This is a genomic window from Phenylobacterium sp. (genome assembly GCF_016124325.1).
Taxonomy (GTDB): domain Bacteria; phylum Pseudomonadota; class Alphaproteobacteria; order Caulobacterales; family Caulobacteraceae; genus Phenylobacterium.
The window spans coordinates 1-56,136 of sequence record NZ_WGNY01000041.1; the positions used below are offsets into that span (position 1 = coordinate 1).

General features: G+C 70.2%; 53 protein-coding genes (1 of these 53 only partly in view). 22 read left to right on the top strand and 31 right to left on the bottom strand.

Going from position 1 to position 56,136, the window contains the following annotated elements; translation table 11 throughout:
* The 4 genes from argB to GC203_RS20780 all read left to right on the top strand — a co-directional run.
* On the top strand, nt 1–900 hold a 900-nt coding region (gene argB / locus GC203_RS20765; RefSeq protein ID WP_293458466.1), incomplete at its 5' end, for an acetylglutamate kinase.
* A 127-nt stretch (nt 901–1,027) separates the two neighbouring features.
* Entirely contained in the window at nt 1,028–1,690 is a 663-nt protein-coding gene (locus GC203_RS20770; RefSeq protein ID WP_293458468.1) for a pyrimidine 5'-nucleotidase, read from the top strand.
* Nucleotides 1,691–2,521: a 2,3,4,5-tetrahydropyridine-2,6-dicarboxylate N-succinyltransferase gene (gene dapD, locus GC203_RS20775; RefSeq protein ID WP_293458470.1), complete on the top strand. Its 831-nt coding sequence runs from the start codon at nt 1,691–1,693 to the stop codon at nt 2,519–2,521.
* A 188-nt stretch (nt 2,522–2,709) separates the two neighbouring features.
* A complete protein-coding gene (locus GC203_RS20780; protein WP_293458472.1) occupies nt 2,710–3,510 on the top strand; it encodes a PEPxxWA-CTERM sorting domain-containing protein in 801 nt (266 codons plus the stop codon).
* Between the two features lie 81 nt (nt 3,511–3,591).
* Here GC203_RS20780 and GC203_RS20785 read toward each other — a convergent pair whose 3' ends face one another.
* Nucleotides 3,592–4,059, bottom strand: coding sequence for a cupin domain-containing protein (locus tag GC203_RS20785; RefSeq protein WP_293458474.1), 468 nt, complete (start codon nt 4,057–4,059; stop codon nt 3,592–3,594).
* Between the two features lie 45 nt (nt 4,060–4,104).
* Between GC203_RS20785 and dapE the strand changes: the two genes are divergently transcribed.
* Nucleotides 4,105–5,250 carry a succinyl-diaminopimelate desuccinylase gene (gene dapE, locus GC203_RS20790; protein WP_293458476.1) on the top strand — a complete coding sequence of 382 codons (1,146 nt, stop codon included), beginning with the start codon at nt 4,105–4,107 and terminating at the stop codon, nt 5,248–5,250.
* A 70-nt stretch (nt 5,251–5,320) separates the two neighbouring features.
* Here dapE and GC203_RS20795 read toward each other — a convergent pair whose 3' ends face one another.
* The 4 genes from GC203_RS20795 to fmt form a co-directional block, all read right to left on the bottom strand.
* Nucleotides 5,321–6,346, bottom strand: coding sequence for a serine hydrolase (locus GC203_RS20795; RefSeq protein WP_293458478.1), 1,026 nt, complete (start codon nt 6,344–6,346; stop codon nt 5,321–5,323).
* 1 nt (nt 6,347) lies between these two features.
* Nucleotides 6,348–7,178: a TIGR00266 family protein gene (locus tag GC203_RS20800; RefSeq protein ID WP_293458480.1), complete on the bottom strand. Its 831-nt coding sequence runs from the start codon at nt 7,176–7,178 to the stop codon at nt 6,348–6,350.
* Between the two features lie 91 nt (nt 7,179–7,269).
* A complete protein-coding gene (gene truA, locus GC203_RS20805) occupies nt 7,270–8,007 on the bottom strand; it encodes a tRNA pseudouridine(38-40) synthase TruA (RefSeq protein ID WP_293458482.1) in 738 nt (245 codons plus the stop codon).
* Nucleotides 8,007–8,933, bottom strand: coding sequence for a methionyl-tRNA formyltransferase (gene fmt / locus GC203_RS20810; RefSeq protein WP_293458484.1), 927 nt, complete (start codon nt 8,931–8,933; stop codon nt 8,007–8,009). Before fmt ends, truA begins: the two co-directional genes overlap by 1 nt.
* A gap of 85 nt (nt 8,934–9,018) precedes the next feature.
* Between fmt and GC203_RS20815 the strand changes: the two genes are divergently transcribed.
* A complete protein-coding gene (locus GC203_RS20815; RefSeq protein WP_293458486.1) occupies nt 9,019–9,294 on the top strand; it encodes a hypothetical protein in 276 nt (91 codons plus the stop codon).
* A gap of 24 nt (nt 9,295–9,318) precedes the next feature.
* On the opposite strand, the gene GC203_RS20820 is transcribed toward GC203_RS20815, so the two are convergent.
* The 12 genes from GC203_RS20820 to GC203_RS20875 all read right to left on the bottom strand — a co-directional run bounded on the left by GC203_RS20820 (nt 9,319) and on the right by GC203_RS20875 (nt 20,640).
* Nucleotides 9,319–9,828, bottom strand: a complete 510-nt coding sequence (locus GC203_RS20820; RefSeq protein ID WP_293458487.1) for a peptide deformylase — start codon at nt 9,826–9,828, stop codon at nt 9,319–9,321.
* Between the two features lie 68 nt (nt 9,829–9,896).
* Nucleotides 9,897–10,628 (bottom strand): PEPxxWA-CTERM sorting domain-containing protein, encoded by a 732-nt coding sequence (locus tag GC203_RS20825; protein ID WP_293458489.1) that lies wholly within the window; start codon nt 10,626–10,628, stop codon nt 9,897–9,899.
* A gap of 143 nt (nt 10,629–10,771) precedes the next feature.
* Nucleotides 10,772–11,479 (bottom strand): PEPxxWA-CTERM sorting domain-containing protein, encoded by a 708-nt coding sequence (locus tag GC203_RS20830; RefSeq protein ID WP_293458491.1) that lies wholly within the window; start codon nt 11,477–11,479, stop codon nt 10,772–10,774.
* Nucleotides 11,480–11,609: 130 nt separating this feature from the next.
* Nucleotides 11,610–12,827: a DNA recombination protein RmuC gene (locus GC203_RS20835; RefSeq protein WP_293458492.1), complete on the bottom strand. Its 1,218-nt coding sequence runs from the start codon at nt 12,825–12,827 to the stop codon at nt 11,610–11,612.
* A gap of 49 nt (nt 12,828–12,876) precedes the next feature.
* A complete protein-coding gene (gene yihA, locus GC203_RS20840; RefSeq protein ID WP_293458493.1) occupies nt 12,877–13,536 on the bottom strand; it encodes a ribosome biogenesis GTP-binding protein YihA/YsxC in 660 nt (219 codons plus the stop codon).
* Nucleotides 13,536–15,305 (bottom strand): membrane protein insertase YidC, encoded by a 1,770-nt coding sequence (gene yidC, locus GC203_RS20845; RefSeq protein ID WP_293458494.1) that lies wholly within the window; start codon nt 15,303–15,305, stop codon nt 13,536–13,538. The genes yihA and yidC overlap by 1 nt, the downstream gene beginning before the upstream one ends.
* Entirely contained in the window at nt 15,302–15,712 is a 411-nt protein-coding gene (gene rnpA, locus GC203_RS20850) for a ribonuclease P protein component (RefSeq protein WP_293458495.1), read from the bottom strand. The genes yidC and rnpA overlap by 4 nt, the downstream gene beginning before the upstream one ends.
* Before the next feature lie 25 nt (nt 15,713–15,737).
* On the bottom strand, nt 15,738–15,872 hold the full coding sequence (gene rpmH / locus GC203_RS20855) for a 50S ribosomal protein L34 (protein ID WP_012520954.1): 135 nt from the start codon (nt 15,870–15,872) through the stop codon (nt 15,738–15,740).
* 87 nt (nt 15,873–15,959) lie between these two features.
* The gene (gene map, locus GC203_RS20860; RefSeq protein ID WP_293458496.1) at nt 15,960–16,706 is read right to left on the bottom strand and encodes a type I methionyl aminopeptidase; all 747 of its coding nucleotides are present in this window, start codon (nt 16,704–16,706) and stop codon (nt 15,960–15,962) included.
* Between the two features lie 145 nt (nt 16,707–16,851).
* Entirely contained in the window at nt 16,852–17,832 is a 981-nt protein-coding gene (locus tag GC203_RS20865; RefSeq protein WP_293458498.1) for an NADPH:quinone oxidoreductase family protein, read from the bottom strand.
* A 108-nt stretch (nt 17,833–17,940) separates the two neighbouring features.
* The gene (locus GC203_RS20870; protein ID WP_293458500.1) at nt 17,941–18,564 is read right to left on the bottom strand and encodes a TetR/AcrR family transcriptional regulator; all 624 of its coding nucleotides are present in this window, start codon (nt 18,562–18,564) and stop codon (nt 17,941–17,943) included.
* Between the two features lie 159 nt (nt 18,565–18,723).
* A complete protein-coding gene (locus tag GC203_RS20875; RefSeq protein ID WP_293458501.1) occupies nt 18,724–20,640 on the bottom strand; it encodes a methyl-accepting chemotaxis protein in 1,917 nt (638 codons plus the stop codon).
* A gap of 171 nt (nt 20,641–20,811) precedes the next feature.
* On the opposite strand from GC203_RS20875, the gene GC203_RS20880 reads away from it, so the two are divergent.
* Nucleotides 20,812–21,120 carry a hypothetical protein gene (locus GC203_RS20880; RefSeq protein WP_293458503.1) on the top strand — a complete coding sequence of 103 codons (309 nt, stop codon included), beginning with the start codon at nt 20,812–20,814 and terminating at the stop codon, nt 21,118–21,120.
* Between the two features lie 87 nt (nt 21,121–21,207).
* On the opposite strand, the gene GC203_RS20885 is transcribed toward GC203_RS20880, so the two are convergent.
* The 4 genes from GC203_RS20885 to GC203_RS20900 all read right to left on the bottom strand — a co-directional run bounded on the left by GC203_RS20885 (nt 21,208) and on the right by GC203_RS20900 (nt 25,874).
* Nucleotides 21,208–22,137: an SDR family oxidoreductase gene (locus GC203_RS20885; RefSeq protein ID WP_293458514.1), complete on the bottom strand. Its 930-nt coding sequence runs from the start codon at nt 22,135–22,137 to the stop codon at nt 21,208–21,210.
* A 56-nt stretch (nt 22,138–22,193) separates the two neighbouring features.
* Nucleotides 22,194–23,024 (bottom strand): DUF72 domain-containing protein, encoded by an 831-nt coding sequence (locus GC203_RS20890; RefSeq protein ID WP_293458515.1) that lies wholly within the window; start codon nt 23,022–23,024, stop codon nt 22,194–22,196.
* A 224-nt stretch (nt 23,025–23,248) separates the two neighbouring features.
* Complete coding sequence (locus tag GC203_RS20895) at nt 23,249–24,904, bottom strand: M28 family metallopeptidase (protein WP_293458517.1); 1,656 nt, start codon at nt 24,902–24,904, stop codon at nt 23,249–23,251.
* Between the two features lie 193 nt (nt 24,905–25,097).
* The gene (locus GC203_RS20900) at nt 25,098–25,874 is read right to left on the bottom strand and encodes a TetR/AcrR family transcriptional regulator (RefSeq protein ID WP_293458519.1); all 777 of its coding nucleotides are present in this window, start codon (nt 25,872–25,874) and stop codon (nt 25,098–25,100) included.
* A gap of 202 nt (nt 25,875–26,076) precedes the next feature.
* On the opposite strand from GC203_RS20900, the gene GC203_RS20905 reads away from it, so the two are divergent.
* From GC203_RS20905 to GC203_RS20920, 4 genes are read left to right on the top strand one after another with little or no spacing between them, the layout of a single operon-like run.
* Nucleotides 26,077–27,492 (top strand): TolC family protein, encoded by a 1,416-nt coding sequence (locus GC203_RS20905; RefSeq protein WP_293458521.1) that lies wholly within the window; start codon nt 26,077–26,079, stop codon nt 27,490–27,492.
* Between the two features lie 11 nt (nt 27,493–27,503).
* Entirely contained in the window at nt 27,504–28,580 is a 1,077-nt protein-coding gene (locus tag GC203_RS20910) for an efflux RND transporter periplasmic adaptor subunit (protein ID WP_293458522.1), read from the top strand.
* On the top strand, nt 28,577–31,696 hold the full coding sequence (locus GC203_RS20915) for an efflux RND transporter permease subunit (RefSeq protein ID WP_293458524.1): 3,120 nt from the start codon (nt 28,577–28,579) through the stop codon (nt 31,694–31,696). Before GC203_RS20910 ends, GC203_RS20915 begins: the two co-directional genes overlap by 4 nt.
* A 44-nt stretch (nt 31,697–31,740) precedes the next feature.
* Nucleotides 31,741–32,604 (top strand): hypothetical protein, encoded by an 864-nt coding sequence (locus tag GC203_RS20920; RefSeq protein ID WP_293458525.1) that lies wholly within the window; start codon nt 31,741–31,743, stop codon nt 32,602–32,604.
* Nucleotides 32,605–32,608: 4 nt separating this feature from the next.
* Here the strand turns inward: GC203_RS20920 and GC203_RS20925 are convergent, their stop codons facing one another.
* Together GC203_RS20925 and GC203_RS20930 are read right to left on the bottom strand one after the other, a co-directional pair.
* A complete protein-coding gene (locus tag GC203_RS20925) occupies nt 32,609–33,589 on the bottom strand; it encodes a threonine/serine dehydratase (RefSeq protein WP_293458526.1) in 981 nt (326 codons plus the stop codon).
* Entirely contained in the window at nt 33,586–34,005 is a 420-nt protein-coding gene (locus GC203_RS20930) for a VOC family protein (protein ID WP_293458528.1), read from the bottom strand. Before GC203_RS20930 ends, GC203_RS20925 begins: the two co-directional genes overlap by 4 nt.
* A 150-nt stretch (nt 34,006–34,155) precedes the next feature.
* On the opposite strand from GC203_RS20930, the gene GC203_RS20935 reads away from it, so the two are divergent.
* The 3 genes from GC203_RS20935 to GC203_RS20945 all read left to right on the top strand — a co-directional run bounded on the left by GC203_RS20935 (nt 34,156) and on the right by GC203_RS20945 (nt 37,662).
* On the top strand, nt 34,156–35,373 hold the full coding sequence (locus GC203_RS20935) for a cytochrome c oxidase assembly protein (protein WP_293458529.1): 1,218 nt from the start codon (nt 34,156–34,158) through the stop codon (nt 35,371–35,373).
* Nucleotides 35,374–35,485: 112 nt separating this feature from the next.
* Nucleotides 35,486–36,772: an adenylosuccinate synthase gene (locus GC203_RS20940; RefSeq protein WP_293458530.1), complete on the top strand. Its 1,287-nt coding sequence runs from the start codon at nt 35,486–35,488 to the stop codon at nt 36,770–36,772.
* Between the two features lie 74 nt (nt 36,773–36,846).
* Entirely contained in the window at nt 36,847–37,662 is an 816-nt protein-coding gene (locus tag GC203_RS20945) for a response regulator (protein WP_293458531.1), read from the top strand.
* 76 nt (nt 37,663–37,738) lie between these two features.
* On the opposite strand, the gene GC203_RS20950 is transcribed toward GC203_RS20945, so the two are convergent.
* Nucleotides 37,739–37,975: a hypothetical protein gene (locus GC203_RS20950; protein WP_293458533.1), complete on the bottom strand. Its 237-nt coding sequence runs from the start codon at nt 37,973–37,975 to the stop codon at nt 37,739–37,741.
* A gap of 646 nt (nt 37,976–38,621) precedes the next feature.
* On the opposite strand from GC203_RS20950, the gene GC203_RS20955 reads away from it, so the two are divergent.
* The 4 genes from GC203_RS20955 to GC203_RS20970 all read left to right on the top strand — a co-directional run bounded on the left by GC203_RS20955 (nt 38,622) and on the right by GC203_RS20970 (nt 44,016).
* Complete coding sequence (locus GC203_RS20955) at nt 38,622–40,205, top strand: tetratricopeptide repeat protein (RefSeq protein WP_293458534.1); 1,584 nt, start codon at nt 38,622–38,624, stop codon at nt 40,203–40,205.
* A 191-nt stretch (nt 40,206–40,396) separates the two neighbouring features.
* Complete coding sequence (locus tag GC203_RS20960) at nt 40,397–42,577, top strand: NAD(P)-binding protein (RefSeq protein ID WP_293458624.1); 2,181 nt, start codon at nt 40,397–40,399, stop codon at nt 42,575–42,577.
* Between the two features lie 66 nt (nt 42,578–42,643).
* The gene (locus tag GC203_RS20965) at nt 42,644–43,111 is read left to right on the top strand and encodes a hypothetical protein (RefSeq protein WP_293458536.1); all 468 of its coding nucleotides are present in this window, start codon (nt 42,644–42,646) and stop codon (nt 43,109–43,111) included.
* Nucleotides 43,108–44,016 (top strand): cation transporter, encoded by a 909-nt coding sequence (locus GC203_RS20970; protein ID WP_293458538.1) that lies wholly within the window; start codon nt 43,108–43,110, stop codon nt 44,014–44,016. The genes GC203_RS20965 and GC203_RS20970 overlap by 4 nt, the downstream gene beginning before the upstream one ends.
* Before the next feature lie 5 nt (nt 44,017–44,021).
* On the opposite strand, the gene GC203_RS20975 is transcribed toward GC203_RS20970, so the two are convergent.
* The 4 genes from GC203_RS20975 to rpoH form a co-directional block, all read right to left on the bottom strand.
* Nucleotides 44,022–45,860 (bottom strand): chloride channel protein, encoded by a 1,839-nt coding sequence (locus GC203_RS20975; RefSeq protein ID WP_293458540.1) that lies wholly within the window; start codon nt 45,858–45,860, stop codon nt 44,022–44,024.
* 242 nt (nt 45,861–46,102) lie between these two features.
* Nucleotides 46,103–46,777, bottom strand: coding sequence for a heme-binding beta-barrel domain-containing protein (locus GC203_RS20980; protein ID WP_293458542.1), 675 nt, complete (start codon nt 46,775–46,777; stop codon nt 46,103–46,105).
* Nucleotides 46,778–46,855: 78 nt separating this feature from the next.
* Nucleotides 46,856–47,512 carry an NAAT family transporter gene (locus GC203_RS20985; protein ID WP_293458544.1) on the bottom strand — a complete coding sequence of 219 codons (657 nt, stop codon included), beginning with the start codon at nt 47,510–47,512 and terminating at the stop codon, nt 46,856–46,858.
* 145 nt (nt 47,513–47,657) lie between these two features.
* Entirely contained in the window at nt 47,658–48,545 is an 888-nt protein-coding gene (rpoH, locus tag GC203_RS20990) for an RNA polymerase sigma factor RpoH (protein WP_293458546.1), read from the bottom strand.
* A gap of 367 nt (nt 48,546–48,912) precedes the next feature.
* Between rpoH and GC203_RS20995 the strand changes: the two genes are divergently transcribed.
* Nucleotides 48,913–49,380, top strand: a complete 468-nt coding sequence (locus GC203_RS20995) for a VOC family protein (protein ID WP_293458548.1) — start codon at nt 48,913–48,915, stop codon at nt 49,378–49,380.
* A gap of 61 nt (nt 49,381–49,441) precedes the next feature.
* On the opposite strand, the gene GC203_RS21000 is transcribed toward GC203_RS20995, so the two are convergent.
* Nucleotides 49,442–50,758 carry an MFS transporter gene (locus GC203_RS21000; protein WP_293458549.1) on the bottom strand — a complete coding sequence of 439 codons (1,317 nt, stop codon included), beginning with the start codon at nt 50,756–50,758 and terminating at the stop codon, nt 49,442–49,444.
* Between the two features lie 265 nt (nt 50,759–51,023).
* On the opposite strand from GC203_RS21000, the gene GC203_RS21005 reads away from it, so the two are divergent.
* Complete coding sequence (locus tag GC203_RS21005; RefSeq protein ID WP_293458550.1) at nt 51,024–53,489, top strand: tetratricopeptide repeat protein; 2,466 nt, start codon at nt 51,024–51,026, stop codon at nt 53,487–53,489.
* 73 nt (nt 53,490–53,562) lie between these two features.
* Nucleotides 53,563–53,946 (top strand): hypothetical protein, encoded by a 384-nt coding sequence (locus GC203_RS21010; protein WP_293458552.1) that lies wholly within the window; start codon nt 53,563–53,565, stop codon nt 53,944–53,946.
* A gap of 66 nt (nt 53,947–54,012) precedes the next feature.
* On the opposite strand, the gene GC203_RS21015 is transcribed toward GC203_RS21010, so the two are convergent.
* Together GC203_RS21015 and GC203_RS21020 are read right to left on the bottom strand one after the other, a co-directional pair.
* Nucleotides 54,013–54,999 (bottom strand): RluA family pseudouridine synthase, encoded by a 987-nt coding sequence (locus GC203_RS21015; protein WP_293458554.1) that lies wholly within the window; start codon nt 54,997–54,999, stop codon nt 54,013–54,015.
* Entirely contained in the window at nt 54,989–55,306 is a 318-nt protein-coding gene (locus GC203_RS21020) for a ferritin family protein (RefSeq protein ID WP_293458556.1), read from the bottom strand. The genes GC203_RS21015 and GC203_RS21020 overlap by 11 nt, the downstream gene beginning before the upstream one ends.
* 64 nt (nt 55,307–55,370) lie before the next feature.
* Here GC203_RS21020 and GC203_RS21025 point away from each other — a divergent pair, with 64 nt between their 5' ends.
* Nucleotides 55,371–56,136 carry the beginning of an alkaline phosphatase D family protein gene (locus tag GC203_RS21025; RefSeq protein WP_293458558.1) on the top strand. The gene runs 890 nt beyond the window's last position, so the window shows 766 of its 1,656 coding nt (coding positions 1–766); the start codon lies at nt 55,371–55,373; the stop codon falls past the right edge of the window.

Genomic DNA, 56,136 nt, shown 5'->3' on the forward strand with positions numbered 1-56,136 from the left:
GAAGAGCAGGGCTGGGCGACGGCGAAGACGCTGGCCGAGGCGCTGCCCTACATCCAGATCTACGACCGCGAGACCGTGGTCATCAAATACGGCGGCCACGCCATGGGCGAGGAGGCGGTCGCCAAGCTGTTCGCCGCCGACGTGGTGCTCTTGAAGATGCTGGGCCTGCATCCCGTGGTGGTCCACGGCGGCGGCCCGCAGATCTCGGCGATGCTGGAGCGGGCGGGCGTGAAGTCGACCTTCGTCGACGGCCTGCGCGTGACCGACGCGGCCACCATGGAGATCGCCGAGATGGTGCTCTCCGGCGCCATCAACAAGGAGATCGCCTCCTGGATCACCCAGGCCGGCGCCGAGGCCGAGGTGCGCGGCGTAGGCCTCTCGGGCAAGGACGCCCGCCTGATCACCGTCGAGAAGGTGACGCGCACCAAGAAGGACCCGGACAGCCAGATCGAGAAGGTGGTCGACCTGGGCTTCGTGGGCGAGCCGAAGGTGATCGACACCACCATCATCGAGGGCCTGATCGGCGCCCCGGAGGACTACATCCCCGTGGTCGCGCCCATCGGCGTCTCGGCCGAGGGCCAGACCTACAACATCAACGCCGACACCGTGGCCGGCGCGTTGGCGGGCGCGCTGGAGGCCAAGCGCATGCTGCTGCTCACCGACGTGGCCGGCGTGCTCGACAAGAACGGCGAGCTGATCCGCGAACTCACGGTGGCGGAAGCGAAGGCCGCCATCGACGACGGCACGGCCACCGGCGGCATGATCCCTAAGCTGGAGACGGCCATAGCGGCGGTCGAGTCGGGCGTCGAGGCCGTGGTCATCATGGACGGACGGCGCCCCCACGCCATGCTGGTCGAGCTGTTCACCGAGCACGGGGCGGGGACGCTGGTTTGCCGGTGATCCGTGCCTTCCCTCCCCTTCATGGGGAGGGTGGACGGCGCGCCGCGCCGGACGGGTGGGGCGGCGCCGAGGCCCCCACCCCGCTCGCCTGCCGGCGGGTCGACCCTCCCCACGAGGGGGAGGGAAGATGAGCGCCGACCTCGCCCACGTCGACACCTGGCTGTTCGACCTGGACAACACCCTCTACCCCGCCGAGTCCGGCTTCATGGGGCAGATCGTCGACCGCATGACCGATTTCGTGGAGAAGGTCACCGGCCTGCCGCGCGACGAGGCCTTCAAGCTGCAGCGGGGCTATCTCGCCGAGCACGGCCTGACGCTGAAGGGCATGATGCTCCACCACGGCGTCGACCCGGCCGAGTTCCACGCCGTCTTCCACGACATGTCGCTGGACGCCCTGGCCCACGATCCCGAGCTGATGGCGGCGCTGGCCCGCCTGCCGGGCCGCCGGCTGATCTTCACCAACGCCGACGACGTCCACGCCCGCCGGGTGCTGGAGCGGCTGGAACTCGCGCATCTGTTCGACGACGTCTTCCACATCGGGTCGGCCGGCTACGCGCCCAAGCCCTCGCCCGAGGCCTTCTCGCGGATGAGCGCGGCGCACGCCATCGACCCGGCGGCGACGGCCTTCTTCGAGGATTCCGAACGCAACCTCGAGCCCGCCGCCGGGCTCGGCATGACCACCGTCCTGGTGGGCGCGCACGCGCCCGCCTCCGCCGCGCAATTCGTGCATCATAGAACCGAGAAGCTGGCGCCCTTCCTCGGGGCCGCCCGCCTGAGAGGGGCAAGTTGAATGTCTGACGAGCTGAAGCACGTGATCGAGGCCGCCTGGGAGGCCCGCGACACGATCTCCACCGCCACGACCGGCCGGGTGCGCGACGCCGTGCACGAGACCATCGAGCTGCTGGACTCCGGCCACCTGCGCGTGGCCCAGCGCGAGGCTGACGGGGCCTGGGTGACCAACCAGTGGGCGAAGCAGGCGATCCTGCTGTTCTTCCGCCTCAACCCCAACTTCCTGGTGCAGGCCGACGCGCCGGGCCCCTACTGGGACAAGGTGCCGCTCAAGTTCACGGGCTGGGACGCCGCGCGCTTCGAGGCGGCGGGCTTCCGCGCCGTGCCCGGCTGCGTGGTCCGCAAGGGCGCCTTCGTGGGCAAGGGCGTGGTGATGACGCCCTCGTTCGTGAACATCGGCGCCTATGTCGGCGAGGGCACGATGGTCGACACCTGGGCGACCGTGGGCTCGTGCGCCCAGATCGGGAAGAACTGCCACATCTCGGGCGGGGCGGGCATCGGCGGCGTGCTGGAGCCGCTCCAGGCCAACCCCACCATCGTCGAGGACCACTGCTTCATCGGCGCCCGCGCCGAGGTGGCCGAGGGCGTGATCGTGCGCGAGGGCAGCGTGCTGTCCATGGGCGTGTTCATCACCTCCACCACCCCGATCATCGACCGCAAGACCGGCCAGACCTACCTCGGCGAGGTGCCGCCCTATTCGGTGGTGGTCTCGGGCAGTCGGCCCAATCCGGTCGATCCGGCGCTGCCGTCCACCTACTGCGCGGTGATCATGAAGACGGTCGACGAGCGCACCCGCAGCAAGACCAGCATCAACGAGCTGCTGCGGGACTGATCCGTCCCACCGCGCGAAAGGCGCGCGATCGCCGGGCGCTCAATCGGAGGCTGCCGCCTTGGCCGCCCGTTCCCGTCTCCGGGGTTTGGGCTCGACGGGAGCGCGAGCTTCGTAAACCCTCGCGTTCCGAGATTTCGGTGAGGCGCAACCATCCGGAGGCGCCGGTCCGATAGGGTGGGGAGGATTAAATGAAGACATCGATGATCGCCGCGGCTGCGGCGACGGCTCTCGTGTTCGCCGCTTCGGGCGTCGCTCACGCGCAGGTCGTGAACGATTTCGACAGCGCCGGCGACACCGCGGGCTGGACGACCGATCGCTATGCGCCATCGACCTTCCAGTCGGGCGTCGCCTATGGCGGCCGCACCGGCACGCTGGAAGAAGCGACCTCCGTCGCCGACGGCGCGAACAACCGTCCCGGCGCCTATGTCTCGTCGTTCTACAACACCCAGGGCATGGCCTTCGACTTCGCGGCCGACGTCACCGAGATGAGCATCGAGCTCTACGGCGACCCCGCCTACGCGAACGCGCTCGACGATCAGCGGATCGCCGGCTTCTGGGGCGTGTCCTACGATGCGACGGATTCGATCTCGGCCTATCCGATCATCGAACTCACCAAGATCGGCTCCGACCTGACCTTCCGCGGCTGGGACAGCAACGGGGCGGGCTCCTGGCTGAACCTGGGCCTGCCCTCCGGCTTCGCGCTCGGCGCCTGGAACCGGCTCGACATCATGCTCGACACGGGCACGGACACCTTCAACTACTCCGTGAACGGCCAGCTTCTCGGGTCGGTCGGCGCCGGCGGCAGCCTGGGCATCCGCAGCACCATCCTGCAGGTGCACAACAACACCGACGGCATCGTCGATACGGCGCACTGGGACAACCTCAGCACCGGCGCCGTGCCGGAGCCGGGGACCTGGGCCCTGATGATCCTCGGCTTCGGCGGCGTGGGCGCTCTCGTCCGCCGTCGTCGCGCGGCGGCCTTCGCCTGACGCGCTCCAGTTCGCTTACCCTCTAGTTAGCTTCAACCAGTCCTCCCGCGCCCCGCGCGGGAGGATTTCGGTTTTTTGCGGTCAGGCGCCGTGCGGATATGGCGTCCCGTCGCGATGGCGGGCGATCTCCTCGCCGGGGCGGATGACCATGTCGATGTCGGGATAGTCGCAGCCGTCGGCGTGCGGATCGCGCGAGCCCACTTCCAGCACCACGGCGTCCCACTCCGAGCGGTTCTGCAGGTGGTGGCCGTTGGCGACCCCGGCGGGGAAGGCGGCGCACTCGCCGGCCTTCAGCACCTGCTCGCCCTCGTCGGTGACCAGCACGACCTCGCCCTCGACCACCCAGACGAACTCGTCCTCGGCGGTGTGCCAGTGGCGCTGGCTCGACCAGACGCCCGGCGCCAGGCGCAGCAGGTTCACGCCGAACTGGGTGAGCCCGCCGGCGTCGCCCAATTGCGTCCGCACCCGGTCGCTGCAGGGCTCGTCGTACGGAGAGGGATAGCCGCAACCGCGGCGGGTCGGCGCGGCGTCGATGTCGATCCGGGGCATGGAAAGTCCGTTGCGTCTGCGATGCGCGATACGTAAGTCGCGATGATGACCACCACCATAGACGCCGTCGAACTCACCCGCGAACTGATCCGCCGGCCCTCCGTCACCCCCGCCGACGAGGGCGCGATGGACGTGGTCGAACGCACGCTGGCGGGCCTGGGCTTCGCCTGCCGGCGCATGAAGTTCGGCGAGATCGAGAACCTCTACGCCCGCTGGGGCGACCAGGGGCCCAACCTCTGCTTCGCCGGTCACACCGACGTGGTGCCCGTGGGCGACGTCGGCGCCTGGTCGAAGGACGCCTTCGGGGCCGAGATGGTGGACGGCGTGCTGATCGGGCGCGGCTCGGTCGACATGAAGAGCGCCATCGCCGCCTTCGCCGCCGCCGCGGCCCAGGCGATCGAGGCCGGCCAGGTGCGCGGCTCGCTCTCGTTCCTGATCACCGGCGACGAGGAGGGCGTGGCCACCCACGGCACGAAGAAGGTCGTCGAGGCCCTGGCCGCCGAGGGCGAGCGCATCGACCACTGCGTGGTGGGCGAGCCCACCTCGGCCGAGGCGTTCGGCGACATGGTCAAGGTGGGCCGCCGCGGCTCGATCAACGCCGAGATCGTGGTGGAGGGCGTCCAGGGCCACGTGGCCTATCCGCACCGTGCGGCCAATCCCGTGCCGGTCCTGCTCAAGCTGCTGACCGCGCTGCAGGACCGCAAGCTCGACGACGGCTACGCCGAGTTCCAACCCTCCAATCTTGAAGTAACCTGGATCGAAGTCCCCAACACGGCCACCAACGTGATCCCCGGCGTGGCCCGCGCGCGGCTCAACATCCGCTTCAACCCGAACCACACGGGCCAGTCGCTTTCGGATTGGTTCAATCTTGAAGCATCGCGGGCCGCCGAGGGCTTTCCGGGCAAGGTGACGGTGGTTCCGCAGATCAGCGGCGAGGCGTTCCTGACCGAGCAGGGCCCCTTCACCGACCTGATCGCCGCCGCCGTCGCCGACGTGACGGGTCAAGCGCCGGAGCTCTCCACCTCGGGCGGCACCTCGGACGCCCGCTTCATCCGCGCGCTCTGCCCGGTGGTCGAGGTGGGCCTGGTCGGCAAGACCATGCACCAGGTGGACGAGCGCGCGCCCGTGGCCGAGATCACGCGCCTGCAGCAGGTCTACTCGCGGATCATCGAACGGTATTTCGCAGGCTAAGCCCTCTCCCTCTCGGGCTGCGCCCGGGGGAGAGGAGAAGGGGCTCCATGCCGCGTCGCCAACCTGCCGCCTAGCCGAAGCAGTCCACGGCCTCGGCCATCCAGGCCCGCAGCGCGTCCTTGGCCTCGAGCGGGGTGTCGCCGTTGCGCACGACGATCAGGTCGCGCTCGGGGCAGACGACGATGAACTGGCCCGCATAGCCGTTGGCCGAGAACGAGCCCGGCCCTCCCAGCCCCAGCCACCAGTGCGCGCCATAGGCGTCGGTCACGCCGGCCTGCTGGAACGTGGGCGTGCGCGCATAGTCGACCCAGCCCTCCGGCAGCAGCCGGCGGCCCTCCCACACGCCGTCGCGCAGGTAGAGGAGCCCGAAGCGGGCGAAGTCGCGCGGGGTGCAGAAGCAGAAGGACGAGCCGATGAAGGTGCCGACGGCGTCGAATTTGGGCGTGGCGCTGGTCATGCCCAGGGGCTGGAAGAGACGCTCGCGCATATAGGCCGCGAAGTCGCCGCCGTGGGCCTTGGCGGCCAGGCGGGCGACGATGTTGGTGGTTCCGCTGGCGTAGCTCCAGAACGTCCCGGGCGGATGGGCCAGCGGCCGGCCGGCGGCGTAGGCGGCGGTGTCCGCCTTGCCCGAGCCGTACAGCATCTCCAGCACGTCGGAGACCGACCCCGGGACATAGTCCTCGACGAAGGCCAGGCCGCTCGACATGCGCAGGAGCTGGTCGGTGGTGATCGCCGCGCGCGGGTCGCCGGGCGCCTGCCACTCCGGGACGTCGGCGGGCGCAGCGACGTCCAGGCGGCCGTCCAGCGCCAGCATGCCGACCAGCGCCTGGGTCATGCTCTTGGCCATGGACCATGACGGCTGGGTGCTCTCGGCCGTCGCCCCGAAGCCGTACCGCTCGAAGGTCAGCCGGCCGCCCTGGACGGCCAGCAGGGCATAGGTCTTGCCCAGCGGGCCCTCGGCGGGGGCGTCGAACGCCCGCGCCAGCAGGCCGTCGAGACGCGCGCGGTCGCGGACGGCCGGCGCGCCGGTCGGCCAGTCGCGGGTGGGCCAGGCGACGTCGCGCGGCTGGGCCGGGAGCGGGGGCAGGCCGCCCACCTCAGCGGTTGCCGTCGATCAGGTCGCCCAGGCCGCCCAGCAGCGAGCCCTCGCCGCGGTTCTGGCCGCCGCCGGCCGCCGCGGCCATCATCCGCCCGGCCAGGCGCGAGAAGGGCAGCGACTGGATCCACACCTTCCCCGGTCCGGTCAGCCGGGCGAAGAACACGCCCTCGCCGCCGAAGATCATGCTCTTCACCCCGCGCACCATCTCCAGGTCGAAGTCGACGGTGGAGGTGTAGGCCGCCAGGCAGCCGGTATCGACGTGGAGCTGTTCGCCCGGGGCCAGCTCGCGCTCCACCAGGGTGCCGCCCATCTGGACGAACACCCAGCCGTCGCCGTCCAGCCGCTGCATGATGAAGCCCTCGCCGCCGAACAGGCCGGTCATCACCCGGCGCTGGAAGGCGATGCCGATCGACACGCCCTTGGCCGCGGCCAGGAAGCTGTCCTTCTGGCAGATCAGCGTGCCGCCCACGCTGTCCAGCTTGATCGGCAGGATGGAGCCCGGCGTGGGGGCGGCGAAAGCCACGCGCGCCTTGCCGCGGCCCTGGTGGGTGAAGACGGTGGTGAACAGGCTCTCGCCGGTCAGCAGGCGCTTGCCCGCGCCCAGCAGCGCGCCCATCACCCCGCCGCCCTGCTGGCCCGAGCCGTCGCCGAAGACGGTGCTCATCTCGACGCTGGCGTCCTTCCAGACGAAGGCCCCGGCCTCGGCCACCGCGCTCTCGCCGGGATCCAGCTCGATCTCCACGAACTGCAGGTCCTCGCCCTTGATCTCGAAGTCGATGTCGTCGGCGAGGCCGGCGCTGCGCTGGTGCGTCCAGGGGCTCTGCGGCATGGGGGAACGGTCTCCTTGCGGTTTCCCCCAATGTACGGCGCCCGGGCGCGGGCGGAAGGCGGCGCCGGCTTAAATCGCCGTCATCCGGCGGTCAGTAGGTGACCTCGGTGAGATACAGCCCATGCGCCGGGGCGACCGGGCCGCAGGCCTTGCGGTCGCGCGCCTCCAGGGCTTCGGCGACGTCGGCCTTGGACCAGCGGCCCACGCCCACCTCGGCGAGCGTGCCGGTCATCGAGCGCACCTGCCGGTGCAGGAACGAGCGGCTGGCGAACTCCAGCAGCACCGCCTCGCCCTCGCGGCGCACGTTGGCCACGTCCAGGGTCTTGCAGGGCGACTTCGCCTGGCAGTTCAGGTCGCGGAAGGTGGTGAAGTCGTGGTGGCCCACCAGCACCTGGGCGGCCGCGTGCATCGCCTCGGCGTCCAGCGGCTTCTTCACGTGCCAGACGCGGCCCTGGTCCAGCGCCGGCGGGCTCAGGCGGTTGAGGATGCGGTAGAGGTAGCGCCGCCCGGTGGCCGAGAACCGGCTGTGCCAGTCGTCGGGCGCGACCTGGGCGTCCAGGATCGAGATGGGCGCGGGGACCAGGTGGGCGTTCAGCGCATTGCGCACGGTCTCGGCCGGCCAGTCCTTGGCGAGGTCGACGTGGACCACCTGGCCCGTGGCGTGGACGCCGGTGTCGGTGCGCCCGGCGGCGTTCACCCGCAGGTCCTCGCCGCAGAAGCCCTTGATGGCGGCCTCCAGCGCGCCCTGCACCGACGGCAGGTCGGCCTGGGCCTGGAAGCCGTGGTAGGGCCGGCCGTCGTACTCGACGAGGAGGCGGTAGCGGGGCATCAGCCCAGCCTCGTCCCGGCCGGCACGGGCGTCCCGCGCAGGAACGCCTCGGCGTCCTGCGGGCCCTTGCCCTCGCGCTGCACGCGCAGCAGCCGCACCGCGCCGTCGCCCGCCGCCACCAGCAGGCGGTCGTCCAGCGTCACGCCGGGCGGGCCCGCCTCGTCCTCGAAGGCCGACAGCAAGGCCTTCACCCGCACCGGGCCCTTGTCGGTGGGCAGTTCGAACCAGGCGCCGGGGAAGGGCGAGAGCCCGCGGATCTTGCGGTCGAGCACGCGGCCGTCCTTGCCCCAGTCCAGCCGGGCGAACTTCGGATTGATCTTCTTGGCGTAGGTGACGCCGTCCTCGGCCTGCGGCGTCTCGACCGCCCGGCCGGCCTCGATGTCGGCCAGGGCGCGCACGATCAGGTCGGCGCCGGCGGCGGCCAGCCGGTCGTGCAGGGTGGCGGCGGTGTCCAGCGGGCCGATGCGCACCGTGGCGGTGGCCAGGACCGGGCCCTCGTCGAGGCCCTCGGTCATGCGCATGACCTGGACGCCGGTGATGGTGTCGCCGGCCATGATCGCCTGCTGGATCGGCGCGGCGCCCCGCCAGCGCGGCAGGAGCGAGGCGTGGACGTTGAAGCTGCCCAGGCGCGGCGCCTCCAGCACGGCGGCCGGCAGGATCTGGCCGAACGCCACCACCACCGCCGCGTCGAGGTCCAGCGCCGCGAAGGCCGCGATCTCGGCCGGGTCGCGCATGGAGACGGGCGTGCGCACCGCGATCCCATGGGCCTCCGCGAAGGCGTGCACGGGGGAGGGCTTCAGGTCGTGGCCGCGCCCGCGTGGGGCTGGCGGCTGGGAGTAGGCGCAGGCCACCTCGTGCCCGGCCGCGACGATGGCGGCGAGGGCGGAGACGGCGAAATCGGGGGTGCCGAGGAACGCGAGACGCATGGCCGGGGTTTAGCCCTCGCGCAGACGGAATGGAACTTCACCCCGAGCTTAGCCGTTCGAACAGCTTCGCAGATGGAGGATGTTCATGCGCACCATTCTGATGGCTTCGATCGCGGGCGCCGTTCTGGCGCTCGGCGCCTGCTCCAAGGCCGAGCAGCACGACGCGGCCAACGACGTGCAGTCGGCCGCCGATACCGCCGGAACTGAGATGAAGGACGCGGCCGGCGACGCCGCCGATGCGACCAAGGACGCGATGCACGACGCCGGCCAGGCGATGGAGGAGGGCGCCGATAAGGCCAAGGACGCCGCCGGCGACGCCGCCGACAAGGCGAAGGACGCCATGGACGACGCCCAGCACTAGTGGGGAGGGCGGCCTGGGGCCTTCCTAGGCCGCCTTCGCCTGCTTCTTGACCTTCTTGATCGCCTGCTCGCGCTTCAGGCGCGACAGGTGGTCGATGAACAGCACGCCGTCCAGGTGGTCCATCTCGTGCTGGATGCAGACCGCGAAGAGGCCTTCGGCGTCCTCTTCCACCTGTTCGCCCTGGTAGTTCAGGTAGCGCAGCTTGACCCGCGCCGGCCGCTCGACCTCGTCGTAGTACTCCGGCACCGACAGGCAGCCTTCCTCATAGGGGGCCGTGTCGTCCGAGCGCCACAGGATCTCGGGATTGACGAAGTAGCGGGGCTGCTTGTCTTCCTCGGGACGGGCGAGGTCCATGACGATCACCCGCTTGGGCACGCCGACCTGAATGGCCGCCAGCCCGATGCCGGGCGCGGCGTACATCGTCTCCAGCATGTCGTCCATCAGCGCGCGCAGCTCGTCGTCGACGGTCTCGACGGGCTTCGACGCCTGTTTCAGCACAGGATTGGGGACGGTCAGGATCTCGCGCAGGGCCATGCCGGGGAGGTAAGGGCGCCATTCCTGAGCGTCAAGGTGGGGCTTTGTCGCCCCACCCCGGCCGGGCCTCAGGCGCCGGCGAAACGCTCGCGGCGGCGCAGCATCGACCCCGCCGCGCCGAAGCCCAGGATCATCAGCGCCCAGGTCGCCGGCTCCGGCACGCCGCCCACCGGCGCGCTGTCGCGCAGCTTGGTGACTACGAGCATGTCGGTCGAGCCTTCGACGAAGTGGTCCGCCCCCGGCAGCAGGATCTGGGCGAGCCCGCTGTAGCCCGCCACCCTGTGCGCCGTGAACGGCGTGGACACGTCGCCGGGCACGTAGTCGTCCGTGTAGAGGTTGGCGGTCATGAACGGGCCCGTGCTGTGGCCGACGTAGCCCCAGAAGGCGAACGTGCCCTGCGCATAGTCGTTGGAGTAGGCGCCGAAGTCGGGAAAGGCGTAGCCCTCGGTGTGGTCGAACGGGCCATATCCGGCCTGGTTGACCGTCACCGTCTGGCCGAAGACGGTCATGGACATCGAGATGAGCGGCTGGGCGGCCGAGTCGTAGCCCGGCCCGCCGAGGACCCTCTGGCCGCCGTAGTAGGGCCCCAGGTCCCCCAGGGCCGTGTCGTAGATGAAGTTGACCGAGTAGTCGGCCCCGACGAGGCTGGTTCCGGCCGCCGAGAATGCGGCGGTGTCGTCCACGCCCGTGTAGAGCACGCCGGTGAAGGTCGCCGACATGACGGCCGCCGAGGCCGGCGCCGAGCCCAGCAGGATGGTCAGCGCCGCGAACGCGGATGGCGCAAAGGTGTTCAGCCGCATGGCCGCAGACTCCAGGTTAGTTTTTTCTAGGAAGTCCGGACCCGGGGCGCGCGGTAAGTCGCATCGCGGCGTCAAGCGATGCACGGCGCCGCATGCCGGGTCCGGTTCGGTCGGGATTGGTCCGCGACGGGCGCGGCCAGCCCTCAGGCGCCGGCGAAACGCTCGCGGCGGCGCAGCATCGACCCCGCCGCGCCGAAGCCCAGGATCATCAGCGCCCAGGTCGCCGGCTCCGGCACGCCGCCGACCGCTCCGGGGCTTTCGCCCACCTTCGTGACCACCACCTTGTCAGGCCCGCCCTGGAACACCAGGACGCCCGGGAAGATAAGGGCGGCGAAGCTGTTCGACAGGGGATCGGCGAACGCCGTGAACGCCGTGTCGTAGTCGGCCGGGACGGGATCCAGCGTGTTGAGGCAGGCGTAGAAATAGGGGTGCGCGCCGGGCGCCACCTCCCCGTCGTGACAGACGCTGCCGGTGGCGTGGTTCCCCGGGGCCTGCAGCTGGTGGTCCGGGACGAGCTCGGCCTGCGCGATCTGCGGATTCGTCAGCACCACGGCGATGTTGTTGATGGTGAGCGTCACCGACGACATGAAGTGATCCTGCCCGAGGGCCGATCCGCCCTGCAGGAACGAGCCCGCCGAGAACGGGTGCAATTGCCCGAGCTGGGTGTCGTAGATGTAGTTCAGCTCATAGGCTTGGCCGACCATGGTCGCGCCGCCCAGGCCGAACAGGTCGGAAGGGCCGGACTCATAGTTGAGCACGCCGGTGTAGGTCGCCGACATGATGGCCGCCGACGCGCCACCGGCGCACAGCGACAGGGCGGCGGTCGCCGCCAGGATTCGCAACGTCTTCATAAGTCCCCCGTGCCGGCCGCGAACAGCCGCGTGGCCATTGAACAGGGGAGCCAGGATGCGTGGGGGCGCAGGCGCCCGCTTCCCCGTCCCAGGGGGAAAAGCGCGCCGTCTTCGCGTGTGAGGAGAGTTGCTAGCCTTCGTCGCCCGCCACCAGGCGAACCTGGCGCTGTTCCTCGGCGCTGAGCTTGGCCAGCGGGCGGACCGCGGCCTCCAGCGGCTCGAGTTCCGGGACGTCCTTGCCCTGGTGCTCGACCTTCAGGTCCTCGAAGCGGCGGGCCTGGGTCAGGACCTGGGTCTCCAGCGAGCCGACGAACTGGTTGTACTTGCCCACCGCCTGCTCCAGCGCGCGTCCCACGCCGCCGGCGTGCGCGCCCATCACGGCGATGCGCTTGTAGAGCTCGCGGCCCAGGTCGGCGACCTTGCGGGCGTTGGCGGCCTGCTCCTCCACCCGCCAGCCGTAGGCCACGGCCTTGCAGAGCGCGAAGAGGGTCGTGGGCGTCACGATCACCACGCGCCGGTCCATCGCCTCGCTCATCAGGTCGGGGGCCCGGTCCAGCGCCGCCGCCAGCGCCGAGTCCAGCGGCACGAACATCGCCACGAAGTCGGGTGAGGCCTCGAACTGGTCCCAGTAGGCCTTGGCCGAGAGGCCCTGGATATGGGTCCTCACGCTCTGCACGTGCCGGCCGCCGGCGGCCTCGCGCGCCGCCTCGTCGGCCGCCTCCTGCAGTTCGAGGAACGCGTTCAGCGAACACTTGGCGTCGATCACGAACACGCCGCCGCCCGGCAGGCGGATGATCACGTCGGGGCGCCGGCGGCCCTCCTCGGTGTCGGTGGAGGCCTGCTCCTCGAAGTCGTAGCGGTTGGCCAGGCCCGCCGCCTCCAGCACGTTGCGCAGGGTCTGCTCGCCCCAGCGGCCCTGCACGCCCGCCCCGCGCCGCAGCGCCGCCGACAGCTTGCGCGCCTCGTCCTGGGTCGCGGTCGAGGCGGCCAGCAGCTGGTTGATCTGTTCCTTGAGGCCGCCGGTCTCCTCGGCCCGCTGCTTCTCCACCGCCGTCACCTGGGCCTGGAACTTCTCCAGGCTCTCGGCCACCGGCTTGAGCTGAGCCTCCAGCCGCGCCTGGGCCAACTGGTCGCGGTTGCGCGCGGCGTCCTCGTTCTCCTTCAGGATCGCCTTGGCGACCTCGGCGGCGGAGTGGTTGAGCTGGGACGACACGGCGTCGCGCTGGTCGGCCATCAGCTTCATGCGGAACTCGGCGTTGGCCGCGCGCATGCGCTCGCGCAGCGCCCAGCCCACCGCCGCGGCGGCCACCACCGCGAACGCCACGGCGACGAAGAGAAGTCCGTTCATGCTGCGTTCTTAGCGCGGAATCGTGAGTCGGGGCTATGGGCGCCGCGGATCAATCCGCGGCCGCGACCGCGCAGGCCGCGAGGATTTCGGCGCGCAGTTCGGGGATGCCGGTTCCCTTCTCGGCCGAGGTGGCCAGCACGCGCGGAAAGGCGGCGGGGCGCTTGGATATCTTCTTCAGGGTGTCGGCGACGACGGCTTCCGCCTCGCCCCGCTTCAGCTTGTCGGCCTTGGTCAGCACGATCTGGTAGCTCACCGCGGCGACGTCGAAGGCGTCCATGGCCTCGCGGTCCACGTCCTTGAGGCCGTGGCGGCTGTCGATCAGCAGATAGGCCCGCTTCAGGTTGGGCCGGCCGCGCAGGTAGCTGCGGCCGAGGTTCTGGAACTTCCTCGCCTCGCCCCGGCTCACCTTGGCGAAGCCGTAGCCGGGCAGGTCCACCAGCCGCAGCTTGTCGTCGGCGAGGAAGAAATTGATCTCGCGGGTGCGGCCCGGGGCGGTGGAGGCGCGCGCCAGGTCCTTGCGGCCGGTCACCGCGTTGATCAGCGACGACTTGCCCACGTTGGAGCGGCCGGCGAACGCCACCTCCGGCAGGTCGTCCGGCGGCAGGCCCGCGATCGCCACCGCCCCCATCAGGAAGGTGACCGGGTGGGCGAAGAAGACCCGGGCGGCCTCCAGGGCCTCGGTGTCGAAGGGCCCCTCCGCCTCGCTCATCAGGCTTCCTTGGGCTTGCCGGTGACCCGCCGGATGATCCGGTCGATCGGGTTGTCCACCTTGAACCGGCGCATGATCACGTACTGCTGCGCCACGGTCAGCATGTTCGACCACGTGTAGTAGACGAGCAGGCCGATGGCGAACTGAGCCATGATGAAGGTGAACAGCAGCGGCATGAGCTGGAAGATGCGCTGCTGGGTCGGATCGGGCGCCGGCGGGCTCATCGAGGTGGTGAGCCAAGTGGTGACGCCGTAGAGGATCGGCAGCACGCCGATGTGCAGGCTGGTGGCCAGCACGCCGCCGATCAGGGGCGCGGCCGACGGATCCCACGGGATCGCGCCGAACAGGTTCCAGATGGTGGTCGGGTCGCGGTCGGACAGGTCGCGGATGTAGCCGAAGAACGGCGCGTGCCGCATGTCGATGGAGATCTGCAGCACCTTGAACAGCGAGAAGAACACCGGGATCTGCAGGAAGATGGGCAGGCAGCCCGCCGCGGGGTTCACCTTCTCGCGCTGATAGAGGGCCAGCAGCTCCTGCTGCTGCTTCTGCGGGTCGTCCTTGTACTTCTTGCGCAGCTCCTCCATCGCCGGCTGCACCTTCTTCATCTTGGTCATCGACTCGTACTGCTTGTTCGCCAGCGGGAAGAAGACGACCCGCACGCAGACGGTCAGGATCAGGATGGCGACGCCGAAGTTGCCGACGTGCTGGTAGAGGAAGGCCAGGAACTGCGACAGGGGCCGGGTGATGAACCACAGCATCCCCCAGTCGACGGCCTCGTCCAGGTGTTCGACGTGGAGGTTCGTCTGGTAGCTCTTGAGCAGGCCCACTTCCTTGGCGCCGGCGAACACGTGGCTGGTGGCGCTGATCTGCTGGCCGGCCGCGATCTCGCGCGCGGCGCCCACGTAGTTGGCGTCGAAGACGTTGACCGACGGCGTCTTGGTCAGCCGGTACTGGCCCTTGATCTCCTGGTTCTGGGCCGGGATCAGGGCGGCCAGCCAGTACTTGTCGGTGATGCCGATCCAGCCGCCGGTCGAGGTGTACTCGGGGCTGGAGCCGTCCTTCTCCCACTTCTTGTACTTGATGGGCCGCCGCTTCTCGAGCCAGCCCATGCCGCCTTCGTGGACCACCGAGCTCTTCCCGAGGTCGGGCGGCACGCCCTGGCGCTGCACCGAGCCGTAGGGGGCCAGCGTCACCGGCTGGCCGCTCCCGTTCGTCACGGTGTCGGTGATCGTGAACATGTACTTGTCGTCCACCGCGATCACGCGGGTGAACGTCAGGCCCTCGCCGTTCGAATAGGTCAGCGTCACGGGCTTGCCGGGCGACAGCGTCGAGCCCTGGGCCAGCGTCCAGACCGTGTTGTCGCCGGGCAGGCCGGGCACGTTGGCCCCGACCCAGCCGGTCTGGGCGAACCAGGCGTATTCCGTGCCTTCGGGGCGCAGCAGCTCCACCGGCGGCGAGGTCTTGTCGACCGTCTGCCGATACTTGGTCAGGAACAGGTCGTCGATCCGCGCCCCGCGCAGCGACAGCGAGCCCTTGAGCGACGGCGTGGAGATGTCGATGCGCGGCGTCGCCTTCACCGCCGTGTCCCGGCTGATCGTCTTCGGCGCGGAGAGCTGCGGCGCGACGGCCGCCTGCTTTGCCGCCGTCGCCTGGGCCGCGGCGCGCTGCTGCGGCTCGACGTAGCGGGTCTGGTACCACATGTACCCCATCAGGATGATGGCCGCGCACACGAAGAAGATGATCGTGTTGCGGTTGTTGTCGTCACTCATGAGGACGTGGGTTTCCGTGGGAGAGGGGACTTGGCCCGCGATACGTGGGGGGCCGGACGGTCGGCGGCGAGCCTTATCAGCGCGCTTTTCACATCGTCAAGCAAACGGGGCCAGGGACGGCTTACCGTTCCGCCGCGCGCGATGAACACATAGTCCATGCCCGGCCGGCCCAGTTCCGGCAACAGCAGGCGGGCGGCCTCGCGCATCCGCCGGCGCGCGCGGTTGCGCTCGACCGACCCGCCGATGCGCTTGGTGGCGGTGAAACCGACGCGGACCTTGCCGTCGTCGTCCTCGCGCGGGCGGGCCTGGACGACCACCGCGCCTTTCGCGCACGAGGGCGCTTGCGCGCACGCGAGGAACTCGGCGCGCTTCTTCAGTCGTTCGATCAGGAAGGTGGCGTCCGTCACGCGGACACCTTAGCCGATCAGGCGCCTAGGCGCTCAGGCGCTTGCGGCCCTTGGCGCGGCGGCGCGCCAGGATCTTCTGACCATTCTTCGTGGACATGCGCAGGCGGAAGCCGTGACGGCGCTTGCGCACGAGACGCGAGGGCTGAAAGGTCCGCTTCACAACATGGCTCCGGTCGGAAAATCGAGCGGCGGTCTCTAGTGGAAGGGGCGGGCGGTGTCAACCTCCGCGGCCGCATCGGCGACCGCCTCAGGCCAGCGTCACCACCATCGGGCCGTTCCGTGTCGCCACCAGGGTGTGCTCGTACTGCACCGTGGGCTCGCCGCCTAGCGGCCGCAGCGTCCAGCCGTCGCCGGTCTCGTCCACCCACTCGCCGCCCAGGCTCAGGAACGGCTCCAAGGTGAAGACCAGGCCCTCGTGGATACGGCGGCGGTCGCGCGGCTCGGTCCAGGTTGCGATCTCGGTGGGGTCCTCGTGCAGCGCCCCGCCCACCCCGTGGCTGGCCAGGTTCTTCACCAGGCTGTAGCCGTTCTTCCGCGCGAAGGCCTCGATGGCCCGGCCGGGCGCGTTCAGCTCGCCGCCGCTCCGCACGGCGCGGATGCCGGCCCACAGCGCACGGCGGCCGTCGCGGCACAGGCGCTCGACCCTGGCGCTGACCGGCGGCACCGCGAAGCTCGCCCCCGTGTCGCCGAAGAAGCCGTCCAGCTCGGCCGAGACGTCGATATTGACCAGGTCGCCGGCCTCGATGCGCCGGTCGTCCGGTATCCCGTGCGCCACGTCCGGTCCCACCGAGATGCAGGTCGCGCCCGGGAAGCCGTAGGTCAGCTCGGGCGCCGAACGCCCGCCCTCGGCCTCCAGCAGCCGCCGGCCGATCCCGTCCAGCTCGCGGGTGGTCATGCCGGGCTCCAGCGCCTCGCCCATGGCCTTCAGCGTGCGCGCCACCAGCGACCCGGCGGCCTTCAGCTTCTCCAGGTCGTCTTCACTGCCGATGGTCATTTCTGATCCCGCTCATCCCGGCGAAGGCCGGGATCCAGATGGAGGTTCGCAGACGTGGGTTCGCCGTCATCTGCGCTCATCCATTCCGCATCAGCAACCGCGATCTGGGTCCCGGCCTTCGCCGGGACGAGCGGACGGATGAAATTCACAAATCCGGCCGGATGATCGTCTTGCCCACCACCTTGCGCTGGGCCAGCGTCTCGAAGGCTTCGCGCCACCGGTCCAGGGGATATTCGGCGTCGACGCGGGGATGCGCCTTGCCGTCCTCGGCCAGCTTCCAGATCGCTTCGTTGTTCTCGCGGCCCTTCTCCGGGAACTGGCGGCCGTATTCGCCGGCCCGCACGCCGTGCACCGAGAAGCCCTTGATCAGGGCGATGTTGACCGGGAGCGTCGGCAGCCGGCCGCTGGTGAAGCCGATCGACAGGATGCGCCCGCCGAAGGCGATGCAGCGGATCGACTCGTCGAAGACGTCGCCGCCCACGGGATCGTAGATCACGTCCGCCCCGCGCCCGCCGGTGATCTCTTTCACCCGCTCGCGGAAGCCGCCGGTGACGTTCACCACCGCGTCGGGCGCATATTCCTTCTGGATGACCGCCAGCTTCTCGTCCGAGGCCGAGGCGGCGATCACCTTGGCGCCCAGCACCTTGGCGTAGTCCACCGCCGCCAGGCCCACGCCGCCGGCCGCGCCATGCACCAGCACCCACTCGCCCGGCTGCACCATCCCGATGCGGCTGAAGGCGACATAGGCGGTGAGGTAGGCCACCGGATAGCCCGCCGCCTGGCTGAAGCTCAAGGCCGCCGGCTTCTTGCGCAGGGTGGCGGCCGGCAGGACGGCGTATTCCGCGAAGCCGCCGCGCCCGCCCGACACCACCGCGTCGCCCACGGCGAAGCCGGTGACGCCCTCGCCCAGGGCGTCCACCTCGCCGGCCAGCTCCATGCCGCCCACGAACGGGACCTGCGGCTTGTGCTGGTGCTCGCCGCGGGTCTGCATCAGGTCGGGAAAGTTCACGGCGGCGGCGCGCACCCTGATCCGCACCTCGCCGGGGCCCGGCTCGGGCGTCGGGATGTCCTTGACCACGCAGCCGGCGTAGTCCGGCGCCAGCTTCTCGACGACAAGCGCTCTCATGCGGCGGCGGCCTCCTCCATCGACCCGCACGCGCCGGCGGGATTGAAAGGGCCGTAGCAGCGGCGCCGCACCGTCATGCCAGCCTCGACCACCGCTTTGCGGCGGCCGTCAGCCATGCGCCTCGGGCACGCCCTTCAGGCCGTGCAGGATCATGGCGATGGCGAAGTCGGCGGCGGCGGCCGTGTCGATCGGCCGGCGCATCAGCATCTTGTCGCCCACCTCGCGGGCCACGGCGATGGCGGCGGCGGCCATGTATTCGGCGTCGGAGGCCGGGCCGCGTCCCTCGGCGATGGCGTTCTCGATAGCGTCCTTCACCTCGGCGAAGACGGCGGCCATCTCGGGGGTCTCGCCGTGCACGTGCGGCTGCGGTTCGCCGGCCGGGCGCCGTCCCATCCAGGTCTCGTGCTCGTCGGCCATGAACTCGAAATAGGCCACGATGGCCTCGCGCACGAAGTCCTCGAGCGGGCCGCCCCGGCCGCGCAGGGCCTTCAGGATCGGATTGAACCGCCGCGCCCCGTCATCGGCGAGCGCGGCGAACACCTCCTCCTTCGAGCGGTAGTAGTTGTAGAAGGTGCCGGCCGCGAGGCCCGTGCGACGGATGATGTCGCGCACCGTGGCCCCGTCGTAGCCCAGCTCGCCGAACACCTCGCGCGCGGCGTCGAGGATCGCCTGACGGTTCTGGACCTTGGTCTGCTCGCGCTTGCCGACCGGCAGATATGCGACTTCCGACATGCGACTCCCGACCGTCAAACGTGACGGGCGTCATATTACGGATGTTTGTCACACGACGCCAAGAAAGAACGGCCGAGGCGCGTATGGTCCCACGCCCCGGCCGCGTTTCCGTTGTCCGGGCGCGTATGGTCCCACGCCCGGGTGTCCGGAACCCGAATGCTAGAACTCGGCCCAGTCGTCGTCGGCCAGGGCCGTATTGCCCACCGTCCGCGGCGCCGGCGCGGCGCGGCGCGCGGGCGCTTGGGCCGGGGCGGGCGCCGAAGCCTGTGACCCCCCGTCCGCGACCTTGAAGCGCGACACCAGGCCGAACAGCTCCTCGGTCTGGTCGGCCAGCATGCGGCTCGCGGCGGTGGTCTGTTCCACCATCGCGGCGTTCTGCTGGGTCACCTGGTCCATCTGGTTCACCGCGGTGTTCACCTCGGCGATGCCGGTGGCCTCCTCCTTGGCGGAGGCGGCGATCTCGCCCACGAGGTTCGAGATCTCGTTCACGTGCGAGATGATCCGGTGCAGCGCCTCGCCGGTCTCGCCGACCAGGTTGACGCCCTCGGCCACCTGCGAGGTGGACGTCGAGATGAGCCCCTTGATCTGCTTGGCCGATTCCGCCGAGCGCTGGGCCAGGGCCCGGACCTCGGAGGCGACCACGGCGAAGCCCTTGCCGGCGTCGCCGGCCCGGGCGGCTTCCACCCCGGCGTTGAGCGCCAGCAGGTTGGTCTGGAAGGCGATCTCGTCGACCACGCTGATGATCTGGCTGATCTCGCGCGCCGAGCGCTCGATCTCGTTCATCGACGCCACGGCGCGGCTGACCACGTCGCCGGAACGCTCGGCCTCGGCCTTGGCGGCGCCCACCGCCTCGCGGCTCTGGTTGGCGCCTTCGGCCGAACGCTGGACGGTCGCGGTGATCTCGTCGAGCGCCGCGGCGGTCTGTTCCAGCGTCGCCGCCTGCTGCTCGGTGCGGCGCGACAGGTGGTCGGCGCCCTGGGCGATCTCGCTGCCGCCCGAACGGATGGCGGCGGTCGAGTTGGTGATCGCGCTCAGCGCCTGCGCCAGCTTGACGACCGCGTCGTTGAAGTCGCCGCGCAGCTTCTCGTAGTCGCCGCCGAAGGTGGTGTCGATGCGCACCGTCAGGTCGCCCGCCGCCAGCCGTTCCAGGCCGCCGGCCAGCGAGCGCACGACCATGGCCTGCTCCTCGGCCCGGGCCTGTTCCTCGGCCGCGGAGAGGCGGCGGCGGTCCTCGGCCGCGACGCGCTCGTCCTCCTGCTCCTTGCGCAGGCGTTCGAGGTTGAGCTGGTTCTCGCGGAACACCGCCAGGGAGTCGACGATGGCGCCCAGTTCGTCGGCGCGCTTCAGCTTGTCGAGATCGACGTCGTTGTCGCCGCGCGACAGGCGCTCGGTCGCGGTCGCGATCCGCTGCACGCCCTTGCGGATGCCCATGACGAAGAAGAAGGCGATGGCGCCGACGATCAGCAGGGTCGCCACCGAAGCGCCGATGGTGACCGTCGCGGCGAGTTGCGCGCGCTCGCTGGCCGCCTTCGCCTGCCGGTCGGTCTCGGCCTTGGTGGCGGTGACGATGCTCTGCAGGTTGGCGTTCATCTTGCCGTATTGGTCCTCGAACGGCGCGGCGAAGCCGGCGGCCGAGGCGAAGTCGACGCCCATCATCGACATGATGATGTCGAGCGCGTCGCGGGTTTCCTTGAGGTCCTTGACCAGCTTGTCGTACTTGGCGCGCTGGGCCGGCGAGGCCGTGGCCTTCGCCGCCTGGACTTCCTTCGAGATCGAATCGACCTCGGCCATCAGGGCCTTGCCTTCGCCTTCGATCTTGTCGGCGTCGATCTGCGCCGCCTGGTGCGTCAGCAGGTAGTAGAGCTTGCCGTGCAGGCCCGTGATGCGCTCCGAAATGCCCTGGATGCGCAGGCTGTTGGGCATGTCGACCTGAACCACCCGGTCCAGTTCGCGCATCTGATTCTGCTGTAGAATCACGGCGCCGGTGGCCAGGAGCGCCAGCATGACGAGCGCGAGGGCGGGCGCGAAGCCCACCTTGATCATCAGTGGCAGGTCGTCGAACCGGAAACGCTTCATCGCAGGGTCCCCATAGGTCTCCAATCCCTGGGGCAGGGCCCCCGGAAGCCTGGGCATGCTGAATGAAGGTCCCTAACGGTTCGTAGCTTTTCCCAACCTTGGGGGAAAATTAGGCTTTATTAACCGGCCCCCGGTATTTCCGTCTCGTTGTTGCTCTAACAGGAGGTGGGGATGCAGAAAGCTGTCTCTCTTATTGGTGGTGTTGCTCTTTCTATGATGCTCGCGAGCGCCGCTGGCGCCGCGTCGTTCCAGGACTCGATGTCGAAGTGCCTGGTCAAGAACGCGAATCCGAAGGACGCCGCGACCGTGATGCTTCAGTGCACCGCGGCTGGCGGCAAGCTCACGGGCTGCACGGTCATCTCGGACAGCGCGCCGGGCAAGGGCTTCGACAAGGCCGCCCTCTGCGTGGCCGAGGCGATGGACCTGGGCGACAAGTCCGGCGAAGTGAAGGTCCCGATGCGCTTCCCCGGCGGCGCGTAAGACCAGACCGTCAAACAAGTTTCAGGGAAGACGCCCCGGCGCCGCCGGGGCGTCTTTTCTTTTGTGGCCTCGCCCGGCGGGCGCCGGTCAGACGGTGCGCTTGGCCCGGTCCTTCTCGTTGGACGCCTTGATCGCGTTGCGCGCGGCCTCCCATTCGGCGTCGCCCCATTCGCTCAGCCGGGCGAAGCCGCCGCCGCCCTTCAGGTGGCCGCCGCCGTCGATGGCGATGGTCTGGCCGTTCACATAGGCCGAGCCGGGATCCAGCAGATAGACCGCCAGATTGGCCAGTTCGCGCATCTCGCCGTTGCGGCCGAGCGGGATGGTCGGATCGGCTTCCTGCGGGCGGCCGCTGGTGGCCTCGTCGCTGCCGGGGTTCAGCCGGGCCCAGGCGCCCTCGGTCGGGAAGGGCCCCGGCGCGATGGCGTTGAAGCGGACGCCGCGATTGCCCCACTCCACCGCCAGCGACTGGCTCATGACGTTCAGCCCCGCCTTCGACATCGCCGACGGCACCGTGAACGGCCCGCCGTGCCAGACCCAGGTGGTGAGGATCGAGACCACCGAGGCGTGGCGGCCCTCCGCCAGCCAGCGCTTGCCGGCGTCCAGGGTCACGAAGAACGAGCCGCGGAAGACGATGTTGGCGATGGCGTCGAAGCCCCGCGGCGACAGGTCCTCGGTCCGGCTGATGAAGTTGCCGGCGGCGTTGTTGACCAGGCCGGTGATCGCTCCGCCCGCCCAGACCTCGTCCATGGCGTCGTGGATCGCCTCGGGCACGCGGATGTCGCAGGCCATGCCGGTGCAGCGGCCGCCGCCCACGGGCCCGTGCTTGTCGGTCAGCTCCTTGGCGGTGTCGGCGACCACGTCGCCGCGGCGGCCCCAGATCACCACGTCGGCGCCCAGCAGCACGCAGCCTTCCGCCATCACCTTGCCCAGGCCGGTGCCGCCCCCGGTTATCAGGATGCGCTGGCCCTTCATGAGCCCCGGCTTGAACATCATGTCGTCGAGCGTGAGCTGGGTCATCTGCGAGGCTCCCTAAGGTCTTTGCCCGCAACTGCGGCGCCCTGACGTCGGGTCGGTCAAGCGTCAGCGCGCGGCGGCTGGAACTCTGGGTCGACGCGCTTGATGAACTCCATGGCCGCGGCCGGGGCGCGCACCTTCCCCTCGTGGATCACGAAGGCGTAGACGTCGTGCGGCGTCTCGGGCGGACCGGTGCGGTCGATCGGTGAGAAGTCGCCGGGCGTCCGGCCCTCGGCGTAGCTCTTGAACCGCTCGGCCCACAGGTCGAGGTCCTTGGCTTCGTAGCCGGTCGGGATCTCGTCGTTGGCCGACAGCAGGCGCAGGTAGACGAAGTCGGCGGTGATGTCCGGGATGAAGGGGTAGTTCTCGTTCTCGGAGTTGCAGATCGCCACGCCGCGCTCGCGGCACAGGCCGACGAACTTCGGGTCGTTGAAGCTGGCGTTGCGCACCTCGACCACGTGCTGGGCGCGGATGTCGCCCACCTTCTGTGGCAACAGGTCGAGGAAGCCGGCGAAGTCGTCGTAGTCGAATTTCTTGGTCGGCATGAACTGCCACAGGATCGGCCCCAGCCGGTCGCCCAGCTCGGTCAGGCCCTGGCCCAGGAAGATGTCCATGCTGGGCTTGCCGTCGGCGAGCACCTTGCGGTTCGTGCAGAACCGGCTGGCCTTCACCGAGAACTTGAAGCCTTCGGGCGTGGCCGCGCGCCACTTGGCCCAGCTGTCGGGCTTGAAGCTGGAATAGTAGGTGCCGTTGATCTCGATGGCCGTCAGGCGCCGGCTGGCGTACTCCAGCTCCTGCTTCTGCGGCCACTTCGGCGGATAGAACACGCCCCGCCACGGCTCGAACGTCCACCCTCCGATGCCGCAGCGGATCCGTCCGGCCCCAGCCATGCGCGCCTCCCGTTCAACCTCGCCGCGAACGTAAGACGCGCCCCGGGCGTTCACAAGATGTTCCCGCGTCATCCCGGCCGCAGCGAAGCGGAGAGCCGGGAGCCAGCAGCTCGGACCTCAACGCCGCGACGGGCGCAACGTCTCCGCCGTGCGGCTGGATCCCGGCTCTGCGCGCTCTGGCGAGCGCTTCGGCCGGGATGACGGAGAGGAGGCGGGTTCGCGGACTACTTCCGCATCGCCGCGGTCTTGTCGCGCTCGGCCTTGAACTCCGAGCCGGCCTTCCACGCGGGCCACTCGCGGCTGTTGGCCAGCTTTTCGCCCAGCTCGAACAGCAGGGTCCCGTCGGCCACGAAGCCCTTGGGGTCCCAGGTCGGATCGAACTCGTCGCTCGGCTGGTGGTAGTGCTCGGCCGTGTAGGCCCGGGCCTTGGCGTCGCCGGCCGCCTTGCCGCCCTCGAACAGGTCGCGCCCGCCGCCGAAGCTGATGGCCGGCACGCCGCGCTTGGCGAAGCTGAAGTGGTCCGAGCGGAAGAAGCTGCCCGCCTCCGGCCGCGGGTCGGGGCTGTAGTAGCGGTCGTGCGTCTTGCCCACGGCGATCAGATCGTCCTGCAGGGTCAGCGGCGCGTTGCCCGAGGTGGTGAAGTCGTGCGCCAGGCCGTTGGGCCCCACGCCGTCCATGTTGAGCACGCCCACGGTCGTCGCCAGCGGATAGAGCGGGTTGGCGGCGTAGTATTCCGAGCCCAGCAGGCCCTTCTCCTCGGCGGTCACCGACATGAACACCACGGTCCGCTCGGGCTTCGGTCCCTTGGCGAAGGCCCGCGCCAGCTCCAGCAGCATCGAGGTCCCCGAGGCGTTGTCGAGCGCGCCGTTGTAGATCTTGTCGCCCCTGGCGTCGGGCAGGCCCACGCCCAGGTGGTCCCAGTGGGCGGTGTAGAACACCCGCTCGTCCGGATATTTGGCGCCTTTGATCTGGCCGACGACGTTGTGGGAGACCACCTTCTCGGCGTCGATCGCGTAGTCGGTGGAGAAGGTCACACCCTTCAGCGCCACCGGGTGGAAGTCGCGGGTCTGGGCCTGCTTCTTCAGGGCGTCGAAGTCGAGGCCGGCGGCCTTCAGCATCTCCACGGCGGCGTCGCGCTGCACCCAGCCCTCCAGCGGGGCGTGCGCTTCGCTCGGGTCCTTGCGGATCACGTCGAAGATTTCGTTGGTGTTGGAGTTCTTGACCGTCGCCCAGCCGTACGAGGCCGGCGCCGTCTCGTGGATCACCAGGAAGCCGATGGCCCCCTGCCGGGCGGCCTCCTCGTACTTATAGGTCCAGCGGCCGTAGTAGGTCATGGCCTTGCCGCCGAAGTCGCCTTCGCCGGTCTCGAAGTCGGGGTCGTTGACCAGCACCAGGGCCACCTTGCCCTTCAGGTCCATGCCCTTGAAGTCGTCCCAGTTCCGCTCCGGCGCCTTCACGCCGTAGCCCACGAACACCACCGGCGCGTCCTTGATGGTCAGGTGGTCGACGCCGGTCTGGGCCGCGCGGATGGCGATCTGGTCGCCCTGGGTCCAGGTCTTGGTCTCGCCGTTCTCGGTGACGCTGACGTTCACCGGGCCCTTGGTGACGAAGCGGGCCAGCGGCACGTCCTGGGTCCAGGCGCGGGTCCCGTCGGGCTTCGGGTCGCCGGCGGGCGCGAGCCCCGCGGCCTTCATCTGCTGGACGAGGTAGGCGATGGTCTTGGTCTCGCCCTCGGTCGCCGGGCCGCGGCCCTCGAAGGCGTCCGAGGACAGCACCTTGATGTCGGCCAGGACCCGCTGGGCGTCGATCGGGGAATCGGCCGCCACGGCCGCGCCGGCCACCGCAACCGCCAGGGCCGCACTCAGGAAAAGCTTTCGCATCCACTCACTCGAAAAAAGGGGGAGGTTCGGGGGTTGCGGCGACCCTAGAGCACGATGGGGTCAGGTGGAATCACCTGACCGCTGAATCGTGCTCGAGATTCGAAAGTATGGAGCGCGTTCGAGCGGCGAAACCGCTCACACTTTCGCCTAACGCGCTCTAGTGGCTCCGCGCGACGGCGGCTAGAGCGCGTCCCTAGGCGGGCGGGGCGTTCCGTTGGCGGATGAAGGCCTCCAGCCCATCCAGGATACGCTCGAGCCCGAATTCGAAGCGGGCGACCGCATCGTGGGTCGCCGACACCTTGGCCCCGCCTCCGGCCTCCTTCAGCCGCTTGATGACCGGGAAGCCGCCGCTCTCGATGCGTCCGCCAAGCTCGTCGGCGATGATGGCGAACCATTCGGCGTCGGTCATGCCCGTGCGGCGCTCGGCCTCGCGCGCCTCGCGCGCGGCGTGCAGCGCGCCGGTGACGTAGTTCTGCAGCGCCTCGGCCGCCAGGCCCATCTCCTCGGGCGCCAGCCCCATGCCCTCGAAGGTCCGCATGGTCGACTCGGCCTTGCGCATCACGTTCGGGCCCAGGGGCGGGCGGTGCAGCGCCAGGTCCAGCAGCCAGGGATGGCGCTCGGTCAGGGCCCAGCGTTGGCGGGCGATGAAGGCGAGCTTGACGCGCCAGCCCGGCAGCGCCTCGTTCGGATCGGGCGTCTCGCCCAGCACCCGGTCGAACATCAGGTCGAGCAGCTCGGTCTTCGACGGCACGTAGGTGTAGAGCGACATGGGCGAGACGCCGACCGCCTCGGCCACCTTGCGCATCGACAGCGCCTCGATGCCCTGGGCGTCGGCCAGCGCGATCGCGGCCTCGACCACCTCGTCGGTGGACAGCCGTTGCTTGGGCCCGCGGCGTCCCGGCTCGGGTCCGCGCCAGAGGAGCTCCAGGCTCCTGCGCAGGTCGCCCGCGCCTGTTGGTTCCTTGTTCACCACGCCGTGCTCATGTCGGCCCGATCCTTACAGGAAAAACACTTTACAACATACGGAGTTTCAGGCACTGCCGGTCGCGCAAGGGCCCAAAGAGGCTCTGCGGAGGTCACGCACGGAATGCGCAACATCGAGGCGCCGGTTGCGTCTTCGGTGACTTGAGTCCAACAAGCCGTTCGCTGAACGGATGTGAACGAATCTGCGCATGCGCTCCGTCGCCCTCGCCCTTGCGGTGCTTTCCACCTTGTCCCTCGGGGCCTGCGCGGTCGCGCGCAAGCCCGACCTCGGGTTGCCGGCCGCCTACGAGGCCCCGGCCGGGCCGCCGCCCGGCGTGATCGCGCTCGACACCTGGTGGACAGCCTATGACGACCCCGATCTGACCACGCTGGTCCAGCAGGCGCTGGAGCGGAATCCCGACGTGCGCACGGCGCGCTCGCGGATCGACGAGGTCGAGGCCCAACGCTGGCAGGCGATCCTGCAGTACCTGCCGCAGGGTGACGCGAGCTACACGAGCCGCCGCACCCACACCGACCAGCTAGCCGGCACGACGGTCAGCATCCCCGGCTTCACCAACAGCGGCGCGTCGGTCACCCAGAGCGCCAATTTCAATGTGAGCTGGGAGGTCGACCCGTTCGGCCGCGGTCTCTTCGCCGCCAAGGCGGCCAACGCCGAGGTGGCCCAGCTCCGCTACGCCTACGAGACCACCCGCGCCACCATCGCCGCCCAGACCGCCGACGCCTGGTTCCAGGCCAAGGGACTGGCGATCCAGCTCGCCGACGCCCGCCAGACCGTCCGCATCCAGTCCGAGCTCTACGACCTGGCGACCCGCAAGGCCGAGGCGGGGCTCGCCGGGGCGACCGACGCCGACCGCGTGGCCGGCGAACTGGCCGCGGCTAACGCCCAGGTCGAGGCGCTCGACGCCCAGCTCCAGGTCCAGAAGCGCGCCATCCTGATCCTGGCGGGCCGCGTGGTGGAGCCGACCGCGAACATCGAGGCCACCCCCGAGGTGGGCGCGATCCCGGCCGTTCCGGCCGCCCTGCCCAGCGAGCTGCTCGAACGCCGCCCCGACGTGCGCGGCGCCCAGGCGGCCCTGCGCTCGCAGAAGAACCAGAAGGTGCTGGACGCCCTGGCGCTGTTCCCGACCTTCAGCTTCACCCCCAGCCTCGGCTGGCAGAAGGTGAAGCAGCCCGGCTTCTCCTCGACGAGCCAGAACTGGGTGCTGGGCGGCACGGTCACCCAGCCGATCCTGTCGATCCCGCGCCTGTTGTCCGAGTGGAAGGCGCAGGACGCCCGCACCGAGCAAGCCGTCATCACCTACGAGAAGACCGTGCAGACCGCCTTCCAGGAGGCCGAGAGCGCGCTGGTCAACCTCGGCGCCGACCGCCGGCGGGTCGCCCTGCTCACCGATGGCGAGGTCCGCGCCCGCCGCGCCTACGACGCCTCCAAGGCCGCCTACGAGCGCGGGCTCACCGATCTTTCCACCACCCTCCAGGCCGAACAGTCGTGGCGCAGCGTGCGCGCCCAGCTGACCTCGGCCGAGGTCCAGGCGCTCCGCCGTTCCGTCCAGGCTTACAAGGCCATCGGCGGCGGCTGGCCGGCCCAGACCTACGCGGCGAAATGAGACGAGACCGAATGCGCTCACAATTCCTCATCGTCCCGGTCCTCTGCGTCCTGGCCCTGGCGGGCTGCAAGAAGCCCGAGCCCAAGGAGACCGAGGCCGAGCGCGCGCGCGCCGTCCGCGTCGTCCGCATCGAGCCGCGCGCCGTGACCGGCTCGCTCGCCGCCTCCGGCGATCTCGTCCCGCGCGAGGAAGCCGCGGTGATGCCCGAGGTCTCGGGCTATCGCGTCACCCGCGTGCTGGCTGATCTGGGCGATCACGTCCGCGCCGGCCAGACGCTGGTGGTGCTGGACCCGACGCTGCTCGAGGCCCAGATCGCCCAGTCGCGCGCTCAGCTCGCCCAGGTCGAGGACCAGGCCGAGCGTGTCTCCGGCCTCGACGGCCAGGGCGTGCTCAGCCAGGAGCAGATCGTCCAGCGCCGGCTCCAGGCCGATATCGCGCGGGCCAATCTGCGCACGCTGCAGACCCAGCGCAGCAAGCTGTCGGTCACCGCCCCGGTCTCCGGCGTGATCCTGGAGCGCAACGTGCGGCCCGGCGACCAGGCGACCCTGGGCGCGACGCCCTGGTTCCGCATCGCCCGCGACAGCCTCATCGAGCTCTCCGCCCAGATGAGCGAGGACGACATGGCCCGCGTGCGCGTCGGTCAGCCCGCGACCGTGTCCCTGCCCGGCGGCGCGACCGCCCAGGGCCGCATCCGCCTGATCAGCCCGCAGGTCAACGAACAGACCAAGCTGGGCGAGGTGCGGGTGTCGCTGCCCGTCCGCTCCGACATCCGCAACGGCGGCTATGGCCGCGCGGTGTTCGGCGACGCCTCGTCGACCACGCTGGCCGTGCCTGAGACCGCGGTCCGCTACGACGCCGACGGCGCCTCGGTGATGGTGGTCGGCGACGACAACCGCGTGCACCGCGCCCCGGTGAGGGTCGGCGCGCGCGGCGCCGGCCTGGTCCAGCTCGAGTCCGGGCCGCCCGCCGGGACCCGCGTGGTCGCCACCGCCTCGGCCCTGCTGCTGGACGGCGACATGGTCCGCCCGGTCGAAGGAACCGCCGCCGCCGCTGCGCCGGCGGCCAAGGCCCCGGCGGCCGCCAAATGAGCGAGCGCCAACGCAGCTTTGCTATCTCCGCCTGGGGGATCCGGAATCCGATCCCCGTCGCGGTGCTGTTCATCGGCCTGATCCTGGCCGGGCTGATTTCCTACACCGGGCTGCCGATCAAGCAGTACCCGAACATCCAGTTCCCCGTGGTCGCCGTCACCATCACCGAGAACGGTGCGGCGCCGGCGGAAATGGAGACCCAGATCACGCGTCCGGTCGAGGATGCGCTGGCCAGCGTGACGGGCGTCAAGAACATCCAGTCGGTGGTCACCCAGGGCGTCTCGACCACCTCGATGCAGTTCGAGATCGGCGAGAACCTGCAGAAGAAGACCGACGAGGTCCGTTCCAAGATCGACCAGGCCCGCGCGATCCTGCCGCGCGACATCGACGAGCCCACCGTCAACCAGATCGAGGTCGACGAACTCCAGCCGATCCTGACCTACGCGGTGTCGTCGGACTCGATGACCGACGAGCAGCTTTCGTGGTTCGTCGACGACACCGTCGCCCGCCGGCTGCAGTCCGCCGATGGCGTGGCCCAGACCAGCCGCGTGGGCGGCGTCTCGCGCGAGATCAACGTCGTCGTGGACCCCGACCGCCTGGCGGCCCGCGGCCTCACCGCGACCCAGGTCAACAACGCCCTGCGCGCCTTCCAGACCGACGCTCCGGGCGGCCGCGCCGTGGTGGGCGGCCGGGAACAGACGGTGCGCGTGCTCGCCAACGTGGCGTCGGTCGACCAGCTGCGCGAGCTCACCATCCCCACGGGCGGCGGACGGTTCGTGAAGCTGTCCGACGTGGCCGACATCGGCGACGGCGCCTCCGAGCCGCGAGGGTTCGCGCGCCTCAACGGCCGGCCCGTCGTGGGCTTCCAGGTCTCCAAGACCAAGGAGGCCAGCGACGTCGTCACCGAGGACGCCGTCAAGGCCGAGATCAAGCGGATCGAAAAGGACAATCCGGGGGTCAAGTTCTCGCTGGTCTTCTCGTCGGTCGACGAGACGCGCTCCAGCTTCCGCGCCACCCAGCACGTGCTGACCGAGGGCATGTTCCTGGCGGCCCTGGTGGTGTTCTTCTTCCTGCGCGACTGGCGCGCCACCCTGATCACCGCGGTGGCCATGCCCATCTCGCTAATCCCGACCTTCTTCGTGATGAAGATGGCCGACTTCTCGCTGAACATGGTGACGCTGCTGGCGCTCACCCTGGTCGTGGGGATCCTGGTCGACGACGCCATCGTCGAGATTGAGAACATCGAGAAACGGGTCACCCAGGGGATGCGGCCCTATCAGGCCGCGATCCAGGGCGCCGACGCCATCGGCCTGGCCGTGGTGGCCACCACCATGGCGATCGTGGTGGTGTTCACCCCGGTCAGCTTCATGCCGGGCATCCCCGGCCAGTTCTTCAAGGAGTTCGGCCTGACCGTCTCGGTGGCGGTGCTGTTCTCGCTGGCCGTGGCGCGCCTGGTGACGCCGCTGATGGCGGCCTATCTGCTGAAGGCCGGCAAGGAGGCCCATCCGCGGAAGCCCTTCGAAGGCTTCTATCGCAACGCCCTGGAATGGGCCCTGGCGCACCGGATCATCGCCACGTTCGGCGGCGGCGCCATCTTCATAGCCTCGATCGTGGTGGCGACCATGCTGCCCCAGGGCTTCCAGCCGACCGGCGACCCGGACTTCCTCTATGTCGACATCCAGGGTCCGCCCGGGGCGACGGTGAGCGACATGGAAACCGCCGCCGGCGAGATCAATCGGCTGTTCTCGAAGCAGCCCGAGGTGACCGGCGTCTTCACCCAGATCGGCTCGACCGTCTCCACGTTCGGCCCGAGCGGCTCGGGCTCGAGCAGCGACCTGCGCAAGGGCACGGCGACCATCCTCCTCGACACCCACCGGCATGCGAGCGGGGAAGAGATCAAGCGTCGCCTGCGGGTCGACCTGCGCAAGATTCCCGACGTGCGCCTGTCGTTCCTCGATTTCAACGGCGGCGCCGGCTACCAGCAGATCCTGACCGGCGACAACCCGGCCAACCTGCAGAAGGCCTCGCTGGAGCTTGAGCGCCAGATGCGCACCCTGCCCCAGTTGGCCGATCCGCACCCTTCGACGCCGCCCGTCGGGCCCGAGATCGTCATCCGGCCCAAGCCGCAGGAGGCCGCGCGGCTGGGCGTCTCGTCCGACGCCATCGCCACCATCGCCCGCGTGGCGACCGTCGGCGACATCGACGCCAACGTGGCCAAGTTCAACGAAGGCGAGCGCCGCATCCCGATCCGCGTGCGCCTGCCGGAAAGCGCGCGGGCCGACATCGAGCGCATTGCGTCCATGCGCGTGCCGACGGCCAGCGGCGGCACGACCACCCTGGACAGCGTGGCGGACATCAGCTTCCAGGCTGGCGCCGCGCGCATCGACCGCCTGAACCGCGAACGCCAGATGACCGTGCGCGCCGAGCTGAATGGCGTGGAGATGGGCGACGCCCAGCGCGCGGTGAACGGCCTGCCGATCATGAAGAAGCTGCCGCCCGGCGTGCGGCCGGCGGCCATCGGCGACCAGCAGGCCATGGCCGAGCTGTTCGGCGGCTTCATCGTGGCCTTCGCCACCGCCATCTTCCTGATGTACGCGGTGCTGGTGCTGCTGTTCCGCAGCTTCTTCAAGCCGTGGGTGATCCTGTCGGCCCTTCCGCTGTCGTTCGGCGGGGCCTTCGTCGGCCTCCTGGTCTTCAACCTCTCGGTCTCGATCCCCTCGCTGATCGGCTTCCTGATGCTGATGGGCCTGGCGGCCAAGAACTCGATCCTGCTGGTCGAGTACGCCATCGAGCGAGAGCGCGAGGGCATGAGCCAGCACGACGCCCTGATCGAGGCCTGCCGCGAGCGGGCGCGCCCGATCATCATGACCACCGTCGCCATGGCCGCCGGCATGCTGCCCACCGCCTTCGCCCTGGAAAAGGGCGCCGAGTTCCGCCAGCCCATGGCCGTGGCGGTGATCGGCGGCCTGATCACCTCGACCCTGCTGTCGCTGGTGCTGGTGCCCGTGGTCTACCGCTTCGTGGACGACTTCGAGAGCTGGCTGAAGCCCAGGCTCGGCCGCCTGATCACGCCGCGCGAGGCCATCGGCAGGCCCGCGCCCGAGGACCGGCTCTAACCGCCCCTATGGCCTGAGGGCGGCCGGAAGGGTACGAGGACCCCATGGGGACCCTATCGGCGCGCGCCGCCCTCGGCGCCGGCTTTCGTCTGATCGCACGCGAACCGCTGGCCTTCGCGGCCTGGTGCGGCGCCTATTTCCTGGTGGGTGTCGTGCCGCAGCTCGTGATGCTGGACGCGCTCGTGCCGCTGATGGCGGCGTTCATGGCGTCCGGCGGCGATCCCAACGACGCCGCCTTCGTCGCGGCCGAGGCGCGGATGGCCCGCTACAGCATCCTGTCCTACCTCAGCTCGTTCGTGACGATCACGGTGATCCCGGGCGCGGTCTTCCGCGCGATCCTCGCCCCGGACGAGCGCCGCTTCTTCTATCTCCGCATCGGCGCCCAGGAGGGCTGGCTGGGCCTGAGCGTGCTGGCGGTGTTCGGCCTTTTCCTCATCGGCTCGCTGGTGCTGGCGCTCCCGGTGGCGCTGGTCGCCGCCTTCGCCCCGCCGCTCGCGCCCCTGGCCACGGCCGGCGGCATGGCCGCGCTGATCTGGGGCGTCCTGCGCGTCTCGTTCACCCCGGTCATGGGCTTCGCCGACCACAACTTCCGGGTCGCCGAGTCGTGGCAGGCGAGCCGGCCGCACATGAACCGCCTGCTGCTGGTGGCCGCCGGCCTCTTCGTGCTGGTGCTCGGCGGCTATGTCCTGCTGGTGACGGCGGGTTCGGCCGTCTTCGCCCTCGATCCCGGCGCGGACGCCGTGGCGGCCGCCTGGAAGTCGAATCCCGCCGGGGTGATCGAGAGCCTGGGGGCGGGCCGCATCGCCGGCCTGCTGGTCGTCATCACCGTCTTCGCGACCTGGATGCACGTCATGGGCGCCGCCGCCTGGGCCTCGATGTACCGCGACCTGAAGGCCCCGGCGGCCTGAGGGGTCAGATCTCCCCGCGCACGATCCGGGCGAAGAGGTCGGGGTCGACGTTGCCGCCCGACAGCACCAGGCCCAGCGTCCCGCCGGCCGGCGGCTCGATCTTGCCGGCCAGCAGGGCCGCCAGGGCCGCCGCCCCGCCGGGTTCGACCACCAGCTTCAGGGTGGTGAAGGCGTAGCGCACCGCCGCCGCCGCCTCGGCGTCGCTGATCACCGCCACGCCCGCCAGGTGCGCCTTCAGGATCGGGAAGGTCAGCTCGCCGGGGCAGGGCGTCTCCAGCGCGTCGCACAGCGTGCGCCGGGTCGGGACCATCGGCCGCCGTTCCCCGGCTTCCAGCGACGCGCGGGTGTCGTCGTAGCCCTCGGGCTCCACGCCCCACAGCGCCGTCTTCGGCGACAGCGCCTTCACCGCCGTGGCGATCCCGGCCGTCAGGCCGCCGCCCGAGGTGGGCGAGACCACCATGTCGAAGCTCGCGCCCAGGGCGTGGGCCTGGCGAACCAGCTCCAGCCCCGCCGTGCCCTGGCCGGCGATGATGTGCGGGTCGTCGAAGGCCGGCACGATCGTCGCGCCCCGCTCCTGCGCGATCTCGGCGGCGATCTTCTCGCGGCTTTCGGTGAGGCGGTCGTAGAAGCGCACCTCCGCGCCATAGCCCTTGGTCGCCTCGGCCTTCACCGCCGGGGCGTCGGCCGGCATCACGATCAGCGCCGGGATCCCCAGCAGCCTGGCCGCCAGCGCCACCCCCTGGGCGTGGTTGCCCGACGAGAACGCCACCACCCCGCGCCTGCGCTCGTCCGGGGTCAGCTGGACCAGGCGGTTGTAGGCGCCGCGGAACTTGAACGCGCCCACCCGCTGCAGCGTCTCGGGCTTGATCAGCACCCTCAGGCCCAGGCGCTCGTTCAGCGCCGGGCTCTCGATCAGCGGCGTCTCGACGGCGACGCCCTTCAGCCGCGCCGCGGCGGCCTCGACGTCGGCGAGGGTGACGGTCATTTCTCGAAGACCATCTCGTCGCGGGCGAAGGCCTTGAATTCCAGCGCGTTGCCGGACGGGTCGAGGAAGAACATCGTCGCCTGCTCGCCGGGCTGGCCCTTGAAGCGGACGTAGGGCGCGATCACGAACCTGGTCCCGGCCGCCTTCAGCCGCTCGGCCAGGGCCTCCCACTGCGGCATGGCCAGGATCACCCCGAAATGGCGCACGGGCACCGCCTCGCCGTCGACGGCGCTGGTCTGGCGGTGGCCCACCTCGTCGGGTGCGTGGTGGGCCACGATCTGGTGGCCGTGGAAGTCGAAGTCGACCCAGTCGTCGCTCGAACGCCCCTCGGGGCAGCCCAGCAGCCCGCCGTAGAACGCGCGCGCCTCGGCCAGGTCGCGGACGGGAAAGGCCAAGTGGAAGCGTGGGATGTCCATGACGCGCTGATAGCGCGGCGCGCGCCCGCGCGCGAGGGCCGGTTTCGACCCCGTGGCCGGCGCCGGGATACATACATCGCATCACGACATTGTTCTGCCTCACCTTGGGCGCAGGGGCCGTCCGTCTGGTTGGCGAAGGGGGTTCCCGTCGTGCGTTTCCGCAGGCTCCAGCCGCGCGCGCTGGCCGCGCTGTCCATGTCCGTGCTCGCCGCCTCGGCGTCGCCGGCGCTGGCCCACACCGGCGAGGAGATCGTCGGCGGGCCGCTCTGGGCGGCCTGGGACCTGACGCCGGACATCGTCGTCCCGACGCTGCTCGTCGCGGGGGTCTACGTCGCCGGCATGGTCAGGCGCCGCTCCGCGCCGGCGCGGATTTCGCCGTGGCGGCACGTGATGTTCTTCGCCGGCCTGGCGGCGATCTTCCTGTCGCTGGAATCGCCGGTCGACGCGTTCGCCGACCACCTCTTCTTCGCCCACCAGATCCAGCACCTGCTGCTGCGGATGCTGGGGCCGATGCTGCTGGCGCTGTCCTGGCCCGCGGCCATGCTGACGGCCGGGACGCCGCGGGCCCTGCGCCGCGCCGTGGTGGCGCCGGTCGTCTCGAACGGCCCGCTCCGCGCCGTGCTCGGCGCAGCGATGCGCCCGGCGACCGTGACCGTGCTGTTCATCGCCGCGCTCTACGTCTGGCAGGTTCCGGCCTATCACAATCTCGCGGTGCTGAACGAACCCGTGCACTACGCGATGCACATCACCATGCTGCTCGCCGGCCTGCTGTTCTGGTGGCGCATCTTCGACCGCCGCCCGCCGGTCTCGCCGTTCGACATGGACAACGATCAGCCCTGGTGGTGGCTCTGGGGCCCCGGGTCCGCGCACGGCGTGCGCCACGGCGTGCGGCTGATGATGATCTGGATCGTCACCCTGTCGAACATCATCCTGGGCGCCTACACCGCCCTGAAGCCCGATGTCCTCTATCCGGCCTACGACGTGGCCGGGCGGCTCTTCGGCTATCCGGCGCTGGCCGACGAGCAGATCGGCGGGTTCATCATCTGGATGCCGTCCAGCATGATGTGCCTCGTCGCGGCGCTGCTGCTGATCCACTGGATGGCCGAGCGCGAGACCGAGCTGGATCTGCGCCGCCGCGCGCTGGCCGGCTCCAACCTCGCCGCCGCGCTCATTCCGAGGACCGCCGCCGAACTGATCGCCAGGGCGCGCCCGAAGAACCGGTCCATGGCCGTGGGCTTGAGCCTCTTCGTCGCCTCGGTGTTCGTCACCGCGATCCTGTTGGGCGTGGCGGAGAACCCGTCCGGCTTCATGGGCCACCCCGAGCGTCCCGGCGTGCGGATGGCCCACGCCGTCGCCGCTGCGCCTTGAAGTTCCGGCCCGCCTCGTCTAAAGCGGCGCCCGCAATCGATCTAAGCGTTCCCGCCGAGCACCTGTCGAAGGGCTGGAACGTCCGCCGTGGCAGGTCGGGAGATCGTATCCAATGGCCAACGTCACGGTGATCGGCGCCCAGTGGGGCGACGAGGGCAAGGGCAAGCTCGTCGACTGGCTGTCCAACCGCGCCGACGTGGTGGTGCGCTTCCAGGGCGGCCACAACGCGGGCCACACGCTGGTCGTCGGCAATCAGGTCTACAAGCTCAGCCTGCTGCCCTCGGGCGTGGTCCAGGGCAAGCTGTCGATCATCGGCAACGGCGTCGTGGTCGATCCCTGGCACCTGCTCTCCGAGATCGCGGGCATCCGCGCCCAGGGCGTCGACATCACCCCCGAGCTGCTGGCCCTGGCCGACAACGCCTGCCTGATCCTGCCGATCCACCGCGACCTCGACCAGGCGCGCGAGGCCGCCGCCCAGAACAAGATCGGCACCACCGGCCGCGGCATCGGCCCGGCCTACGAGGACAAGGTCGGCCGCCGCGCCATCCGCGTGGCCGACCTCGCCGACCGCGCGGCCCTGGAGGCCAAGATCGACCGCCTGCTGGCCCACCACGAGCCCCTGCGCCGCGGCCTGGGCCTGCCCGAGGTGGACGCCGCCGCCCTGCTGGCCGAGCTGGAGGCGATGGCGCCGAAGATCCTGCCCTACGCGCGGCCCGCGTGGCTGATGCTGGACGAGCAGGTGAAGGCCGGCCGCCGGGTGCTGTTCGAAGGCGCCCAGGGCGCCCTGCTGGACGTCGACCACGGCACCTATCCGTATGTGACCTCGTCCAACACCGTGGCCGGCCAGGCCGCCGCCGGCTCGGGCCTGGGTCCGAAGGGGCCGGGCTACGTCCTGGGCATCGTCAAGGCCTACACCACCCGGGTGGGCGAGGGGCCGTTCCCCACCGAGCTGTTCGACGACGTGGGCCAGCATCTCGGCACGGTCGGCCGCGAGTTCGGCACCGTCACCGGCCGGTCGCGCCGCTGCGGCTGGTTCGACGCGGCCCTGGTGCGCCAGAGCGTGGCCCTGAACGGGATCGCCGGCATCGCCCTGACCAAGCTCGACGTGCTCGACGGCCTGCCGACGCTCAAGATCTGCACGGGCTACCGGCTGAACGGCGCCGACATCGGCTACCTGCCGGCCGGCCTCAAGGCCCAGAGCCAGCTCGAACCGGTCTACGAGGAGCTGGAAGGGTGGAGCGAGACCACCCAGGGCGCCCGCTCCTGGATCGACCTGCCGGCCAATGCGGTGAAGTACGTGCGCCGGATCGAGGAGCTGATCGGCGCCCCCGTGGCGCTGCTGTCCACCAGCCCGCAGCGCGACGACACCATCCTCATGCGCGACCCGTTCCAGGACTGAAAGAGAGCTTTCTTATCAAGCCGTTCTTTACCGGTCGGGCCTAGAACGGGCGTCGACTTCCGGGGGACGGATTGGTGTTTGACGGCGACAGCAAGCTCTTCGACAAGATGGCGCCGCACCTCAAGCGGGTGCTTGTCGCCGACCCGCAGGCCGCCAGCGCGCGCCTGCTCAGCGAGCTTTTGCGCGACATCGCGCGGAGCCACGTCTGGGTCGGGCCCACCAACGACCGGGCGCTGAAGATCGCCCAGACGTGCGATCCCCAGCTCGTCTTCGTCGAGCTGGCCGATGACAAGCTCGACGGCCTGGACTTCATCCGCAAGCTGCGCCGCAGCACCTGGAGCTGCCGCCAGGCGCCGGTGATCGCCATCACCGGCTCGGCCACGGCGCCGCTGATCCTGGCGGCCCGGGACGCCGGCGCCCACGAGTTCCTGCGCAAGCCCTTCAGCATGAAGGACCTGGCCCGTCGCCTCGAGGCGGTGACGCTGAAGGATCGCGACTGGGTGGAGGGCGTCGCCTACATCGGCCCCGACCGCCGCCGCTTCAATTCGGGCGACTACGCCGGCCCGCTGAAGCGCAAGACCGACGGCTCCGAGACGCCCTACCAGCAGAAGATCAATCAGGCGCTGAAGATCGTGCGCGCCGCCGTGGCCGCCGCCGACAGCGATCCCCAGCAGGCGATGCGCGCGATGCTGGCCCAGGCCAACATGCTGCAGACCACCGCCACCGACTTCCGCCTCACCCTGGCGGCGTCGGAGTTCTACCGCCACCTCACCAAGGCCAAGCACTTCGACGCCCCGATGACGACGGAGAACGCCGGCAAGTGGGCGGCCAGCGTCCTGGCGTTCCTGCCGAAGGACGCCGACGCAAGGGGCCGGGAAGAGGCGGCCTAGGCCGCGCTCCGATCCGCCGGCATTCGTCGCTCTCGCCCAGCTTGTTCGGGCGACCCATGGATAGGGACATCGGCCCTCAGGCCGCCAGGACCTCGAGGTCCTGCGGAACCACGTCGCGCAGCAGGCGCGCGCGCCGGCGCGCCTCGATCTCGGCGCCCAGCGGGCGCGGCAGGCTCGGTCGGGCCGCCGTGGTCCAGTCGCGGCGGAACACGACCCACGCCGTGAACGTCCAGCTCGGCAGGCGCAGTTCGCCGGGCGCGTAGGCGGCGAGCGGTCGCGAACGGGAGATGCGAGGTAACGAAGCGGCAACCATGCCGATCAATACGGCCGGTCCGCGGCCTTGGATGAGGCCTGCCGCCCGCGCCGGAAAAAAAGCCCCCGATCCGGCGGGGATCGGGGGCTCGCAAAGGCGCCCGCAGGTTCCAGGTTCCTGCGGGCCTTCGCCAGGGCGGCGAACGTCCGCTGCGGCCCCCCTAAGACCGCCGCAGTCGTTCTCCCCGGCCGGGCTAGGCCCGGCGGGGGCCCCGGAGAGAGGTTTCGGACGCCGTTGCGGTGCCTCGACGGACGAAGCGCCCGTGCTGCGCACCAGCAGCGGCGGGCGGTGTCGGGGCGTGACGGCGCGGGCGGGTGTCGGGTGTGCCTGCGTCGCCGGCTGCGAACGAAACCTGAGGCTAGATGACCAGCGCTCGGCCCGAGCCGACAGGGCCACGTTCCGATCTTTCTCCGATCTGGAGCCGATCTTTAGCGGCACGGCGCTGATTTGATTGTGCTACAGGTGCTCTTGATCGGGTCGATTAACTCTGATCGGTTTCGGCTCCAGGCCTCATATCTGGAGCGCAATCCTGGTGTCGCGACGCGACGTGTCGTTTGGGTTGTGTTCTGCGGGGGCGGGGCGAGGGGTTGAGCGCGGCAAGGCGGCGGGACCGAGCGCGCTCGAATGGAACGGGGTCGGGAGTAGCATGCAGCTGGCGCATCAGGCTGCGTTTTCCTTGGGTTCGCTGGAAGTGCGGCCGCCCACCTGCGAGGTGGTGCTGCCGGCCGGCCGCGAGGTTCTGCAACCGCGGGTCATGCAGGTTCTGGTCACGCTCGCCCGGGCGCGCGGCGCCGTCGTCAGCCGGGACGATCTGATCGCCACCTGCTGGGGCGGCCGGGTGGTGGGCGAAGACGCCATCACGCTGGTGATGATGAAGCTGCGAAAGCTCGCGGCGCGCAGCGGCGGGGCCTTCGCCGTCGAGACGGTGCCGCGGGTGGGCTACCGCCTGGTCACAAATGGGGCGGCCGCGGGCGAGGCGCCGCCGTCGGGCGGCGGCGGCGCGCAGGCGCGGCCCCGGCTGGCCGTCCTGGAATTCACCCACCCGCCGGGCGACGACGAACAGGCCTGGTTCGCCGAAGCGCTCGCCGACGAACTGACGGCGGGGCTGTCCAAGTCGCCGTTGCTGGCCGTCACGCCCCGCCAGACGCTGCTGCACTCCGACGTGGTCGGGCAGCGGGCCGGCGCCATCTGCGACCGGCTGGGCGTGGACTATGTGCTGGACGGCAAGGTGCGGAGCCTCGGCGGGACCGTGCGCGTCTCGGTCGACCTGATCCAGGGCTCCGACGAGACCAGCGCCTGGTCGGCGCGCTACGACCGGCCGATGTCCGACCTGTTCGCGCTGATGAACGAGATCACCACCTCGATCATCGGCACGGTCGAACCGGCGCTGCTCGAACGCGAGGAACACCGGGCGATGCGCACGCCCGAGCACGACCTGCAGTTCTGGCGCCTGTTCGTCCGCGGCCGCCGGCTCTTCTGGCGCTCCACCGACAAGGACGTCCGCGAGGCCGAGAAGCTGCTCGAACGCGCCCTGGAACTGGAGCCGGAGGACGTCTCGGCGCTGTCGATCCTGGCGCACTGCAAGCTCTACGACGTCTGGGTCGGCTCGGCCCCCGACCCGGCCGGCGCGATCGCCGAGGCCTACCGGATCGCGCTCAAGGCCGTCGCCGCGGGGGCGTTCGACGCCTTCGCTCACTATACCCTGGGCGTGGTGCTCTCGCTGATGGAGCGCCTGGACGAGGCCAAGGCCGAACAGCGACGGGCGCTGGAACTCAACTCCTACCTGGCCGCGGCCTCCGGCGAACTGGGCCGGCTGCTCGCCTTCGAAGGCGCCTCGGACGAGGCCATCGCCTATTCCGAGCGCGCCATCGCGGCCAGCCCCAACGATCCGCACACCTGGCTCTGGTTCCGGTCCAAGGCGGTCGCCCGCTTCGTCGCCGGCGACTACGAGGCCGCCGCGCGCGACGCCGCCGACGCCAGCGCCCGCGGGCCAGAGCGGTTCCCGCTGCATTTCCTGCTGGCGGCCTGCTACAGCGGCGCCGGGCGCATGACCGACGCGCGCCGGGCGCTCGACGATGGGGAGCGGCTGGCCCGCGGCCGCGCCGGCCGCACGGAATCCAACGTATCGGCCTACACGGTCGAGGCCCTGCGCACGGGCCATCCGTTCGTCCACCACGCCGACTTCGACCGGCTGGTCGACGCGCTTCGCAAGGCGGGCTGGCAAGCCTAGAGCGCGTCACGGCTGGCTTGAATCAAGCCATCCGGGATCAACGCAAGCGGGAAGGCCTCCAGCGGTCGAGCGCGCATCCTGAGCGCGCCGTTAAGCCTATTCAAACGGCTGGGTGGCAACCTGCCTGGGACGACAACCTAGGCGGAGCCGGGGCAGAATACCCTGGATAGCTCAAAATGACCCATTCTTCGATGCCACAAAAGGTCGCAATCCTGGGTGGCGGCATGGGCGGTCTGGTGACCGCCTTCGAGCTCACCAATCAGCCGGGCTGGCAGGAGCGCTTCGAGGTCACGGTCTATCAGCTGGGCTGGCGGCTCGGCGGCAAGTGCGCCTCCTCGCGGGGCCCCAACGCCCGCATCGAGGAGCACGGCATCCACGGCTTCATGGGCAGCTACTTCAACGCCCTGCCGATGATGTCCGACCTCTACGCCGAACTGGGCCGCAAGCCGGGCCAGCCGCTGGCGACCTTCGAGGAGGCCTTCAACCCCTCGAACTTCACCCTCCTGTGGGAGTGGCAGAACGGCGAACTGAAGCCCTGGCCGGCGCGCACGCCGCCCAACGACATCCCGCCGACCGACGGCTCCTATTACAAGGGCGTCCAGACCGCGATCGCCGCCATCATCACCGAGGTGGGCGAGATGCTGGAGGCCGTGCCCGGCGTGCCCAAGCTGGTGTCCGAGGCGCTCGAACTGCTGCTCGACAAGGCCAAGGCGCAGCTGAACGCGCCGATCCCGCTGGGCCCCGACCATCCGCTGCTGCACGAGGTGCGGACCGCCCGCAAGGTCGTGGCCGGCATCGTCAAGACCATCGACGTGCTCGCCCCGTCGATCGCCGCCCACGCCGACACCCTGCGCCAGGCGCTGCTCACCCTGGACTTCTACGCCACCCTGATCGTGGGCGTGCTGGCCGACAACGTCGCTGTCGAGGGCTACGACCGCCTCGACGAGGAGAACTGGAGCGACTGGCTCGTCCGCCACGGCATCAGCAAGGCCACCCTGGCCTCGCCGGTGGTCATGGTCACGGTCAACATCTGCTACCAGAGCCCCAACGGCGACACGAGCCGCGCCGCGCGCATGGGCGCCGGCTGCTACGTGGACTGGACGATGCGCGGCTGCGCCTACATGGGCGCGCTGCTCTGGAGCTTCTCGGCCGGCACCGGCGAGACGATCGTCGCGCCGATGTACGAGGTGCTCAAGCGCCGCGGCGTGAAGTTCGAGTTCTTCCACAAGGTCGACGCGCTGCGCCTGACCGACGACCGCCGCGCCATCGGAGCGATCGAATACACGCTGCAGGCCACGCTGAAGGACCCCGAGGCCGGCTACCATCCGCTGATCGACGTGAAGGGCCTGCCGTCCTGGCCGGCCGACCCCCACTACGACCAGCTGGTCGAGGGCGAGTACCTGCGGGCCACCGAGATCGACCTGGAATCCTACTGGAACGGCTGGCCGAACGCGGCCTTCCCGCACCTGAAGGAGCCCCGCTACCTGCGCCGCGGCCACGAGTTCGACCAGGTGGTCTTCGCCATCTCGATGGGCGCCATCCCCTACCTCTGCAAGGAGCTGATCGAGGAAAGCCCGGCCTGGGCCGGCATGGTGGAGCACCTCCCGACGGTGCAGACCCAGGCCATGCAGCTCTGGCTCTCGCGCGACATGTACGAGATGGGCTGGGCCGAGAAGCTGGATCCGGCCACCAACGAGCTGGCCCTATCCGGCACCTACTTCTGCGCGCCGAACGGCAACGCCAACTTCCCCGACCTGCTGAAGTGGGAGGAGTGGCCCGCCGACCAGTATCCCAAGGCGCTCTGGTACTTCTGCGGCCTGATGCCCGACTACGAGGCCCCGCCGCCCTTCTCCGACACCGACTATCCGCGCCGCCAGTCCGAGCGGGTGAAGGCCCAGTGCATCCAGTACCTGCAGGCCACCATCGGCTTCATGCTGCCCAAGGCGACCGTGCGGGCCAACAGCGGCCTGGGCGACCCGATGGGCCTCGACTTCGGCCTGCTGGTCGACACGAGCGATTGCGGCGCCGAAGGCGTCCAGCGCTTCGACAGCCAGTTCTGGCGCGCCAACATCGACCCCACCGAGCGCTACGTCACCAGCCCGCCCGGCAGCGTCGCCTACCGGCTGGAGGCCTGGGGCTCGGGCTTCGAGAACCTGACGCTCGCCGGCGACTGGATCTACACCGGCCTCAACGTCGGCAGTTTCGAGGGCGCCACCATGGGGGGCAAGCTGGCCAGCTACGCCATCAGCGCCTCGCCGGCCCTCGACACCATCATCGGCTATCCCACCATGCCGCGCCCGCCGTCCGCGCGCTCGGCCGTCCCGCCGCCGCACGAGGGCGTCCAGGCGCCGAAGCTGCGCGCCGTCGGATAGATTCGAAAGCCCGCGGGCTCCGGCCCGCGGGAACTCGCCTCGGGCGTGTGGCATTGACCATGGCACATGCAACCGAAGACGCCGTTCAGACCCGCCGCGATGGGTATGGTGGCGCTCACGCTGTGTGCGTGCGCCCCGCCGCCCCATGACCCCGACGCCACGACCCGGCACGTGGAGCGCCAGGGACGGCTGCGCGCCGGACTGGTGGCGGGCGTCGCGCCCGGCCAGGCCGAGCGGATGCGCCGCCTCGCCGGCGACATAGCCCAGGCGCACCATGCGCGGCTGGATGCGCGGACCGGCCCCGCGGGAGCCCTGATGCGCGACCTGGAGGCCGGCCGCCTCGATCTCGTGGTGGGGGTGTTCCCCAAGCGCTCGCCCTGGTCGAGGCGCGTCGCCTTCTCGGCCCCCTTCCCGAAGGCCGACGTCGCCAAGGACACGCCCGTCGTGCGCGTGGCCGTCCATCCCGGGGAGAACCGCTGGCTAATGGGCATCGAGCGGACGATCGCCGCGCAGAGCGGAGGCGAACAGGGATGAAGCACGTACCGCAAGCCATCGAGGCCGACCTCAAGCACGCCCGGGCGCTCGAGCTGTGGACCCTCTTTTGGCAGCTCTCGATCGTGGCGGTGATGTTCTTCGCCATGGGCTCCAGCCAGGCCATGAAGTCGGCCTGGGTCGAGGACGTCCTGGGCATGGTCCCGGCGACCGTTTTCCTGGTCGCGCTCCATTTCGAGCAGAAGGCGCCGACGGAGAAGTTCCCCTTCGGCTTCGCCCGCGTGAACAGCCTGGCGTTCCTGATCGCCTCGGCGGCCCTGATCTTCATGGGCCTCTATCTGATCTACGACGGCGGCATGAAGCTGGTGCGAATGGAGCACCCGACCATCGGCGCGGCGCCCCTGCTGGGCCCGGATGTCTGGATGGGCTGGGTGATGCTGGCGGCGCTGGCCTACTCGACCGTGCCGCCGATCATCCTCGGCCGGCTCAAGCAGCCCGTCGCCAAGCGCCTGCAGGACAAGGTGCTGCACACCGACGCCCTGATGCAGAAGGCCGACTGGATGACGGGCGTGGCCGGCGGCGTCGGCATCCTGGGCGTCGGGTTCGGGTGGTGGTGGGCCGACTCGGCCGCCGCCGTGCTGATCGCCGTCGACATCGTCAACGACGGCCGCCGCGCCCTGACCATCGCCACCGCCGAACTGATCGACGGCGCGCCGCGCGAGCTGGGCCGGAACGCCGTGGCCGACGAGGCGCGCAGCCTGCGCCAAGGCCTGCAGTCGAAATTCGGCGCGGACCGCGTCCGCCTGCGCGAGAGCGGGCGCTTCATCCTGGCCGAGGTGGATGGCGGAAAGCCGCCCGCCCAGTCGGATCCCGAGGCGTTGTGGTCGGGCGACCAGGAACGCCGCTGGCGTCTCGCCGACGTCACCGCGACCGTCGCCCGCCGCTAGGGCGCTCAATCCGTCGGATAGATCTTGACGCTCTTGGCCACCGAGTCGGCCACGTGCTCCTTGGTGATCACCCCGGCCACGTCCTCGCCGCGCGGCACGCCGCGCCCGCGCACGACCACGGCCATGATCGAATCCTTGCGCCACATGCGGTTGATGACGTCGAAGACGATGGCGTCCTCGCCCACCACGGTGAAGTCGCGGCTGGCCACCTCGCCCAGGGTGACGCCGGTGTTGGCCTCGGTCAGGCCACGGCGCAGGCCGGTGTTCACGCGGATCACGCCGTAGAGCCGGTCCTTGTGGGTGACCACCACATAGCGCAGCCGCCCCTCGCGCTCGTGCTGGCGCAGGAACGCGTCGAAGCTCGCCTCCATGGGCAGGACCAGCACGTCGGGGTCCATCACCTCGGCGGCGCGGCGCACCAGGAACATGTTGGCGTGGCGGGCCTTGGGGATCGCCTGGCCCCGGCGCACCAGCTTCAGCGTGTAGATGGTCTCCGCCGACAGCACCCGGCGCGCGCCCACGCTCATCGCCACCGCCACGATCATCGGCATGATGATGTCGTAGCTCAGCGTCATTTCGAAGATCATCACCACGGCGGTCATCACCGCCCCGGTTCCGCCGCCGACCATCGCGCCCATGCCCACCATGGCGAAGGCCGGCACGCTCAACCCGATCGGGAAGCCGAACTGGTCGAGCAGGGCCGCGAACCCGCCGCCCAGCGCCGCTCCCATGAACAGCGAGGGCGAGAAGACCCCGCCCGACGAGCCGGATCCCAGGCTGAGCGAGGTGGCCAGCAGCTTCAGCACGAACAGCAGGCCCAGCAGCCAGGCCAGCGTCATCTTGCCGGTCAGGATCGCGTCGATGGTGCCGTAGCCGACGCCGTCGACGTAGTACTCGCCGAAGACCAGGAACAGGACGTACATCATCACGCCCAGGAGCAGCATGCCCAGGATGTGGCGCAGGAAGCGCGACGGCATCCGGTCGAACAGGTCCTCGAAGAAGTGCAGGCCGTGGATGAAGCCCGCCGCGGCCGCCCCGGTCAGCCCGCCCAGCAGGGCGTAGAGCGCCAGCACCACGATCCCGTCCGCGCCCAGCGCCATGGGCGCCAGCGGCGGCACCTGGAAGGCCGGCTGGTCGCCGATGAACCAGCGCCCGATGAACGTCGCCGCCCCGGTCGCGATCGCCACCGGCAGGAAGCTCGTCACCCCCACCTCGGGCAGCATCAGCTCGATGGCGAACATCACCCCGCCGATGGGGGTGTTGAAGGTGGCCGCGATGCCCGCGCCCGCGCCGGCCGCCACCAGGGCGATGCGTTGGCCCGCCGGCATGCGGATGATCTGGCCCAGGGTCGAGCCCAGCGCCGAGCCGATCTGGATGATCGGCCCTTCGCGGCCCACCGACGCCCCGGTCCCGATCGCCACCGCCGAGGCCAGCGACTTCACCACCGCCACCACCGGGCGGATCACCCCGCCCTTGTAGTAGATGGCGTCCATCACCTCGGGCACGCCGTGGCCCTTGGCCTCGGGCGCGAAGTTGACCACCAGGAAGGTGACGATCACCCCGCCCACCACCGGGACCAGGATCACCCACGGGCCCCAGGGCGCCGCGGCGGTGAAGACGTTGGCGTCGTAGTCGAAGCTCAGCCGCCCGGAGAAGGCGATGTTGTGGACGAGGCCGATCAGGTCGCGGAAGCCCACGGCGCCGAAGCCGGTCACCACGCCGACTATCAGGGCGAGGAACACCAGCGTCATCAGCGGCAGCCGCTGCTTCTCCTCCAGCTCCACGACGCTCTTCGTGCGTTCCGGGAAGAGCGATCCGCGAAGCCTGGCGCCGAGAGAGGTCACGCCGCGTCCTCCCGGATGTCTTCCGCGGCGCCCATCGCCGCGCGCAACGCAAAGCACCCGAAGTCAGCAGGGTGCGCCTCGATCATCTCCCGAGTCACGCCTCGTTCCGTTTCATCGCAGGGCCGGACGCCCGGCCATGAGGGCCGGACCACGCCGATGCGTAGCCATTAGCTCGTACCGCGATGTTTGTGGAGGGGCGCCCCTGCGGCAGGCCAGCGCGTCCCGGCGCGCGCGGCCGCCGCTCAGCCCACCCCGTGCGCCTCGGCCTTGGCCACGCCGTCCCGGACGATCCGCAGCAGCGGGTTGGGCCGGGGCTCGCCCACCTTGGTCAGGCGGTTGCGGTCGATGTGGTGGAAGGGCTCGTCCCGCCCGCGCACCTGCAGCACCGTGTCGGACACGTAGCTCCAGGTCCCGTCGTCGTGGAAGGTGACGTCCAGCGTGTAGGCGTCGGTGCGGAACGCCCACTCCAGGAAGTCGGTCGAGCAGATGCCGTAGCCCGGCCCGCCGCGTTCGGCCCGCACCTTGATCGTGTCGGCGTCCGCCGCCGCCTGGCCGCTCGCCAGCGCGTTCTGGCCGCGCGGGATGGTCAGGGTCTGCATCACCAGCCCGGTGGCCGGCTCCCACAGCCAGTAGCCGATCTGGTCGTGGAAAGTGGTGTCCTCGTCGGTGGAGACCACGTGCACGTGGTAGCGCAGGCCGTAGAGGATCTGCGGGCCGTTGGGCTGCGGGTCGATCGGCTGCATCTCGATGCGCTCGAGGTACGTCCGGCGCTCGGGCCCTTCGGCCTTGGGGTTCACGTCGACGCCCTTCCGCCCCTCCCAGACGCCCGCCAGCCGGCGCAGCGGCCCCAGGTTGGCCAGGGTGTCGGGATCGACGTCCTCCGGCTCGGTGAAGATGTCGTCGGGAAAGTCGTGCATCTCGCCCCCCAAATGGCCGCATGGCCGGCCCGTCGATTTCCGGTTAGCGCGTTCCGCGCCGCGCGCAAGCCCGCGCCGTCAGCCGGCGAGCCCCGGGAACAGCGCCCGCAGGCTCGTGACCATCATCTCCACCGCGATGGCCGCCAGGATCATGCCCATCAGCCGCCTGGCGATGGCGGTCACCCTAGGGGACAGTCGTCGCCCGATCATCGGCGCGGCGAACAGCGAGACGCCCAGCAGAGCCAGGAAGGCGACGAGGCCCGCCGCCAGCCCGGCCAGCTGGTGCTGCGCCATCGCCGTCTGGCCGAACACCACCAGGGTGGCGATGGTCCCGGGGCCCACCAGCAGCGGCATTGTGAGGGGATAGACCGCCACGTCCGGGCCGGCCCCGCCCGCGCCATCGTCGTCGGCGGCCATCTCCTGGTCGGTGGGCTTGTGCTGGGTGCTCGCGCCCCCGTGCAGCATGTCGAGCGCGATCAGCAGCACCAGCAGGCCGCCGGCCAGCCGGAAGTCGTCGACGGTGATGCCGAAGAAGCCGAGGATCGCTCCACCCGCCAGCGCCGAGACCGCGCAGCCGATGGTCACGCCCGCCAGGGCGACCCCGGCGATCCGCCGCTGCTGCGCCTCGGTGCAGCCCTCCGTCAGCGACAGGAAGACCGGGATGTTGGCGATCGGGTTCATGATCGCGAACAGCGCCGCGAACACCTTGATCGCGAAGGCGAGGTCCAGCGCCATCGGCTCCCCCTTGTCGGCCGCACGTCCCGCCAAGACGAGGCGATCCGGCCGCGGGGGTCAACTCGCGCGGGATCCGACCCGACAAAAAGGCGGCCGGAGCTTTCGCCCCGGCCGCCGGTCTTCGTGTTCGCTGCGTCGGCGCGGCTTAGGCGTCGACGAGATTCCGTTCGGCCGCCGCCGCCCGCATGGACTTCTGCAGCTTCTCGAAGGCGCGCACCTCGATCTGGCGCACGCGCTCGCGGCTGACGCCGTACTCGCTGGCCAGTTCCTCCAGCGTGGTCGGCTCGTCCTTCAGGCGCCGCTCCGTGAGGATGTGGCGCTCGCGGTCGGTGAGCTCGGTCATCGCCTCTTCCAGCAGGCTCATGCGCAGATTGCGCTCCTGGGTGTCGGCGATCACCGTCTCCTGGCTGGGGGTCTCGTCGTCGACCAGCCAGTCCTGCCATTCGCTCTCGCCGTCCGAACGCAGCGGGGCGTTCAGGCTGGCGTCGCCGCCGGAGAGGCGGCGGTTCATGCTGACGACTTCCTCGTCCAGCACGCCCAGCTTGGTGGCGATCTGGCTCACCTGGTCGGGGCGCAGGTCGCCTTCCTGCAGGGCGGCGATCTCGGACTTCGCCTTGCGCAGGTTGAAGAACAGCTTCTTCTGCGCCGCGGTGGTGCCCATCTTCACGAGCGACCAGCTGCGCAGGATGTATTCCTGGATCGAGGCGCGGATCCACCACATGGCGTAGGTCGCCAGGCGGAAGCCCTTGTCCGGGTCGAACTTCTTCACCGCCTGCATCAGCCCGACGTTGCCTTCGGAGATGACCTCGCCGATCGGCAGGCCATAGCCGCGGTAGCCCATGGCGATCTTCGCCACGAGGCGCAGGTGGCTGGTGACCAGCTGGTGGGCGGCCTCGGGGTCCTGATGCTCCTGCCAGGCCTTGGCGAGCATGAACTCCTGGTCCTTGCCCAGCATCGGGAACTTGCGGATTTCCGCCAGGTAGCGGCTGAGACCGCCTTCCGGCGTCATGACGGCGAGCGCGTTGGCGGCCATGCGACTATCCCCTGTACTCGTGTTCCAACTCTCCGGGCTGTTCGGGCCGCGCCCACGCTGACTGTCGCTCTGCGACGCGTGCGCTGACGGCGAACTCATCCCCACAACTCTCAGATAGGTATCCGGTTGCGGTGACGGTAGGCCGCCAGGGAGGTTGCGGCCCGAAAAAGTCCGACTGCTATGGTCGGGATTTTTACAGTGCTTAGATGGCGCCAACAAGGCGCCGTTTCTCATAGGTGCGATAGGCTTCCTGCATGCGGCGCAGGGCCGGGCGTGGGCCGACACGCGTCGCCTTGTCGGAACCCGGCGGTGTCGTTCGTCCTCGGGTCGGAAGTCCGTCATCCGCCGCGAGCAACAGGAGCACCCAATGACCCCCTTCGTCACCTGCCTATGGTTCGACCGCGAGGCCGAGGAGGCCGCCAACTTCTACGCCTCGATCTTCCCGAACTCGAAGGTTGGCCGGGTCACGCCCTATCCGGCCGATGCGCCGGGCGGTCAGGCCGGCCAGACCATGACGGTCGAGTTCGAGCTGAACGGCCAGAGGTTCGTCGGGCTGAACGGCGGCCCGCTCTTCAAGTTCAACGAAGCCATCTCGATCCAGGTCCCCTGCGAAAGCCAGGCCGAGATCGACCGCCTTTGGGCCGCGCTCACCGCGGACGGGGGCGAGGAGAGCGTCTGCGGCTGGTGCAAGGACCGCTTCGGCCTGTCCTGGCAGGTGGCGCCGGCGATCATGCCGGACTTGCTGAGCGGTCCGCGCGCCGCCGAGGTGATGGCCGCCTTCATGCAGATGCGGAAGTTCGATCTCGCCGCGGTGGAGGCCGCGGCGGCCAGCTAGAGCCTTCCCGGATCGGGTGGGATCATCCGATCCGGACCAGAAGGCTCCATCTTCATGGGCCCTAGCTCCGCTTGTTCGTCTCCGACAGCAGGAACACCGAGACGAACGAGATCAGGCTGAGCACCACCATGTAGCCCGAGATCGCCAGCGAGGTGTGGAACTTCTCCAGCAGCGCCACGGCGATCATCGGGGCGAACCCGCCCGCCGCGATCGCGCCGAGCTGGTAGCCCATCGAGGCGCCGGAATAGCGCAGCTCCACCGAGAACATCTCGGCGAACAGCGCCGCCTGGGGCCCGTACATCAGGTTCAGCAGGATCAGGCCGATGGCGATGGCGGTCAGCATGAGGCCGAAGCTGGCGGTGTCGACCATCAGGAAGAACGGGACCGCCCAGGCCGCCGAGAGCAGCGCGCCCAGCATGAACACCCCGCGCCGCCCGTAGCGGTCCGACAGCGAGGCCGCGAAGGGCAGGCTGGGCGCCGAGATCAGGCTGCCCAGCAGCACCGCCCACAGCACCGTCGATTTCTCCAGGTGGAGGTGGGTGGTCGCGTACGAAACCACATAGGTGATGATGATGTAGAAGCAGCCGTTCGAGGCCACGAAGGCGCCGGCCGCCAGCAGGATCTCGCGCGGATGCTGGGTCAGCGCCTGCAGGATCGGCGAGCGGTTGCGTCGCGCCTCGGCCGCCTGGCGTTCCTCCTCGGCGTCGGCCAGGGCCTTGAACTCCGGCGTGTCCTCCAGCTTGAGCTGGACGTAGAGGGCCAGGCCCACCAGGGCGATCGAGGCCACGAACGGCGCGCGCCAGCCCCAGGCCTGGAAGGCCTCGGGGTCCACCCAGTCGGCCATCAGCAGGAACACGAGGTTGGCCAGCACCACCCCGGCCGGCACGCCCAGCTGGGCGAAGCTGCCGTAGAAGCCGCGCTGGCCGGGCGGGGCGCTCTCGATGGCGAGCAGGGCCGCCCCGCCCCACTGGCCGCCCACCGCCAGCCCCTGGGCGAAGCGCAGCACGATCAGGATGATGGGGGCGAACACGCCGAGCGTGGCGTAGCCGGGCAGCAGGCCCACCAGGGTGGTGGCCCCGCCCATCAGCAGCATCGCCGTCACCAGCGCCTTCTTGCGCCCCATCCTGTCGCCGAAATGCCCGAACAGCACCCCGCCCACCGGCCGGGCGATGAACCCCACGGCGAAGGTGGAGAACGAGGCCAGGGTCGCCACCATCGGCGGCAGGTCGGCGGAGAAGAAGAGCCTGGGGAAAACGAGGGCCGCGGCCGTCCCGTAGATGAAGAAGTCGTACCACTCGATACTGGACGCGGCGAGCGCGGTCAGCGCCACGCGGGCGGTGGAATTCTCGCGCGCGGGCGCGGCGGCCGATGTGGTCAAAACGCTTTCCTCCCCGGCGCGCTTGGATCGCGCGCTTCCTTCCCCAAGGTCCGGCCACTATGGCACGGTTGGCGGGGCCGGGTGTGACCATACCGAAATTTCGTCGGGCGGGGCCGCCTCCAGCGGTGTCATCCCGGTTTCGGCAAAGCCGAAGACCGGGACCCATGGACCTCGGCCCGCCCGGACCACCCGGCCGCCTGGCTCTTGCCGAGCACCTGAAAAGCGGCAAGGTTGAGCTAGTTCTTTCTGTGGAGCTGAAGTTGCGATGGTCGACGCGCACCTGCAGCACGTCAGCGGCGCAGGCGCGGTCGCAGCCCAGGTCGTCGGCGACCACAACCAGGTCCACATCATCGTGGGCGGCGCGACGCTCGCGCTCGAAAAGCTCCATGAGCGCCGGGCCGAGCCCCAGAGCATCATCGAACTCTTGCGCGTCGACATCCGCGCCACCCGGCTCGTCGGCCGCGACGCGCCGCTGAACGCCCTGGCCGCGTGGCGGGACGACGCGGCCTCCATATCGGTCCGCTGCATCGCCGGCCAGGCCGGCGCCGGCAAGACGCGGCTGGCGATCGAGGCCTGCGAGGCGGCGGAAGCCGCGGGCTGGGCCGCGGGGTTCGTATCGAGCGAAGAGCTGCGCCGCTTCCATGAGGCCAACAACCTCGTCCACTGGCGGCTCGACCGCGACACTCTCGTCGTCCTGGACTACGCCGCCTCGTCCCTGCTGATCCTGAAGTCCTGGCTCGGCCTTCTGGCGCCCCATCGCGACGCGCCGGCGGATCACAAGCTGCGCATCCTCCTGCTCGAACGCCACGCTGATCCGGACATGGGCTGGTGGGCGGACTTGGCCCGGCGCGAGTCGCTGAGCCGCGCGGGCCCGGCCGATCTCATCGGCGGCGAGCAACCCGTTAGGCTCACGCCCCTCGACGGCCTTGAGGATCGCCGCGCGCTTCTGGCCCAGGCGATGGAGCTCGCCGCGCCGCTGCTGGATCCGCCGCGGGCGGCCCGGGTCCCACCGGCGCTAGGCGCCGACCCTTGGTTCGACCGGAGGCTGGGCGATACGCGTATCGAGAACGGGCCGCTCTACCTGGTCATGGCCGGCGTCCATGCGGCTCGGCATGGCGCCACGACGGCGCTGTCGCTGGACCGCGGCGAACTGGCCTTCGCCATGGCGGACATCGAACAGGCCCGGCTCAGGCGTTTTGCCGCGGCCCGGGGCTTCCGGGACGACGGGGCGCTGCTTTGCCACCTCGCGGCCTGCGTCACCCTTCAGAATGGTTGCCAAACCGATGCGCTCCTGGCGCTGGTCCGTGAAGAAATGGAGGCGATGGCGTTTCCGGCGCCGATGGGACCGGAGGGTGTGGCGGGCGCGCTCCTCGATGCCCTATCGACGTCCGGCGCCGGGCTCGACGCCATTCGTCCGGACCTCATCGGCGAGGCCTTTCTGCTTCGCACGATTGATGGCGGCCCCCTGCGCCCGCCAGAGGCCAGTCAGGCCATCGTTCTGCGCGCTTATCATCGCGACGTGGCGGGCGTGGTCGGGGCCTTGGTCCGATGCGCCGTCGATCACGCCGAGGGGCGCCGCGACCATGCCGCGCCGGACTGGCTGGGCGCCGTGGTCGATCAGTCGAGCGACGTCACGGCCTTGATGCGGATATCGGACGACCTGCCCGAGCAGACCTTGGCCCTTCGCGAGCTGGCCGCGGCGATCGAAGCGCGGATCGCAAGTATTCTCAGGTCGCGCGCAGACGGGCACGTGGATTTTCAGTCGACGCTGGCCGGCTCGCTCAACAATCTCGCCAATCGCCTGAGCGCCCTGGGCCAGCGGGAGGCGGCGCTGGAGGCCGCGCAAGAGGCCGTCGAACTCTACCGCACCCTCGCCGCGGCGCGGCCCGACGCCTTCACGCCCGACCTGGCCGGCTCGCTCAACAACCTCGCCGCTCACTTGAGCGACCTGGGCCAGGGGGAGGCGGCGCTGGAGGCCGCGCAAGAGGCCGTCAAACTCTACCGCGCTCTCGCCGCGGCGCGGCCCGACGCCTTCACGCGAAACCTGGCCATGTCGCTCAACAACCTCGCCAATTGCCTGAGCGACCTGGGCCAGGGGGAGGCGGCGCTGGAGGCCGCGCAAGAGGCCGTCGAACTCCACCGCACCCTCGCCACGGCCCGGCCCGACGCCTTCACGCCCAACCTGGCCAATTCGCTCAACAACCTCGCCAATTGCCTGAGCGACCTGGGCCAGGGGGAGGCGGCGCTGGAGGCCGCGCAAGAGGCCGTCGAACTCTACCGCACCCTCGCCGCGGCGCGGCCCGACGCCTTCACGCCGGACCTGGCCGGCTCGCTCAACAACCTCGCCGCTCACTTGAGCGACCTGGGCCAGGGGGAGGCGGCGCTGGAGGCCGCGCGCGAGGCCGTCGAACTCCACCGCGCTCTCGCCGCGGCCCGGCCCGACGCCTTCACGCCCGACCTGGCCATGTCGATTTCCGTGCTTGCAGATGCGCTCGAAGCCCACGGACGTCCAACGGAAGCCGTCGCTCACGACCATGAGGCCGTCGCGACGCTGTCGCCCTATCTTCAGGCGCAACCGGAAGTCTATGCTGTGCGCATGCTTTCGATCGTTCAGGACTACGTCCGTCGAGCCGCGATGGTCCAAATCGCCTTGGACGAAGAACTGCTGGAGCCAATCCTCGAACGGCTCGCCCCGTTCCTTCAGAAGAACCTGGGCTCACCCCCTTCCTGAGCGGATACGCTCGTCATGCGTGACGCGTCATCGATCCAATACCTACCCAAACGGAGCCCGAGAGATGACAGGCATGGAACTCGCCGCCGCCGCCGTCGCAGTCGTCGCCCCCTATCTGGTCGAGGCCGGCAAGGGCGCCGCCAAGACCGTTGGAGGTGAGGTCGCCAAGCCCGTTCTTGAGTGGATGCGGGCGAAGCTGGGGGGGCGCGCCAAGGCAGCCCTTGCCGATTTGGAGGCGCACCCTGACGTCGAGGTCAATCGCGACGACCTCCGTGTACAGCTCGTCAAGGCGCTGGCGGCGGACCCATCGTTGAAGGAAGAGCTGGGGGCGCTCCTCCCGACCGGCGCGACGCAGGCCGTACAGATGACGCAGAACGTGCAAGGTCCTGGGGCGGCCGGCGCGCAGGTCTTCGGTTCGAACAACCAGACCACCGTGCGGGGCGGAAGGGCCGACTGAAGCTCTCGGTCCCGGTCTTGCGCCTGCGGCGCAAACCGGGATGACACGCGGTGGGAAGCGCCGCCCTCACAGCTTCTCCAACCGCTCCTGCAGCCCGGCCATGTCCGGGGGCAGGGGGCTCTCGAACCTTAGCGTCTCGCCCGTCACCGGATGGCGGAAGCCCAGCACGGCGGCGTGCAGGGCCTGGCGCGCCAGCCCCGTCGCGGCGATCGCCTCGCGCACCGGCTGGGCCGGATTGCCGGAGCCATAGACCGGGTCGCCCAGGCAGGGCGTGCCCTTGCTGGCCAGGTGGACGCGGATCTGGTGCGTGCGGCCCGTCTCCAGGCGGCAGGCCACCCGCGCCGCCAGCGGCCGGTCCGACGGGCCGAAGATGCGCTCGACGGCGTAGTGGGTGATGGCGTGGCGGCCGCCGGACTTCACCATCGCCATCTTCTTGCGGTCGTGGGTCGAGCGGGCGATGGCGCCCTCGATGGTCCCCTTGGCGGGCCGGGGCGCGCCGCGGGTCAGGGCCACATAGGCGCGCTCGATGTCGTGGGCGGCGAACAGCGCCGAGAGCCCCTGGTGGGCCACGTCGGTCTTGGCGGCCACCACCACCCCCGACGTCTCCTTGTCGATCCGGTGCACGACGCCCGGCCGCGCCACGCCGCCGATCCCCGACAGGCTCGCCCCGCAGTGATGCAGGAGCGCGTTCACCAGCGTGCCGCTCTCGCTGCCGGGCGCGGGGTGCATGGCCATGCCCGGCGGCTTGTCGACCACGATCAGGTGCTCGTCCTCGAACAGCACCGTGAGCGGGATGTCTTCGGGTTGCGGCTCGGCCGGCGCCGGGGGCGGGATCTCCAGCCGGTACTCGCCCGCCTGCGCCTTGGCCGAGCCGTCGGTGACCGGCGCCGCGCCGAAGGCCACGCGGCCCTCGGCGATCAGCGCCTGGATGCGGGCGCGCGACAGCTCGGGCAGGGCCTCGGCCAGCGCCTTGTCCACCCGCGTTCCCGCCGCCTCCGGGCTCAGTTCGACCCGGCGCAGGTCGTAGGCGTCCGCCTCGTCCTCAGCCGCCATTCTTGCCCGTCGCGTCCTCCTCGTGGCCCGTGATCGAGCCGTCCTTGAAGAGGTATTCCTTGAGCTGCTCGCCGGCGTCCTCGTCGTTGCGCCGGATCCACTCGAGGATCATGGCGGCGTGCTCCAGCTCCTCGCGGGCGTTGTGCAGCAGGATCGCCTTCAGCTCCTTGTCCTGGGTGTCGTCGGCGCGCTGGCGGTACCAGTCCACCGCCTCGAACTCCTCCATCAGCGAGGTGATGGCGTAGTGCATCTCCAGCGTCTTGCGGCTGAGCTTCTCGCGGGCGACGTGGAGCGTCTCACTGGACATCGACTGTCATTCTCCTGTGCTAGACGAAAGTCATATCGGGTGGGGAAACAACGGAGCAACGGCCATGAGGATCAATCGGCGCAAGGCGCTCGCTCTGCTGGGCCTGGGCGCGGCGACCCCGGCGGCGGCGCAGACCGCCAAGCCCCTGGGCGTTTCCTTCGACCACGGCGTGGCCTCCGGCGACCCGCGGCAGGACCGCGTTATCATCTGGACGCGCATCACGCCGCAGAGCCCGCACCGCGAGATCGCCTACACCTGGAGCGTCACCCCGCTCGACCGCCGCGCCGGCGGGGCGAAGAAGGGCTCGGGCGTCACCGGCCCCGACCGCGACTACACGGTGAAGGTGGACGTCACCGGCCTCGACGCCGGGCGCGCCTATACGTTCGCCTTCGAGTCCGAGGGCGTCGCCTCGCCCGTGGGCCGCACCCAGACCCTGCCGGCCGGGCCGACCAAGGACGTGGTGCTCGCGGTCGCCTCGTGCTCGCTCTACCCGAACGGCTACTTCAACGCCTACAAGGCCATCGCCGACCTCGAGCGGGTCGACGCCGTCCTGCACCTGGGCGACTACATCTACGAATACGGCGGGCCGGGCAGCTACGGCATGGACTCGCCGGTGGCGGCCCAGCGCCATCACGATCCCTTCCACGAGATCGTCAGCCTCGACGACTACCGCCGCCGCCACGCCCAGTACAAGGCCGACCCCGACACCCAGGCCGCCCACGCCCGCGCGCCCTGGATCGTCGTCTGGGACGACCACGAGACCGCCAACGACAGCTACGTCGGCGGCGCCGAGAACCACCAGCCCGAGACCGAGGGCGACTGGAACGCGC

Coding starts and splice junctions, on each gene's coding strand:
- GC203_RS21020 (WP_293458556.1), bottom strand. CDS start 55,306: ATGTCCAGTGAGACGCTCCACGTCGCCCGCGAGAAGCTCAGCCGCAAG.
- map (WP_293458496.1), bottom strand. CDS start 16,706: ATGACCATCGGCAGTGAAGACGACCTGGAGAAGCTGAAGGCCGCCGGG.
- yihA (WP_293458493.1), bottom strand. CDS start 13,536: ATGAGCGAGGCGGAGGGGCCCTTCGACACCGAGGCCCTGGAGGCCGCC.
- GC203_RS20770 (WP_293458468.1), top strand. CDS start 1,028: ATGAGCGCCGACCTCGCCCACGTCGACACCTGGCTGTTCGACCTGGAC.
- GC203_RS20940 (WP_293458530.1), top strand. CDS start 35,486: ATGGCCAACGTCACGGTGATCGGCGCCCAGTGGGGCGACGAGGGCAAG.
- GC203_RS20875 (WP_293458501.1), bottom strand. CDS start 20,640: ATGAAGCGTTTCCGGTTCGACGACCTGCCACTGATGATCAAGGTGGGC.
- fmt (WP_293458484.1), bottom strand. CDS start 8,933: ATGCGTCTCGCGTTCCTCGGCACCCCCGATTTCGCCGTCTCCGCCCTC.
- GC203_RS20970 (WP_293458538.1), top strand. CDS start 43,108: ATGAAGCACGTACCGCAAGCCATCGAGGCCGACCTCAAGCACGCCCGG.
- GC203_RS20870 (WP_293458500.1), bottom strand. CDS start 18,564: ATGTCGGAAGTCGCATATCTGCCGGTCGGCAAGCGCGAGCAGACCAAG.
- GC203_RS20780 (WP_293458472.1), top strand. CDS start 2,710: ATGAAGACATCGATGATCGCCGCGGCTGCGGCGACGGCTCTCGTGTTC.
- GC203_RS20965 (WP_293458536.1), top strand. CDS start 42,644: ATGCAACCGAAGACGCCGTTCAGACCCGCCGCGATGGGTATGGTGGCG.
- dapD (WP_293458470.1), top strand. CDS start 1,691: ATGTCTGACGAGCTGAAGCACGTGATCGAGGCCGCCTGGGAGGCCCGC.
- GC203_RS20885 (WP_293458514.1), bottom strand. CDS start 22,137: ATGACCCAGCTCACGCTCGACGACATGATGTTCAAGCCGGGGCTCATG.
- GC203_RS20820 (WP_293458487.1), bottom strand. CDS start 9,828: ATGGCCCTGCGCGAGATCCTGACCGTCCCCAATCCTGTGCTGAAACAG.
- GC203_RS20835 (WP_293458492.1), bottom strand. CDS start 12,827: ATGAACGGACTTCTCTTCGTCGCCGTGGCGTTCGCGGTGGTGGCCGCC.
- GC203_RS20955 (WP_293458534.1), top strand. CDS start 38,622: ATGCAGCTGGCGCATCAGGCTGCGTTTTCCTTGGGTTCGCTGGAAGTG.
- GC203_RS20880 (WP_293458503.1), top strand. CDS start 20,812: ATGCAGAAAGCTGTCTCTCTTATTGGTGGTGTTGCTCTTTCTATGATG.
- GC203_RS20920 (WP_293458525.1), top strand. CDS start 31,741: ATGGGGACCCTATCGGCGCGCGCCGCCCTCGGCGCCGGCTTTCGTCTG.
- dapE (WP_293458476.1), top strand. CDS start 4,105: ATGACCACCACCATAGACGCCGTCGAACTCACCCGCGAACTGATCCGC.
- GC203_RS20890 (WP_293458515.1), bottom strand. CDS start 23,024: ATGGCTGGGGCCGGACGGATCCGCTGCGGCATCGGAGGGTGGACGTTC.
- truA (WP_293458482.1), bottom strand. CDS start 8,007: ATGCCCCGCTACCGCCTCCTCGTCGAGTACGACGGCCGGCCCTACCAC.
- GC203_RS20825 (WP_293458489.1), bottom strand. CDS start 10,628: ATGCGGCTGAACACCTTTGCGCCATCCGCGTTCGCGGCGCTGACCATC.
- GC203_RS20815 (WP_293458486.1), top strand. CDS start 9,019: ATGCGCACCATTCTGATGGCTTCGATCGCGGGCGCCGTTCTGGCGCTC.
- GC203_RS20910 (WP_293458522.1), top strand. CDS start 27,504: ATGCGCTCACAATTCCTCATCGTCCCGGTCCTCTGCGTCCTGGCCCTG.
- GC203_RS20915 (WP_293458524.1), top strand. CDS start 28,577: ATGAGCGAGCGCCAACGCAGCTTTGCTATCTCCGCCTGGGGGATCCGG.
- GC203_RS21005 (WP_293458550.1), top strand. CDS start 51,024: ATGGTCGACGCGCACCTGCAGCACGTCAGCGGCGCAGGCGCGGTCGCA.
- GC203_RS20930 (WP_293458528.1), bottom strand. CDS start 34,005: ATGGACATCCCACGCTTCCACTTGGCCTTTCCCGTCCGCGACCTGGCC.
- GC203_RS20950 (WP_293458533.1), bottom strand. CDS start 37,975: ATGGTTGCCGCTTCGTTACCTCGCATCTCCCGTTCGCGACCGCTCGCC.
- GC203_RS20960 (WP_293458624.1), top strand. CDS start 40,397: ATGCCACAAAAGGTCGCAATCCTGGGTGGCGGCATGGGCGGTCTGGTG.
- GC203_RS21015 (WP_293458554.1), bottom strand. CDS start 54,999: ATGGCGGCTGAGGACGAGGCGGACGCCTACGACCTGCGCCGGGTCGAA.
- GC203_RS21010 (WP_293458552.1), top strand. CDS start 53,563: ATGGAACTCGCCGCCGCCGCCGTCGCAGTCGTCGCCCCCTATCTGGTC.
- GC203_RS20980 (WP_293458542.1), bottom strand. CDS start 46,777: ATGCACGACTTTCCCGACGACATCTTCACCGAGCCGGAGGACGTCGAT.
- GC203_RS20800 (WP_293458480.1), bottom strand. CDS start 7,178: ATGCCGCAGAGCCCCTGGACGCACCAGCGCAGCGCCGGCCTCGCCGAC.
- rpoH (WP_293458546.1), bottom strand. CDS start 48,545: ATGGCCGCCAACGCGCTCGCCGTCATGACGCCGGAAGGCGGTCTCAGC.
- GC203_RS20865 (WP_293458498.1), bottom strand. CDS start 17,832: ATGAGAGCGCTTGTCGTCGAGAAGCTGGCGCCGGACTACGCCGGCTGC.
- GC203_RS20830 (WP_293458491.1), bottom strand. CDS start 11,479: ATGAAGACGTTGCGAATCCTGGCGGCGACCGCCGCCCTGTCGCTGTGC.
- GC203_RS20905 (WP_293458521.1), top strand. CDS start 26,077: ATGCGCTCCGTCGCCCTCGCCCTTGCGGTGCTTTCCACCTTGTCCCTC.
- GC203_RS20995 (WP_293458548.1), top strand. CDS start 48,913: ATGACCCCCTTCGTCACCTGCCTATGGTTCGACCGCGAGGCCGAGGAG.
- yidC (WP_293458494.1), bottom strand. CDS start 15,305: ATGAGTGACGACAACAACCGCAACACGATCATCTTCTTCGTGTGCGCG.
- GC203_RS20985 (WP_293458544.1), bottom strand. CDS start 47,512: ATGGCGCTGGACCTCGCCTTCGCGATCAAGGTGTTCGCGGCGCTGTTC.
- GC203_RS20925 (WP_293458526.1), bottom strand. CDS start 33,589: ATGACCGTCACCCTCGCCGACGTCGAGGCCGCCGCGGCGCGGCTGAAG.
- GC203_RS20785 (WP_293458474.1), bottom strand. CDS start 4,059: ATGCCCCGGATCGACATCGACGCCGCGCCGACCCGCCGCGGTTGCGGC.
- GC203_RS20895 (WP_293458517.1), bottom strand. CDS start 24,904: ATGCGAAAGCTTTTCCTGAGTGCGGCCCTGGCGGTTGCGGTGGCCGGC.